This is a genomic window from Dyadobacter sp. CY356 (assembly GCF_021440195.1).
Taxonomy (GTDB): domain Bacteria; phylum Bacteroidota; class Bacteroidia; order Cytophagales; family Spirosomataceae; genus Dyadobacter.
Map to the genome: position 1 here is coordinate 1 of NZ_JAJTSZ010000004.1, position 57,671 is coordinate 57,671.

Annotated in this window: 56 protein-coding genes (1 of these 56 running past the window's edge); 19 read left to right on the plus strand and 37 right to left on the minus strand. The window is 39.3% G+C overall.

Annotation, left to right across the window (positions count from 1 at the left end; genetic code table 11):
• Nucleotides 1-246 precede the first annotated feature (246 nt).
• The 7 genes from rodA to LXL81_RS14250 form a co-directional block, all read right to left on the minus strand.
• Entirely contained in the window at nucleotides 247-1,530 is a 1,284-nt protein-coding gene (gene rodA / locus LXL81_RS14225) for a rod shape-determining protein RodA (RefSeq protein ID WP_234647465.1), read from the minus strand.
• Between the two features lie 40 nt (nucleotides 1,531-1,570).
• Nucleotides 1,571-3,496 (minus strand): penicillin-binding protein 2, encoded by a 1,926-nt coding sequence (gene mrdA, locus LXL81_RS14230; RefSeq protein ID WP_234647466.1) that lies wholly within the window; start codon nucleotides 3,494-3,496, stop codon nucleotides 1,571-1,573.
• A gap of 94 nt (nucleotides 3,497-3,590) precedes the next feature.
• The gene (locus LXL81_RS14235) at nucleotides 3,591-5,165 is read right to left on the minus strand and encodes an NFACT RNA binding domain-containing protein (protein ID WP_234647467.1); all 1,575 of its coding nucleotides are present in this window, start codon (nucleotides 5,163-5,165) and stop codon (nucleotides 3,591-3,593) included.
• Between the two features lie 46 nt (nucleotides 5,166-5,211).
• Nucleotides 5,212-5,592: a nucleotidyl transferase AbiEii/AbiGii toxin family protein gene (locus LXL81_RS14240; protein WP_310589593.1), complete on the minus strand. Its 381-nt coding sequence runs from the start codon at nucleotides 5,590-5,592 to the stop codon at nucleotides 5,212-5,214.
• Between the two features lie 3 nt (nucleotides 5,593-5,595).
• Nucleotides 5,596-5,841 carry a nucleotidyl transferase AbiEii/AbiGii toxin family protein gene (locus LXL81_RS14245; protein WP_234647469.1) on the minus strand — a complete coding sequence of 82 codons (246 nt, stop codon included), beginning with the start codon at nucleotides 5,839-5,841 and terminating at the stop codon, nucleotides 5,596-5,598.
• Nucleotides 5,796-6,101 (minus strand): DUF6922 domain-containing protein, encoded by a 306-nt coding sequence (locus tag LXL81_RS29325; RefSeq protein WP_409013902.1) that lies wholly within the window; start codon nucleotides 6,099-6,101, stop codon nucleotides 5,796-5,798. The genes LXL81_RS14245 and LXL81_RS29325 overlap by 46 nt, the downstream gene beginning before the upstream one ends.
• A gap of 44 nt (nucleotides 6,102-6,145) precedes the next feature.
• Nucleotides 6,146-7,213 carry a PLP-dependent cysteine synthase family protein gene (locus tag LXL81_RS14250; protein WP_304488677.1) on the minus strand — a complete coding sequence of 356 codons (1,068 nt, stop codon included), beginning with the start codon at nucleotides 7,211-7,213 and terminating at the stop codon, nucleotides 6,146-6,148.
• Between the two features lie 189 nt (nucleotides 7,214-7,402).
• Between LXL81_RS14250 and LXL81_RS14255 the strand changes: the two genes are divergently transcribed.
• Both LXL81_RS14255 and LXL81_RS14260 read left to right on the plus strand, forming a co-directional pair.
• Nucleotides 7,403-7,609, plus strand: coding sequence for a DUF2281 domain-containing protein (locus LXL81_RS14255; protein WP_234647470.1), 207 nt, complete (start codon nucleotides 7,403-7,405; stop codon nucleotides 7,607-7,609).
• Nucleotides 7,610-7,996, plus strand: a complete 387-nt coding sequence (locus LXL81_RS14260) for a type II toxin-antitoxin system VapC family toxin (RefSeq protein ID WP_234647471.1) — start codon at nucleotides 7,610-7,612, stop codon at nucleotides 7,994-7,996.
• 16 nt (nucleotides 7,997-8,012) lie between these two features.
• Here the strand turns inward: LXL81_RS14260 and LXL81_RS14265 are convergent, their stop codons facing one another.
• The gene (locus tag LXL81_RS14265; RefSeq protein WP_234647472.1) at nucleotides 8,013-8,774 is read right to left on the minus strand and encodes an MBL fold metallo-hydrolase; all 762 of its coding nucleotides are present in this window, start codon (nucleotides 8,772-8,774) and stop codon (nucleotides 8,013-8,015) included.
• An 8-nt stretch (nucleotides 8,775-8,782) separates the two neighbouring features.
• Nucleotides 8,783-9,160 carry a response regulator gene (locus LXL81_RS14270; protein WP_137341445.1) on the minus strand — a complete coding sequence of 126 codons (378 nt, stop codon included), beginning with the start codon at nucleotides 9,158-9,160 and terminating at the stop codon, nucleotides 8,783-8,785.
• Nucleotides 9,161-9,351: 191 nt separating this feature from the next.
• Here LXL81_RS14270 and LXL81_RS14275 point away from each other — a divergent pair, with 191 nt between their 5' ends.
• The 6 genes from LXL81_RS14275 to LXL81_RS14300 all read left to right on the plus strand — a co-directional run bounded on the left by LXL81_RS14275 (nucleotide 9,352) and on the right by LXL81_RS14300 (nucleotide 16,574).
• On the plus strand, nucleotides 9,352-9,999 hold the full coding sequence (locus LXL81_RS14275) for a DUF1684 domain-containing protein (protein WP_234647473.1): 648 nt from the start codon (nucleotides 9,352-9,354) through the stop codon (nucleotides 9,997-9,999).
• Nucleotides 10,000-10,076: 77 nt separating this feature from the next.
• The gene (pheT, locus tag LXL81_RS14280; RefSeq protein WP_234647474.1) at nucleotides 10,077-12,491 is read left to right on the plus strand and encodes a phenylalanine--tRNA ligase subunit beta; all 2,415 of its coding nucleotides are present in this window, start codon (nucleotides 10,077-10,079) and stop codon (nucleotides 12,489-12,491) included.
• A gap of 138 nt (nucleotides 12,492-12,629) precedes the next feature.
• Complete coding sequence (locus tag LXL81_RS14285) at nucleotides 12,630-12,974, plus strand: hypothetical protein (protein WP_194122190.1); 345 nt, start codon at nucleotides 12,630-12,632, stop codon at nucleotides 12,972-12,974.
• On the plus strand, nucleotides 12,971-13,288 hold the full coding sequence (locus LXL81_RS14290; protein ID WP_234647475.1) for a cell division protein ZapA: 318 nt from the start codon (nucleotides 12,971-12,973) through the stop codon (nucleotides 13,286-13,288). The genes LXL81_RS14285 and LXL81_RS14290 overlap by 4 nt, the downstream gene beginning before the upstream one ends.
• Before the next feature lie 162 nt (nucleotides 13,289-13,450).
• Entirely contained in the window at nucleotides 13,451-15,022 is a 1,572-nt protein-coding gene (gene rny, locus LXL81_RS14295; RefSeq protein WP_234647476.1) for a ribonuclease Y, read from the plus strand.
• Between the two features lie 16 nt (nucleotides 15,023-15,038).
• Entirely contained in the window at nucleotides 15,039-16,574 is a 1,536-nt protein-coding gene (locus tag LXL81_RS14300; protein WP_234647477.1) for a sigma 54-interacting transcriptional regulator, read from the plus strand.
• 100 nt (nucleotides 16,575-16,674) lie between these two features.
• Here the strand turns inward: LXL81_RS14300 and recA are convergent, their stop codons facing one another.
• Entirely contained in the window at nucleotides 16,675-17,745 is a 1,071-nt protein-coding gene (gene recA, locus LXL81_RS14305) for a recombinase RecA (RefSeq protein ID WP_234647478.1), read from the minus strand.
• Between the two features lie 503 nt (nucleotides 17,746-18,248).
• Between recA and LXL81_RS14310 the strand changes: the two genes are divergently transcribed.
• From LXL81_RS14310 to LXL81_RS14320, 3 genes are all read left to right on the plus strand, one after another.
• Nucleotides 18,249-18,995, plus strand: coding sequence for an acyl-CoA desaturase (locus LXL81_RS14310; protein ID WP_234647479.1), 747 nt, complete (start codon nucleotides 18,249-18,251; stop codon nucleotides 18,993-18,995).
• A gap of 195 nt (nucleotides 18,996-19,190) precedes the next feature.
• The gene (locus LXL81_RS14315; protein WP_234647480.1) at nucleotides 19,191-20,228 is read left to right on the plus strand and encodes an aminopeptidase; all 1,038 of its coding nucleotides are present in this window, start codon (nucleotides 19,191-19,193) and stop codon (nucleotides 20,226-20,228) included.
• 16 nt (nucleotides 20,229-20,244) lie between these two features.
• Nucleotides 20,245-21,039, plus strand: a complete 795-nt coding sequence (locus LXL81_RS14320; RefSeq protein ID WP_234647481.1) for a DUF3108 domain-containing protein — start codon at nucleotides 20,245-20,247, stop codon at nucleotides 21,037-21,039.
• Here LXL81_RS14320 and LXL81_RS14325 read toward each other — a convergent pair.
• Together LXL81_RS14325 and dnaA are read right to left on the minus strand one after the other, a co-directional pair.
• Nucleotides 21,005-22,009, minus strand: a complete 1,005-nt coding sequence (locus tag LXL81_RS14325; protein WP_234647482.1) for a hypothetical protein — start codon at nucleotides 22,007-22,009, stop codon at nucleotides 21,005-21,007. The two genes, LXL81_RS14320 and LXL81_RS14325, sit on opposite strands and share 35 nt — an antisense overlap.
• Nucleotides 22,010-22,020: 11 nt before the next feature.
• Nucleotides 22,021-23,478: a chromosomal replication initiator protein DnaA gene (gene dnaA / locus LXL81_RS14330; RefSeq protein WP_159474096.1), complete on the minus strand. Its 1,458-nt coding sequence runs from the start codon at nucleotides 23,476-23,478 to the stop codon at nucleotides 22,021-22,023.
• A gap of 237 nt (nucleotides 23,479-23,715) precedes the next feature.
• On the opposite strand from dnaA, the gene LXL81_RS14335 reads away from it, so the two are divergent.
• Both LXL81_RS14335 and scpA read left to right on the plus strand, forming a co-directional pair.
• A complete protein-coding gene (locus LXL81_RS14335; RefSeq protein WP_234647483.1) occupies nucleotides 23,716-25,092 on the plus strand; it encodes a methylmalonyl-CoA mutase family protein in 1,377 nt (458 codons plus the stop codon).
• 46 nt (nucleotides 25,093-25,138) lie between these two features.
• Nucleotides 25,139-27,283, plus strand: coding sequence for a methylmalonyl-CoA mutase (gene scpA, locus LXL81_RS14340; protein ID WP_234647484.1), 2,145 nt, complete (start codon nucleotides 25,139-25,141; stop codon nucleotides 27,281-27,283).
• Between the two features lie 34 nt (nucleotides 27,284-27,317).
• Here scpA and LXL81_RS14345 read toward each other — a convergent pair whose 3' ends face one another.
• The 15 genes from LXL81_RS14345 to LXL81_RS14415 form a co-directional block, all read right to left on the minus strand.
• Nucleotides 27,318-28,601 carry a beta-ketoacyl-[acyl-carrier-protein] synthase family protein gene (locus LXL81_RS14345; RefSeq protein ID WP_234647485.1) on the minus strand — a complete coding sequence of 428 codons (1,284 nt, stop codon included), beginning with the start codon at nucleotides 28,599-28,601 and terminating at the stop codon, nucleotides 27,318-27,320.
• Nucleotides 28,585-28,851, minus strand: coding sequence for a phosphopantetheine-binding protein (locus LXL81_RS14350; protein ID WP_234647486.1), 267 nt, complete (start codon nucleotides 28,849-28,851; stop codon nucleotides 28,585-28,587). Before LXL81_RS14350 ends, LXL81_RS14345 begins: the two co-directional genes overlap by 17 nt.
• Before the next feature lie 5 nt (nucleotides 28,852-28,856).
• Complete coding sequence (locus LXL81_RS14355) at nucleotides 28,857-30,134, minus strand: ABC transporter permease (protein WP_234647487.1); 1,278 nt, start codon at nucleotides 30,132-30,134, stop codon at nucleotides 28,857-28,859.
• Between the two features lie 4 nt (nucleotides 30,135-30,138).
• Nucleotides 30,139-30,888 carry an ABC transporter ATP-binding protein gene (locus LXL81_RS14360; protein WP_234647488.1) on the minus strand — a complete coding sequence of 250 codons (750 nt, stop codon included), beginning with the start codon at nucleotides 30,886-30,888 and terminating at the stop codon, nucleotides 30,139-30,141.
• Between the two features lie 27 nt (nucleotides 30,889-30,915).
• On the minus strand, nucleotides 30,916-31,947 hold the full coding sequence (locus LXL81_RS29160) for a BtrH N-terminal domain-containing protein (protein WP_234647489.1): 1,032 nt from the start codon (nucleotides 31,945-31,947) through the stop codon (nucleotides 30,916-30,918).
• A gap of 4 nt (nucleotides 31,948-31,951) precedes the next feature.
• Complete coding sequence (locus tag LXL81_RS14370) at nucleotides 31,952-32,350, minus strand: hypothetical protein (RefSeq protein ID WP_234647490.1); 399 nt, start codon at nucleotides 32,348-32,350, stop codon at nucleotides 31,952-31,954.
• A 38-nt stretch (nucleotides 32,351-32,388) separates the two neighbouring features.
• Nucleotides 32,389-33,531 (minus strand): beta-ketoacyl-ACP synthase III, encoded by a 1,143-nt coding sequence (locus LXL81_RS14375; RefSeq protein WP_234647491.1) that lies wholly within the window; start codon nucleotides 33,529-33,531, stop codon nucleotides 32,389-32,391.
• A 58-nt stretch (nucleotides 33,532-33,589) separates the two neighbouring features.
• Nucleotides 33,590-34,492: a hypothetical protein gene (locus LXL81_RS14380; protein WP_234647492.1), complete on the minus strand. Its 903-nt coding sequence runs from the start codon at nucleotides 34,490-34,492 to the stop codon at nucleotides 33,590-33,592.
• Between the two features lie 38 nt (nucleotides 34,493-34,530).
• The gene (locus LXL81_RS14385; protein WP_234647493.1) at nucleotides 34,531-35,013 is read right to left on the minus strand and encodes a hypothetical protein; all 483 of its coding nucleotides are present in this window, start codon (nucleotides 35,011-35,013) and stop codon (nucleotides 34,531-34,533) included.
• Between the two features lie 50 nt (nucleotides 35,014-35,063).
• Nucleotides 35,064-36,125 (minus strand): methyltransferase, encoded by a 1,062-nt coding sequence (locus LXL81_RS14390; protein WP_234647494.1) that lies wholly within the window; start codon nucleotides 36,123-36,125, stop codon nucleotides 35,064-35,066.
• A gap of 8 nt (nucleotides 36,126-36,133) precedes the next feature.
• Nucleotides 36,134-36,757 (minus strand): YdcF family protein, encoded by a 624-nt coding sequence (locus tag LXL81_RS14395; protein ID WP_234647495.1) that lies wholly within the window; start codon nucleotides 36,755-36,757, stop codon nucleotides 36,134-36,136.
• Nucleotides 36,758-37,000: 243 nt separating this feature from the next.
• On the minus strand, nucleotides 37,001-37,627 hold the full coding sequence (locus LXL81_RS14400) for a hypothetical protein (RefSeq protein ID WP_234647496.1): 627 nt from the start codon (nucleotides 37,625-37,627) through the stop codon (nucleotides 37,001-37,003).
• Nucleotides 37,628-37,682: 55 nt separating this feature from the next.
• Nucleotides 37,683-38,291: a hypothetical protein gene (locus LXL81_RS14405; protein WP_234647497.1), complete on the minus strand. Its 609-nt coding sequence runs from the start codon at nucleotides 38,289-38,291 to the stop codon at nucleotides 37,683-37,685.
• Between the two features lie 30 nt (nucleotides 38,292-38,321).
• Nucleotides 38,322-39,581, minus strand: coding sequence for a phenylacetate--CoA ligase family protein (locus LXL81_RS14410; protein ID WP_234647498.1), 1,260 nt, complete (start codon nucleotides 39,579-39,581; stop codon nucleotides 38,322-38,324).
• Nucleotides 39,582-39,682: 101 nt separating this feature from the next.
• Nucleotides 39,683-41,368, minus strand: a complete 1,686-nt coding sequence (locus LXL81_RS14415; protein WP_234647499.1) for a C45 family peptidase — start codon at nucleotides 41,366-41,368, stop codon at nucleotides 39,683-39,685.
• Nucleotides 41,369-41,476: 108 nt separating this feature from the next.
• Here LXL81_RS14415 and LXL81_RS14420 point away from each other — a divergent pair, with 108 nt between their 5' ends.
• Together LXL81_RS14420 and LXL81_RS14425 are read left to right on the plus strand one after the other, a co-directional pair.
• The gene (locus LXL81_RS14420; protein ID WP_234647500.1) at nucleotides 41,477-42,100 is read left to right on the plus strand and encodes a 4'-phosphopantetheinyl transferase superfamily protein; all 624 of its coding nucleotides are present in this window, start codon (nucleotides 41,477-41,479) and stop codon (nucleotides 42,098-42,100) included.
• 59 nt (nucleotides 42,101-42,159) lie between these two features.
• A complete protein-coding gene (locus LXL81_RS14425) occupies nucleotides 42,160-44,637 on the plus strand; it encodes a PIG-L family deacetylase (protein ID WP_234647501.1) in 2,478 nt (825 codons plus the stop codon).
• Between the two features lie 24 nt (nucleotides 44,638-44,661).
• On the opposite strand, the gene LXL81_RS14430 is transcribed toward LXL81_RS14425, so the two are convergent.
• The 9 genes from LXL81_RS14430 to sufC form a co-directional block, all read right to left on the minus strand.
• On the minus strand, nucleotides 44,662-45,771 hold the full coding sequence (locus LXL81_RS14430; protein ID WP_234647502.1) for a VWA domain-containing protein: 1,110 nt from the start codon (nucleotides 45,769-45,771) through the stop codon (nucleotides 44,662-44,664).
• Between the two features lie 92 nt (nucleotides 45,772-45,863).
• Nucleotides 45,864-46,292 carry a BrxA/BrxB family bacilliredoxin gene (locus tag LXL81_RS14435; protein ID WP_137341412.1) on the minus strand — a complete coding sequence of 143 codons (429 nt, stop codon included), beginning with the start codon at nucleotides 46,290-46,292 and terminating at the stop codon, nucleotides 45,864-45,866.
• A 143-nt stretch (nucleotides 46,293-46,435) separates the two neighbouring features.
• Nucleotides 46,436-46,747, minus strand: coding sequence for an SUF system Fe-S cluster assembly protein (locus LXL81_RS14440; protein WP_234647503.1), 312 nt, complete (start codon nucleotides 46,745-46,747; stop codon nucleotides 46,436-46,438).
• 60 nt (nucleotides 46,748-46,807) lie between these two features.
• The gene (locus tag LXL81_RS14445) at nucleotides 46,808-47,227 is read right to left on the minus strand and encodes a SufE family protein (RefSeq protein ID WP_234647504.1); all 420 of its coding nucleotides are present in this window, start codon (nucleotides 47,225-47,227) and stop codon (nucleotides 46,808-46,810) included.
• 3 nt (nucleotides 47,228-47,230) lie between these two features.
• Nucleotides 47,231-47,428, minus strand: coding sequence for a type II toxin-antitoxin system RelE/ParE family toxin (locus LXL81_RS29330; RefSeq protein WP_409013905.1), 198 nt, complete (start codon nucleotides 47,426-47,428; stop codon nucleotides 47,231-47,233).
• A gap of 79 nt (nucleotides 47,429-47,507) precedes the next feature.
• Nucleotides 47,508-47,696: a hypothetical protein gene (locus LXL81_RS14450; RefSeq protein ID WP_234647505.1), complete on the minus strand. Its 189-nt coding sequence runs from the start codon at nucleotides 47,694-47,696 to the stop codon at nucleotides 47,508-47,510.
• A gap of 59 nt (nucleotides 47,697-47,755) precedes the next feature.
• Nucleotides 47,756-48,982, minus strand: coding sequence for a cysteine desulfurase (locus tag LXL81_RS14455; protein WP_234647506.1), 1,227 nt, complete (start codon nucleotides 48,980-48,982; stop codon nucleotides 47,756-47,758).
• Between the two features lie 86 nt (nucleotides 48,983-49,068).
• The gene (gene sufD / locus LXL81_RS14460; RefSeq protein ID WP_234647507.1) at nucleotides 49,069-50,388 is read right to left on the minus strand and encodes a Fe-S cluster assembly protein SufD; all 1,320 of its coding nucleotides are present in this window, start codon (nucleotides 50,386-50,388) and stop codon (nucleotides 49,069-49,071) included.
• A gap of 86 nt (nucleotides 50,389-50,474) precedes the next feature.
• On the minus strand, nucleotides 50,475-51,239 hold the full coding sequence (gene sufC, locus LXL81_RS14465) for a Fe-S cluster assembly ATPase SufC (RefSeq protein WP_234647508.1): 765 nt from the start codon (nucleotides 51,237-51,239) through the stop codon (nucleotides 50,475-50,477).
• A gap of 261 nt (nucleotides 51,240-51,500) precedes the next feature.
• Here sufC and LXL81_RS14470 point away from each other — a divergent pair, with 261 nt between their 5' ends.
• Together LXL81_RS14470 and ctlX are read left to right on the plus strand one after the other, a co-directional pair.
• Nucleotides 51,501-52,955 carry an arginine deiminase family protein gene (locus tag LXL81_RS14470; RefSeq protein ID WP_234647509.1) on the plus strand — a complete coding sequence of 485 codons (1,455 nt, stop codon included), beginning with the start codon at nucleotides 51,501-51,503 and terminating at the stop codon, nucleotides 52,953-52,955.
• 68 nt (nucleotides 52,956-53,023) lie between these two features.
• Complete coding sequence (ctlX, locus tag LXL81_RS14475; RefSeq protein WP_234647510.1) at nucleotides 53,024-53,980, plus strand: citrulline utilization hydrolase CtlX; 957 nt, start codon at nucleotides 53,024-53,026, stop codon at nucleotides 53,978-53,980.
• A 78-nt stretch (nucleotides 53,981-54,058) separates the two neighbouring features.
• On the opposite strand, the gene LXL81_RS14480 is transcribed toward ctlX, so the two are convergent.
• Entirely contained in the window at nucleotides 54,059-54,517 is a 459-nt protein-coding gene (locus LXL81_RS14480) for a hypothetical protein (protein WP_234647511.1), read from the minus strand.
• 276 nt (nucleotides 54,518-54,793) lie between these two features.
• Here LXL81_RS14480 and LXL81_RS14485 point away from each other — a divergent pair, with 276 nt between their 5' ends.
• Both LXL81_RS14485 and hemW read left to right on the plus strand, forming a co-directional pair.
• On the plus strand, nucleotides 54,794-56,854 hold the full coding sequence (locus tag LXL81_RS14485; protein ID WP_234647512.1) for a TonB-dependent receptor: 2,061 nt from the start codon (nucleotides 54,794-54,796) through the stop codon (nucleotides 56,852-56,854).
• Nucleotides 56,855-57,067: 213 nt separating this feature from the next.
• Nucleotides 57,068-57,671: the 5' portion of a radical SAM family heme chaperone HemW gene (gene hemW / locus LXL81_RS14490; RefSeq protein WP_234647513.1), read on the plus strand. The gene runs 521 nt beyond the window's last position; the window shows 604 of its 1,125 coding nt (coding positions 1-604); its start codon is at nucleotides 57,068-57,070; the stop codon falls past the right edge of the window.

Consider the following 57,671-nt stretch of genomic DNA (forward strand, 5'->3'; position numbering starts at 1 on the left):
GCGTTTGAACTGTTCACTGAATATTCGTCTTGGACGAATATTCAGTTTTGTACTTTTTTTGGAATTAGATTTTGAATTGCTCATGTTTAATTGTCCGTTTCAGGGCAACCTATTTCAGGCAATCACAGAAGAGTCAGTTACATCGCAAAAGGTTCAAAATTGAAGATAATAAAAGATGAATTGTCGGCTATAATTACTTTTTATCCGTCATTAACAATTAACCCTTAACAATTAATCATAAAAAAATTATCCTCTCGAAAGTGTAAATGGTCTCTGCGCATCAATCTTTAAAAAGATAAAGAGTAATACTGAAAACGACCAAAGTGACGATCCGCCATAACTGAAAAATGGCAAAGGAATTCCAATTACTGGCATTAATCCAATTGTCATGCCAATGTTTACCAGAAAGTGAAAAAAGAAAATACCGGCAACGCAATATCCATACACCCGTGCAAACCTGCTTCGCTGCCGCTCTGCTAAAATAACGAGTCTGGAAATCAATAATATAAATAATGTAACAACAACGGCAGTTCCTACAAAACCGTGTTCTTCGCCAACGGTACAGAAAATAAAATCCGTACTTTGTTCCGGTACAAAATCAAATTTTGTCTGTGTCCCCTGTAAAAATCCTTTACCGGTAAATCCGCCAGAACCAATCGCAATTTTGGATTGAATTACATTCCAGCCGATACCGCGGGGATCTGAATCAGGATCCAAAAGCACCATAATTCGTCCACGCTGGTGTTTTTGCAAGACGTTGTTCATGAAAAAATCCACACCAAAAACGATAGAGATCATGACAAAAGCAATCAGAATAGTAGCCACAAGTCCTCCCCTGCGCCGTGTCATTACCGGCATAACCCAGATCACTATTCCTGCAATAAAAATGATGGCGCCGGAAATATACCAGGAATTATAAAGCAAAGAAATGATCAGCAATGCTGCTGAAGTAATACCAATGGCCGGGATAAATCCAGGCATTCCTTCCCGATAGAGAATGATAGCAAATGACGCAAAAACAAGCATCGAACCTGTTTCATTTGATAAAAGAATCAGAACCGACGGAAGCGCAATAATGCCAAGAATGGGATAATAATCTTTTAACTTCCGGGATAAACTGATGGCAGGATCACTTAAATATTTAGAAATTGCCAGACTAACAGCCAAATTCGCAAACTGCGCCGGTTGAAGGGACATTGGTCCAAATTTTATCCATGACCTGGATCCGTTAATATTCGATCCCGCAAATAATACGACGACCAATAGAAATATTACGATCGCATAGATGATGAAGGAAAAGGTCTCATAAAATTTATAATCTATTACCAAAATACAGATAATCAATATAAAAGTAGTCCCGATCCACATCAGCTGCTTACCGGCATTGTTCGACAAATCGAAAATACTGCTGTGCGCTTCCGGATTGTACACCGCTGCATAAATATTGACCCATCCTATCCCAAGGCATGCGATATAGATCAGCACGACCATCCAATCGACATTTTTGGTTATGGGTTTTCCCTCTTCCATTACTTAACTTTTATACTATTGATGATTAAACCCTGCCAAATCAAAATCTCTTAAACCAGTTTATCTCTGATGGAATTGGTTTTTCAAGTGGTGCCATCGGAATGCCCTGTCTCCTTTTAACTGTATCTTTAACTACTGGTTTAGGCGGGGCAGGCAAAATTACATTTTTCATAAAATCCGCCTTCATGATTCTTTCTTCAAGCGCTTTATTTGTAATTTTTCGCGTTAAATATTTTTCAATAATAAGGTTGGCAATTGGTGCCGCGGCTGAACCTCCTGCTCCTGCATTTTCAACAAAAACAGCGATGGCAATTTTTGGATCGTTTACGGGTGCAAAAGCGATAAAAATGGAATGGTCCATTCCTCTTTTATTTTGAGATGTTCCTGTCTTACCAGCAATTTCAATACCCTCAACTTTGGATCTTCTGGCCGTTCCACCCTCCACTGCTCCTACCATTCCCTCAATAACAGGTTCAAAATTATGAGGCGCAACACCGGTTTCATGTTTGACCATAAAATCAGGATTTACTGTTTTGCTTTCCCCAACGCCGTGAATAACGTGAGGCGTATAGTAATATCCTCTGTTTGCGATAATCGCAGCAACGTTCGCCATTTTCAAAGGTGTAATCAATATTTCACCTTCGCCGATACTTAATGAATATATGTTTGAGAATTTCCAGCGGTTTTCGCCGTAAATCTTGTCGTAGTATTTTTTGTCCGGCAAATTACCTTTACGTTCACTCGGCAAATCAATTCCCAATTGCTGGCCAATACCAAACTTGCTGATTTTATCATGCCAGTCGTCCAGACCCGCAGCAGATGCTTTAAATGTATTCGAGATCTTGTTATTGTAAATAATCCGACGGAAAACGTTGTAAAAATAAGGATTACAGGAATGGGTTACACCGAGCGCCACAGTCGGTGTTCCTGGATGGTTATGGCAGCCAATCGGACAATTGGCGTGGGTGAAACCACTATTTGGTGTAATTACTCCTTCCTGCAAGCCGATAAGAGCCTGAATTAATTTAAAAGTAGACCCAGGCCTGTAACTCGCCATCACTGGCCGATTGAATAATGGTTTATAAGGATTTCGGTAAAGTGCCGTATAATTTTTAGAAAAATGTCTGGTAGCCAAAAAGTTTGGATCATAGGTCGGGGCAGAAACCATGGAAATAATCTGACCGGTTTTGGGCTCAATCGCCACAATACTACCAACTTTGTTGACCATCAAACTATCAGCATATTGCTGAATATCAATATCAATTCCTGAATAAAGATTTTCACCTGCAACTGCCATGGTATCAAGCTCACCACCTTTCCACGCACCTTTGTAAACGCCGCTTACATTCTGCATGACAAACTTTGTACCCCGTTTTCCACGCAATTCATTTTCATAAATTTTTTCGATACCGGTTTGTCCAATATAGTCACTTTGGCGATAATACGGCTCTTCCTGCTTTTCAAGCTGTGTTTTGCTGATCTCACTGACATAACCCAACGTATTGGCTAACGTCGCACCTTTGTAGGTACGCATAGAACTTTTTGCAAATTCAAAACCGGAATAATCCACCATAATATCCTGGATAGAAGCAAAATCTTCTTTGGACAGTTGTCTTAAAAACAGAGATGGCTTCACCCTTGAATATGCACTTGCAGCAGTAATTAAACTGTCAAATTCCCGTTTTTCAATACCAAGCACACGGCAAAACCGAAGCGTATCATCCACTTTCACCTTATAAGGAGTGACCAGTAAATCATAAACGGGAGTGTTATATACGATCAGTTTTCCGTTGCGGTCATAGATCTGACCACGGAATGGAACTTCAATTACACGTTTGATGGAGTTACTGGAAGATTCAATGGAATAACTTTCGTCCAGGACTTGTAAATAAAATAAACGAAACAGGTATATAAAACCTATTAAAGTAAAAAAGCCAATAATAACAAAGCGACGATTCTCAAGCATTCTGCACTAAATATTCCTGTTCTCCCAATTTTGATACGAAGTTCGTGATATCGAAAGACTTATCAAAGCCCTTTGATACCTAAAATATCATACTTTATTCTGCCGTCGGAACGACCATAATTACGTCCTCTTTATCAACCACCACGGCACCTTCCGGAAGTCCTTTGGGTTTGCGGACGTATTTTTTTGGCGTAACAATGACCGGACATAAACTATCCGTCCGCCTCTTTGAATGCCATGCGGCCAGCTGCGCCGCTTTTTCAATCACCGGAGCTGGAAATTTTTTACCGGATTGATGTTTTATTACAACATGCGATCCTGTAACATCCCTGGCATGAAGCCATAAATCTTCCTTATGCGCATACTGTCTGGTTAACAAATCATTGTTTTTCGCATTTTTCCCAATTAAAATTGAAAAACCTTGAAAGTCTATTTTTTTAAACAAATCCGCTTGCTCAACAGAAACTGCATTCCCTCCATGCAATCCGTTCGCTTTGATAAATGTCCTGAGCTCTCGTAACAATTCGATGGATTCAATAGATTTAACAAAACCAGTCATTTTCTCTTTCTCCTTTTCTCTCGCATCAAGACTATCATGCAAACGGGCAATTTCAATCTTTTCGTTTTTAGATTTACGGTAATATCCTTCTGCTGTTTTCTGAGGCGTAAGATCTTTTTTCAGACGTATTTTTATCTGTTGGTCACGATAAAAATCATATAATTCAACCGCTTCTGCTCTTTCAGGAATCTGGTGAAGATTTGCCATAATAATATTAGCGATTTCATCATTTTTTGTCCCTTCTTCCAGTTCAACCAATTTTTTAAATGTATTTTCGAGGTAATTTTCGATCTGGGAAATACGCTTTTTCAGGATTCTCAATATGTCTGCCTTTTCCCTTTCAATACCCGTAAGACGAATGAATGCATAGTAATATGCATTTAAAGCTTCAATCGGATCGCTGTAAGTTTCTATAATTTCTCCCACCGGCAGCAGGGAAAGTACCGGAACAAGGTCAACTTTTGTAATATAAAAAACAGGATTTTCAAGTTGATTTAAAACAGACTGAACAATCTCCCAGCGTTTTTCGGCTTGGGTTATTTCCTGTAATAAACCATTAAGATATTTATAAACAAGTTTCCCAAAAGTGGGAAAAAGCGGTTCAAACCGCAGATCATTGTTTACAAATGCCTCAAAAGTCTGGTCAATCGGCCGGTCCAGGTTTTCCAGTGTAAGTGTTAAATCCGTGGCCAGCTTATTATTAAACAACTGATTGACCGATCCATCCTTATCAAAAGCTATCAAATTTGACCTGTTCCCAAAAAGCTTCAATACCAGGACTTCACTATTTTTAAAAATGATTTCAATAGCTCTTTCGTTGGTAAAAACCCGTACATGGATAATCTGCCGGTTGTACAGGTGAGTGAAAAGATTAACACTATTTCTACGGGCCCGGTCAAATTTGTCAGGAAAACTCAAACAAGCAAAGTCAGAACGTAAGGTGGCCTTAATGAAAAATGGTTTTTGCAAAACTTCTTCAATCTCAGATTCAGCAAATACCAAAACAATTTCATCTTTTTCCTGACTGAATGCTTCAATAAATTTTTTCCCGGCTAATTCCTGATTAAGTCGCGGAGCAAGTTTCTTTAAGAAGTAATAATTTTGGTGCACTTTATTTGTTTTAAGTAAAATTGCCCTTCAAAATCTAAAAGAGCATTTACAGGAGATAATCTTTTACTGTGTTTTGTATATATGCCTTAACACTCTCCCATGTTTGACCATTTAAGCTTATAGGATCTTCACTCTCCTCGGCATCTGAAAAATATGTAATTGACTGAGGTATAGAAATTAGGAGCATTTGACTTGGAAATTTTTCGCGGTGAAAATTAATTACCTCAGATAATGAAAACTGGTGAAGTATCTCATACAAATCCCAAAAGTCCTTTTTCTTTCCCCGCCCTAATATTGCGTTAATTTTCATAGCGCAAATATCTTCCATACTATATAACCCAATGAGTTCTGTAATTTCCGGAATCCTAATTAATGGATGTAGATATTTTATGATGTCAACTTTAACTTGGTCAATGAAACAAAAAATACCCTATTTATTATTACTTCCATCAAAAACAAATGAACTTCCAAATTCTTTTTCCAACGCACTTATAATAATTTCTCGGTCAAAAAGGTCATCCCCTCCAAACAGGTCAAGATCAACTGAAATCCGATGTCCGTATTTCAAAGCTAATGCAGTCCCACCAACCAGGTAAAAACTATTAAGCTCAGGAATCACCATTAGACGTCTTAATATGGATAAAGTTCTGGCGTCAACTGTTTCGAGATGTAGCATCGGAAAGCATTCAAAGGTTCACTAATTACTGCACTTGCCAGGTACAATCTGTGTTCGGACAGGTATTTGGAATTTAAAAGCACAGAACGTACTTTTTCTTCATTATAATATCGTCTGCATTGTCGAATATCTTCAACGTCCCCCCTTTCAAAAACTCTCTCAATAACAAATGCAGCTTTCACATCATAATCTAATGCTTCAAAGTTAACATCCCAAAAAATCCTCTTATCGAAAACAGGCAGATTCGTTTTTTTTGTCATGCTTATTTTTGATTTTCCACCTAAATATACATAACTCCAATTGTCTAAATCAAATCAATAGCCAATTGATGTCTTGCAACCTCTTCCGAATAACCATTTATTTCAAGCCATTCCTCGTTATAATAGGTATTCATGTACCGTTCTCCCGAATCACAAATTAACGTTACAATTGATCCTGCTTCTCCTTGTGATTTCATTTCTTTTGCCAATTCCAATACTCCCCAGAAATTTGTTCCTGATGAACCTCCGACTCTTTTATTTAGCAAAGTTGTGAGTGTTAACATGGCGGCAAAACTTCCCGCATCCGGCACCTGAATCATATGATCAACAACCGTTCTTAAAAATGAAGGTTCTACACGTGGACGGCCAATTCCCTCGACTCGTGATCCTAATTCACTGCAAATTTTGGGGTCATTATTTTTCCAGAAATCGTAAAAAACCGAGTTCTCAGGATCAACAACGCATATTTGTGTTGCATGTTGTTCGTAACGTACGTAGCGGCCAAGTGTAGCAGACGTTCCGCCCGTACCTGCGCCTGTCACAATCCATTTCGGAACCGGATGATTTTCGTACTTCATCTGACGAAAGATGGATTCAGCTATATTATTATTTCCGCGCCAGTCAGTTGCCCTTTCTGCAAAAGTAAACTGATCCATAAAATGACCATTTGTTTCCTGGGCGATCTTGTGTGAAACATCATAAACCTCCGCAGGATGATTTACAAAATGACACTTACCGCCATAAAATTCAATCGCCTGAATCTTATCCGGACTCGTTGATTTTGGCATAACCGCGACAAAAGGTAACCCCAAAAGCTTGGCAAAGTACGCCTCTGAAACTGCCGTTGAGCCGCTTGAAGCTTCAACGATAGTGGTTCCCTCATGCACCCAGCCGTTACAAATTGCATACAAAAATAAAGATCTTGCCAGCCTGTGTTTCAAACTTCCGGAAGGATGTGTTGATTCGTCTTTGAAATAAAAATCAATATCCGGAAAAGAAGGAAGTTTCAAAAAAATCAAATGAGTATCTGCTGAACGTTGATAATCCGATTCAATTTGTGAAATGGCATTTCCAATCCAGGATGTTTTATCTATGTGTAATGGATGGCTCATTTAAGCTGATTGTAGACTTTGCGATAATTTATACAAAGATTACAGCTTAATTATGGAAAGCAAGGCGAGGAAGATTTTATATATGTTTTGACGAATATCGATTGCGTCATCCCAGATTTCTGAATAAGTAAGTATGAATTTTTTATCTTAATTTAATTAACTTTAATTGAATTTAAATAATATCATAGAATGTCAGAGATTCAATTAATAGAAAAAGTAAAAAAATTACCGCCTTCCGATCAAAAGGAAGTTGAGGATTTTGTTGACTCTATTCTGCAAAAAAAAATCAATCTTCCTGCGATAGAGAAAAAGCGTACGTTGGGATTATTAAAAGGAAAAATGAAAATGAGCGAGGATTTCGACGCTCCACTGGACGATTTTAAGGATTATATGTAAATGCAGCAATATCTGTTAGATACTCACACACTACTTTGGATGCAAGATGATAATAAAAATCTTTCTCCATTGGCAAAGAAAATATTAAGTGATGGAAATTCTCAACTTTATGTAAGCATTGCTTCATTTTGGGAAGTAACAATTAAACTATCCCTGAGGAAATTAGAACTAGAGTATACAATCGATGAGCTTTTCACGGCATGTGAAATCACTAATATTGTAATTCTACCAATTGAAATAGCTTTTTTAAAAGAATTACATTCGTTACCATTTTTTCATAAAGATCCTTTTGATAGAATAATAGCTGCAACTGCTTTAAGCCTTGATTTAAGTATAATCACAATAGATGAATACATCAAACGATATAATTTGAAGACTATTTGGTAGAATTAAAATTTCAACCTCACAACTCCAAAACCAACCCATCATAAGCCAGCCTCACATTTGGTGGCAATTCCTTCTCGACCTCGGCATGTAAGCCAAGTTTATGGCTCATATGTGTCAGATATGCCATTGGCACATTGAGTTTGTCAATTAATTCAAGAGCCTGGGAAAGTGTGAAATGAGAAAGATGCGGTTCTTTTTGCAGGGTATCAAGAACTAAAACACGCGTTCCGGCAATTTTTTCCTGTTCCACTTCTGAGATATAATTCGCGTCGGTTATATAAGTAAAATCGCCGATACGGAAGCCAAAAACGGCAAGTTTATAATGTAGCACTTCAATGGGCGTAAAAGTGACCCCCTGAACGTCAAACGGTTTATTTTCAATTGGATGAAGTTCAAAGTGCGGAACGCCCGGATAACGCATTTCCTGAAAAGCATAGGCAAATTCTACCTGGATCTGGTTCAGAACTTCCTGGCGTCCGTAGAGCGGAATATCTTTTCCGTGACGATGGTTGAAGGCTCGGGCATCATCCAGGCCGGCAGTATGGTCCTTGTGTTGGTGGGTATAAATAATCGCGTCTAAATCTCTGACATTGGCGCGTAGCATTTGCTGCCTAAAATCCGGTCCGGTATCAATTACAAAAGATTTTCCATGAACCTGAATCCAGACGGAGGTTCTGAGACGTTTATCGTGGAAATCAGTTGAACGGCAAACGACACAATCACAAGCAATAACGGGTACTCCTTGTGATGTGCCGGTTCCTAAAAATGTAATCTTCATGCAACAAATTATTCTGTCAAATGCGCAACCACTTCTACCAGACGGTCAAAGTTTAACGGTTTCATAAGCGCATCGTCGAATCCGGCTTCTTTAAAGTCTTCTTCTGAATAATTTTTGGCGTTGCCAGTTATCGCTACAATTGGTGTCTTCGCTTTGTCAGCATTTGCCAATTTTCTAATATTCCGTGCACACTCCATTCCATCCATCACAGGCATATTGATATCCAGCAAAATGATGTCAAAATCTTCCTTTTCAAGAAGCTGTAACACTTGTTCTCCATTCTTTACGGAAGTAATCTCATAATGTTGAAATTCAAGAATCTTCCTTGCCAGATTTTGAATTACTGAGCTGTCTTCGGCAATGAGTACTCGTTTTGTGTAGGACATATAATGGATCAGGTATTGTTTTTTAATTATTTGGCAGGTGAATTTAGGTATATTTCATTCAACAACGCAAATTCCGCAGCCGGGAAGTTCCAAAATTATCATAAAAAAAATAAATAATCGGTTCTGATTTTTACAAACGCATATTTCAGGTGTAAGTTTGTAATTCTTTTTACAATTTGATTTGCAAGATTATGTTTAAAAACAAAGTAATACGCTGGAGCACCCTGGCGATGCTTGTGGCTATACTGGCTTATTTTTTTACCGAAAATTTCAGTTCAGGCAATGTTGAGGCAGATAAAGACGATTTGATCGCTGCAAACCCGCAGCAATACATTGAAAAAATAACACAGGAAAGAGTTTCAAAAGATGAGCAGTTCAGGACAACAAAGGACTCACCTATTCAGGATAAAGATAACTTTCACGGCCTTCATTATTTTGATATAGATCCCGCCTATCGGGTGAAGGCGTTCATAACTCCTTACGAAAAATCCGACAAAGAAGTAAAGTTACCCTATACCGACGGAAGCACAACGACCTATGAACGTATTGGTTATGCTAATTTTAAAATCAACGGAGTCTCGCAGAAACTGTTACTCCTGAAAAATGAAGCTGTAATTTCCGTTCTTTTCAAAGACGCAACCAGCGGGAAAGAAACGTATGGCGGAGGCAGATATCTTGATTATCCTGTGTCAAAAATAAAAGGCGATTCATTGGTCCTTGATTTTAATACTGCCTACAATCCTTACTGTGTGTATGCACCAACCTATGCATGTCCGGTTCCTCCGGCAGAAAATACTTTATCAGTAGCAATACGCGCAGGAGAACAAGGAAATCATTAATTTTGTTAAAATAAAAATCAGAAGAAGATAAGAGGTTTCAAACCACTTCTCACCTCGTACCTATATAAAATACCCGCATGAAGATCTCGTATAAGTGGCTTAAAGAAATAATTGAAATAACTGAATCTCCCGAAGAAATAGGTGTATTACTGACTGGAACAGGCCTGGAAGTTGAAGGAATAGAAGAGGTTGAATCCATTAGAGGAGGGTTGAAAGGTGTTGTAATCGGAGAAGTGCTTACTTGTGAAAAACATCCGGAAGCGGATCGTTTGAAAATAACGACTGTTGATGTCGGTTTAGAACAACCCTTGAATATTGTTTGCGGAGCTCCAAATGTTGCTGCCGGACAAAAAGTAATTGTGGCCACCGTGGGTTCTACATTATATCCGACGGGAAGCGACGAACCTTTGGTTTTGAAAAAATCAAAAATCAGGGGAGCGGTTTCCGAAGGTATGATTTGCGCAGAAGACGAGTTGGGACTTGGTGAATCACATGACGGAATTCTTGTTTTAGATACGGATCTTCCAAACGGAACGCCTGCTTCAGAATATTTCGGAATATCTTCGGATTTCATGATCGAAATCGGATTGACACCAAACCGTGCGGATGCAGCTTCACATTATGGTGTAGCACGTGATTTAAAAGCGGTTTTGAACCGTGAAATAAATTTGCCTTCGGTTGATGCCTTCGCGGTTGAAAATCATAATTTACCAATTACAGTAATTGTTGAAAACCATGAAGCAGCACCGCGATATGCAGGTGTAACAATTTCAGGAATCAAAGTTGGAGATTCTCCGGAGTGGCTAAAACAGCGTTTGGCTACCATTGGGATTCGTTCTATCAATTCAATCGTTGATATTACCAATTTCATTTGCCACGATCTTGGGCAACCGATGCATGCTTTTGATGCGAATAAAATCACAGGTAATAAGATTATTGTAAAAACTGTTGCAGCAGGAACTCCATTTATTACACTGGACGGACAGGAAAGAAAACTTTCTGATCAGGATCTGATGATTTGTAATGAAACCGAACCGATGTGTATCGCCGGTGTTTTTGGTGGATTGACTTCTGGCGTTACTGCTGAAACAACTTCAATTTTTTTAGAATCTGCTTATTTTGATCCGGCCTGGGTTCGCCGTACTGCGCAACGTTTTAGCTTGAAAACTGATTCTTCTTTCCGTTTTGAAAGAGGAACGGATCCGAATATGCCACTTTATGCGCTAAAACTTGCAGCACTTTTGGTGAAGGAAATTGCAGGCGGTACCATTTCATCTGACATTACTGATATATATCCAAATCCTGTGGAAGATTTTGAAGTGAATGTGAAGTACCGTCATATCGACAGATTACTTGGCAAACCGCTTGATAAGTCGTTAATCAAAACGATTTTGACTGGTCTTGATATCAAGATTCAGAACGAGGATGAAATCGGATTTACTGCCATTGTTCCGCCATACCGCGTTGACGTGCAGCGCGAAGCAGATGTGATCGAAGAGATTTTGCGTATTTACGGTTTCGGCCAGATCGAGTTGTCGGCTGGTTTGAGTTCTAATTTCCTTTCGGATTTCCCGGTAAATGACCCGGAAAAACTAAAAATGCGTCTTTCTGAATTATTGGCGGCAAACGGATATAACGAGATCATTACAAACTCTTTAACCAAACCTGAACCACAGGCTACTTTGGGAGAAAGTGTTTTTGGGAACCCGGTTAAGATATTGAATTATCTGAGTGAGGATTTGTCGGTTATGCGCCAGACTTTAATTTTCTCTGGTTTGGAAGTTGTGGCTTACAATGCAAACCGCCGTCAAAAAGATCTTAAAATTTTTGAATTTGGTAAAACATACCATGAACTGAACGGAAAGTATTCTGAAAAAGAACGTCTGGCCCTTTTCATATCCGGGAATTTTCAGGAAGAAACCTGGCTTGAAAAATCAAGAGATGTAACGTTCCACGATCTGGCTGCTTCGGTAAATCAGGTTTTGTCTGCTATGAAAGTAAAAAATGTGGAGAAAGAAGCAGCAGATGCTAATATATTCCAGCAGGGAATTACTTTGACACTAAATAAAAAACCATTGGTAACTTTTGGGTTGTTAAAATCTTCAATTACCAAAAAAGGTGATATTAAAGCACCGGTTTATTATGCTGATTTTGACTGGGACTATTTGTTGCGCCAGTACAATTATGCAGTTCAATATAAAGAAGTTTCCCGTTTCCCGGAAGTTAGAAGAGATTTGTCGCTTGTTGTTGAAAAGAAAATAACTTTTGAAGAACTTCGCCAGATCGCTTATAAAACAGAAAGACAATTATTACGTTCAGTAAATGTTTTTGATGTTTACGAAGGAGCCAATCTGGAAGGTAAAAAATCTTATTCGATCAGTTTTATGTTACAGGACGATCAGCAAACACTGACCGATAAAGTAATAGAAAAATCAATGCAGCGGTTGATCTCAACCTACGAGCGCGAATTGGGAGCCGTCATTAGAAAATAATGAAATTTTGATCCGTCGGTGAACACGGAATTTATGTAGCATAAAGGATTTGTAAAACGTACAAACGATATTAAAACCGGGCGGCAATCTGTCCGGTTTTAGATTTTAACTGCGGCTAGCTCCGCTTTCGTCAAAAAAATGGAAGAGCTCACTCCCCGAATGATTGAAAGAAAATTGTCTGACTTGGAGAAGAAGTTGGACATCTTAATCATGACGAAAGAGAAACTAAGTTGGTCAGTTTCAGAATTACTACGTGAAAACTCGGAGTTGCGAAACAACAACAACGAGTTAAAAGAAGAAGTAAAAGAAATAAAGAAAAAATACACTACTTTGCAAAAAGACTTTAATAAGTCTAAAACTTTCGTTAAAATTGTCACTAGTAAACTGACACCAACAGGCGGTTTGTCCGAACTGAAAGAATCTGTTGAACGATATATTGAAGAGATCGATAAGTGCATTGAATTGCTTGAAGATACCTTATGAAAAATAATCATATACCCAATCCCGATGTTTCAGTCTTCATCAAGATACTTGACAGAGGTTTTAAGTTGAGTGTTCCGGCTGACCAGGAAATATTTTACAGGGATGGTTATGATACATTCATGGAACGAGTACGAATAATTAAGAATAAAGGAAAAGGGAAAGGTTACGACGATATCGAGGCCATAGCGCTTGCTTCCATTGAGTGCCTGGTGGCATTACAACGGAACCAGGTCGAGACAGAACGTCTGATGTCCATGTTCGATAACAGGGTGAATATTCTGGATGAAAAAGTTTCAGAAGGTATCCCCAATTAAGTCAGTAAATTTCTGCCTTGCAATGAGCTAAACAGCTATTTTGCAGTCATTTAAACTTTTTATTAATCGTAAAAGATCTCCTTATAATCGCAAAACAGAGAAGTTCGGCATTTTAAACGCATGTAGTCGGTAGAACCCAACTATTGTAAACACATTACTAAAATGTCAAATTCTTTAATTTTTATTGCACTTCTATCTGATATCATCGCACTGGGTGTGGGGGTATTTGCAGGTAAATACATTTTCAAAAAGTCTTTCGATCAAAAAGAAAAAGATGCCCAGGACAGGGCAGCTGAGATCGTACGCAATGCCGAGCAATCCGCTGAAAATATCAAAAAAGACCGGATTCTTGAAGCAAAAGAAAAGTACCTGCGACTGAAAAGTGAATTTGAAGAAGAATCCAACAAGAAAAGAGTGATTCTTCAGACCAACGAACAAAAGCTGAAACAGCGCGAACAAAGTCTTCAGCAAACGGTTGAGGTAAGTAAACGCAAGGAAGCGGAGGTTGAAACATTAAAAAACAATCTTACGCATCAGCTTGAAACCGCTACAAAAAAGCGTGAAGAGGCTGAAAAAATGCTTAGCCAGCAGGTAGCCCAGCTGGAAAAACTTGCTAACCTGACAGCGGATCAGGCAAGAGAGCAATTGGTAGATGCACTGAAAGCAGAAGCCGATACCAGAGCCGGTTCATACGTGAAGAGTGCGATGGAGGAAGCCCGTCTTACTGCAACAAAAGAAGCCAAGAAAATCGTTATTGAAACCATTCAACGCACTGCTGCGGAACATGCTATTGAAAACTGCGTATCTGTTTTCAATATTGAAAATGACGATATCAAAGGAAAGATCATTGGTCGTGAAGGACGGAATATTCGTGCATTGGAAGCAGCAACAGGGGTTGAAATTATTGTAGATGATACTCCGGAAGCAATTGTAATTTCAGGATTTGATCCTGTTCGCCGTGAAATTGCCCGTCTTTCTTTACACCGTCTGGTTCAGGATGGTAGGATTCACCCGGCTCGTATTGAAGAAGTTGTTGCAAAAACGCGTAAAAATATTGACGATGAAATCGTTGAAATTGGCGAGCGTACTGTAATCGATATGGGTATTCACGGATTGCACCCTGAGCTTGTAAAAATGATCGGACGTATGCGCTTCCGTTCTTCCTATGGACAAAATCTTTTACAGCATTCGAGAGAAGTTGCAAAGCTTTGTGCAACTATGGCGTCGGAATTGGGGTTAAATACTAAACTGGCAAAACGTGCCGGTCTGTTACATGATATTGGAAAAGTTTGGCCGGAAGAATCAGATTTGCCACACGCAATTCTGGGTATGGAACTTGCCAAAAAATTCAAGGAAAATCCGGAAGTGTGTAATGCAATCGGAGCTCACCATGATGAGATCGAAATGACAAGTATCTTGTCTCCGATCATCCAGGTTTGTGATGCGATTTCAGGTTCTCGTCCGGGTGCTCGTCGTGAAATGATGGAATCTTACATCCAACGTTTGCGTGACCTTGAAAATATGGCCATGTCATTTGATGGTGTTGAGAAATGTTATGCAATACAGGCGGGTCGTGAACTTCGTGTGATTATTGATGCAGATAACGTTTCTGATGAAAAAGCGGGTATGCTTTCTTTTGACATCTCGCAAAAAATTGAAAAAGAAATGCAGTATCCGGGACAAATAAAAATTACTGTAATCCGCGAAATGCGCTCAGTAGCCTATGCGCGGTAAAATAGCCTAACGATACATGAAATATTCAGAGCTGACAAGTACACAAACATTAGGCATTCATACGCTTGGTGAATTAAAAAAAGCTGGTTACGAGTCCCGTTCTATCAAGCAGGAACTTCGGGATAACCTTATTGAAAAAATAAAAAGTAAAACAGAAGTTTTCCCGGGTATCTGGGGATATGAAGAAACAGTAATTCCTGATGTTGAGCGTGCGATTTTATCAATGCATAATATCAATTTATTAGGTTTGCGCGGGCAGGCGAAAACGCGTATTGCCCGTATGATGGTGAATTTACTGGATGAATATATTCCATTCGTGAAAGACTCTGAACTTCACGATGATCCTCTGGCTCCCTTATCACGTTTCGCAAAAGATGTAATTGAAGAAAAGGGTGACAATACGCCGATTGAATGGCTGCACAGAAGTGAGCGGTATACAGAAAAACTGGCTACGCCTGATGTTTCTGTGGCGGATTTGATTGGTGATGTCGATCCGATCAAAGCAGCAACTTTGAGGCTACCATACTCAGACGAGCGTGTTATTCATTATGGATTGATTCCCCGTTCTCATCGTGGAATCTTTGTAATCAATGAGTTACCCGATTTGCAGGCACGTATCCAGGTTGCTTTGTTTAATATTTTGCAGGAAGGCGATATTCAGATCCGTGGTTTTAAATTGAGATTACCGCTTGATATTCAATTTGTATTTACCGCCAACCCGGAAGATTATACAAACCGTGGTAGTATCGTAACACCGCTGAAAGACCGTATTGAGAGCCAGATTGTAACGCATTATCCAAAAACACTTGAAGTCGGTAAGAAAATTACTGAACAGGAAGCTGTCATTAAAAAGGAGCAAAAACAAATTGTCAAGGTTAACGAGCTGGTTAAAACCCTCATTGAACAAATTGCCTTTGAGGCGCGAGAAAGTGAATATGTCGACAGTAAAAGCGGTGTTTCTGCCCGTTTGACGATTTCTGCTTTTGAAAGTCTTTTAAGTTCTGCCGAAAGACGTGCGCTTATCAATGGTGAGGATTCGACATACGTTCGAATTTCAGACCTTTATGGAGTAATTCCTGCGATTTGTGGAAAAGTTGAATTAGTATATGAAGGCGAAGTTGAAGGACCGGTGATCGTGGCGCAAAACCTGATTGGAAAAGCGATTCGTACACAATTCCTGAATTACTTCCCGGATCCTGAAAAATCCAAAAAGAGCAAGATCAATCCATTTGCAAAAGTGATTGAATGGTTTGGCTCAGGAAATGAAATGGAAATGATCGGTGATATGCCTGATCGTGAATATATCGCCCGTCTTAAAACCATAGATGGCCTGGATGATTTCGTGGATATGCTAAGTGCGTACGGCGATTCCAATGAAAAACTTTTCATGATGGAATTTGCTTTGCACGGTATGGCGGAATATTCGTTGATCGGAAAACAATCGCTAGATCAGGGAATCAAATTCCAGGACCTTGTGAGTAGCATGTTCTCCGGACCTGATGATGAAGATTTCGATTTTGACGATGATGATGACGAAAAAGGTGGATTTTAAAATCAGTCTTTTTTAATATTCAATATAAAAGTAAAATCCTCCAAAAATTTTCCGGAGGATTTTACTTTTATATACTAATCAGAAAAATTCGATCTGAAAATTATTCAGGAGATCCTTCGTCGATCACATTAGGCTCCAATGTATCAATCAGAACATCCGGCTCGTGATTTACTTTTGCACGAACTTTTGCTTCCAGCTCATCCATTAATTCCGGATTATCCTTGATAAGCGCTTTAACAGCATCACGGCCTTGTCCAAGACGATTTCCGTCATAACTAAACCATGAACCCGATTTCTTAACGATTTCAAGTTCCACAGCAAGGTCGATGATCTCTCCTACTTTTGAGATTCCCTCACCGTACATAATGTCAAATTCAACGACCTTAAACGGAGGTGCAACTTTATTTTTAACAACCTTCACACGTGTACGATTACCAAGAATCTGGTCAGCACTTTCTTTGATCTGACCGACACGACGGATATCCAGACGTACCGAAGCATAGTATTTCAGTGCGTTACCACCCGTAGTTGTTTCAGGATTACCAAACATCACACCAATTTTCTCACGAAGCTGATTGATGAAAATACAGCAGCATCCAGTTTTATTGATAACACCGGTAAGCTTACGTAATGCCTGAGACATCAAACGTGCCTGAAGACCCATTTTACTATCTCCCATTTCACCTTCAAGTTCGGCACGCGGAACCAAAGCTGCAACCGAGTCAATCACGATAATATCCACGGCTCCGCTACTGATCAAATGTTCAGCAATTTCCAAGGCCTGCTCTCCATTATCAGGCTGCGATATCAAAAGATTTTTTGTATCAATACCCAGTTTTTCCGCATAAGCACGGTCGAAAGCATGTTCCGCATCAATGAATGCAGCCAAACCGCCTCTCTTCTGAGCTTCTGCAATACAATGCATTGACAACGTAGTTTTACCAGAAGATTCCGGGCCATAAATCTCAACGACACGGCCACGAGGAACGCCCCCTACCCCAAGAGCCAGATCCAGCCCAAGAGAACCAGTTGAAATAACCGGGATATCCAAAACCTTGGTATCACTCAAACGCATTACAGTTCCCTTACCGTAAGTTTTGTCAAGTTTTTCAAGCGTAGTTTGAAGTGCTTTTAATTTGTTTTCTTTATCCGTTGTTGTTGGTTGTGCCATAAAGCAGGACAAGTTGATTTTAGTTTGTAAATAATCGCGGTTTTTTAAACATAAACCACATGAAATCACTTATTTGATAAGTGTAAATTTACCTATTTTTAATGAAACTTAAAAGATAAATTCATTAACATAACGTAATATAAATTCCGAATTTAACACTGGTATAAATTGTCAGCAGATAAACTCAGTAACAAAGATATGATATTTTCCGTATCAATTAAAATATTATGTAATTTATTTATAACATAATATTAAAGAGACAATTAGTTCCAAAAATAGATTGTTTTGATACGTCATGGATCAAAATTTTCAAGGAATATATATCAAACCAGAACTTGAACCGGCGTTAAAAACCATCCCCAAAACCTGTCCTGCACTTGCTGCAAATTTCTTTTTTCCCGCGTTATCAAAATCCTTTCTTCAACTGACATTTATCATCTTTCTGTAACAGATGCAGCAATAGCTTTGTCGCATTAAATCAATTTATTATCAGGTTTCTTTCAATGATCATCGTACTTTTTTTTATTGCACACTGGTACCTTTCACTGCTGATGCAGACTTTTTTCCTGCATCGTTACGCCGCACACAAAATGTTTACCATGAGTCCCTTCTGGGAGAAATTTTTCTATACCGCCACCTGGATCTTTCAAGGGTCATCCTTTTTAAGTCCCTATGCATATGGCGTCATGCACAGACTGCACCACGCCTATGCAGATACAGAACTCGATCCACATTCTCCCAGTTTCTCTGAAAGCATTGTGGACATGATGTGGAAGACGAAAAATTACTATAACAACATTGTTCATAAAACAGACACAATAGAACCAAAATTCAAGAAAGGCGTTCCTCATTGGGCGTTTATGGAAAAACTGGGAGATTCCTGGATTTCGCGCTTAGGTTGGGGTCTTTTTTATGTGGCCTTTTACATTCAGTTTGCAACGTCCTGGTGGATGTTTCTACTGCTTCCAATCCATTTTTTGATGGGACCGGTACATGGCGTGATCATCAACTGGTATGCGCATCGTTACGGCTATGTCAATTTCAAAGTGGATGACACAGCAAAAAATCTGCTTCCTTTTGATTTTTTAATGATGGGCGAATCTTACCATAACAATCACCACAAGTATGGCGGACGGGCAAATTTTGGATTTAAATGGCATGAATTTGACCCTACATATCCTTTTATTTTACTTCTCAACAAACTAAAAATAATTCATCTTAAACCAAACAATGATTTGAATTACATGTAGCTTCTCCTCTTTTGTCACGAACACACTAATTTTCACGAATTGAAACTTGAAATTTAGACTCAAAATTATTTGTTACCAGACGTGAAGAAATTGTAATCCCATCAATTAAACCAACAGGTTTTCTCTATTTTTGTATTATCAAAAAAGGCCGGTATTATTAACTGGCCTTTTTCGGTATTACAAAACCGTCTATCTGTGATTAAAAAAATATTTCTTGGCTTATTTATAATCCTGCTGGCATTAGGCATTTATTATCATGATCTGGTCAGCTATGGCTGGATGCAGGGAAAGGGGCAGATTACGATGCTCATGAATGTTCAGGATGTGGATGATGTTCTTAACGATCCTACCTTTCCGGACTCTCTGAAATCAAGAATTCGACTGATTGAGGAAATCAAACAATTTGGCGTGGATTCGCTTGGTTTAAGCCCTTCAAAAAACTATACTACTTTTTATGACCAGCATGGCAAACCGCTCATCTGGGTTATCAATGCCTCGGACAGATACCGCATAAAGGCATACAAATGGTCATTCCCGATCATAGGGACTTTTCCATATAAAGGATATTTCGATTCAACGCGGGCTGTAAGGGAAGAAAAAGTTTTGAAACAGGAAGGTTTTGATACGGATATTGGGGAAGTTTCTGCGTGGTCTACTTTGGGATATCTTAAAGACCCCATTCTTTCAAGTATGCTAAGGAGACGTGAAGGAAGTCTGGCCAATCTTATTCTTCATGAGCTGACACATGGTACACTTTTTGTCAAAAATGATCTTGAACTTAATGAAAATCTGGCCAGTTTTGTCGGAGATCTGGGTGCTATCCGTTTTCTCAGACAAAAATATGGTCTGAATTCAAAAGAACTTCGTACATATGAATTTTCGAAAAAGTATAGTGATGCTTATTCTCAGCATATGCTTAGAGGAATTTCCAAATTGGACAGTCTTTATAGTTCTTTTGATAAAATAAAAATGGATACAGCGGCAAAAGATATTTTAAAAAACCGCGTAATTTTAAAAATACTTAATGATGCAGATACACTGTTTGCCGATAAAAAAACGTTGAAAACCAAAAGCAGATGGGACGAAAATAACCTGCCAAACAATGCTTACTTTATCAGTTATCAGACTTATAAATCAAAGCAAAATTTATTTCGTAAAGAATTTGAAACCAAATTCAGAGGGGATTTTCGGAAGTATTTGTCTTATTTGAAAGAAAAGTATCCTTCTTTATAGTACTACAACGATATTTATGAAGAGATTGAAAATTACGATTATTGCAGTTTTATCGCTCACGGCGGTGTTGGCATTCAGACAATTTGAACAAAATAGAATTATCGTAAACAAAAGTTTCAGTTTTGGTGAAAGAGTGGAATATCGCGTTCATTATGGATTTATCAATGCGGCAGAAGCCAAAGTTGAAATCGCCAAAAATTTGTCAATCGTCAATAATCATCCCTGCTACAAGATCAATGTTACAGGCCGGACGGTTGGCGCTTTCGATCTGATCACGCGCGTAAGGGATAACTGGCGCTCATATGTGGACACGCTGGCTATTGTACCGCATATGTTTTACCAGAGTATACAGGAAAATAAGTACAGAAAAGAAGAAACTGTTGTTTTTAATCACGACAAAGACCAGGCAACTTCAACTGTCAAGGAAGAAACTAAAACATTCCACACGCCTAATAACGTCAATGACATTATCAGCGGTTACTTTTTCCTTCGTACAATAAATTTTGAAAAAGTAGCTTTGGGAGAGATCATTGAAATCCCGACTTTCTTTGATGGAGAAGTATATAAGCTGCGTATCAAATATGCGGGAAAAGATGTGATTAAAACCAAATTTGGAAAGATTAAAGTTTTAAAATTAAATCCGTTAATACCTGATAATAAGCTTTTTAAAGGTGAAGGCGCTGTGAAATTATGGGTATCAGACGACGTCAATAAAATTCCACTTAAAGCAGAGGTAGAACTTGCGATCGGATCTCTGGAAATGGATATCAAATCAGTTAAAAATCTTCAGACGGAGCTTCAATGGTTTTAGTTGATTTCCGTACCCGCCAGTTTTGAATTTGTTTGAAAGGAAATGGCATATCATTTTTTCTTATTGAAAAATAAGGAATACTTTCCGCTCCAAAACTTTTGTAAAAATCAGCGATTGATTTTATTTCCGGACTTTCAAAGTCAAAAATCAGTTCTTTTCCGGCATTTACTTTGAAGTAATGATCCAGCAAAATAGTCCTCGCATTTTCTTTCCTGCCTGTTAAATCAGCGGAATTAAATAGAAAAACGACCATTTTTCCAGTTTTTACATACAAAGTTCCTGCACTGATCCTTCCATGCTTTTCTGCATAAAAAACATCAACAGCTTCTTTAATTTTTAATTTTTCGAAGAGTTCTGATAAAATGTGATAGGCATTATCAGAAACGCCGCCGGCAATTCCTGATGCATTGTGATTCTGAAATAAATGAGTAAGTGGCTGAATATCTTCACCAGATTTAATAGTCCAGCCAAATTTCCCACCTCGCTTTAAATTAGCTTTTCGATCAGAAGAATACTTAGCCTGTATTTCAGAATATGAATCAGATAGTGAAAGCCAAAAGGTATGATTTTGCTTTACCTCATACTTCGGGAATTGATGCGCAACGTTACGGATAATCGCTGAATTGTGAGGATGGAAATTGTATGAAGAGATATAGGAAAAAGTAGAAGATAGCTTTTCCAAAAATAAACAGAAATGTTGTTCCGGAATTTTCTCAATAGAAAATAAGCCAAGATATTGACAAAATAAAGGCTGCTGAATTACCTCAATATTCCATTTACGCTTAACTGGCAAAGGCATTACTATCAGATAATCGTCCACAGAAGGCCAAACCAGTGCTTTCCAGTTATCGCACACAATATCAAGATACCAACTGAACGCATACGCTACATTTTGTTCCGATTTTGCAATCAAGGCATCCCAACGCTCATCATTAATTTCAGAGCGCGAAAGCAGGATTGGCAAAGTCATGAACTGACTATTTACTTAAAGTAACTGCGCAGTTTTTGCAACGTTTCTTCTACGTCCGGCGTCTCATCCATGAGTAGATTTACACTTTGTATCGAGTGAATAACCGTACTATGATCTCTTCCACCAAAATGATAACCGATTGATTTTAAAGGCAAATCAGTATATTCTTTTGCCAGAAACATAGCCAACTGACGCGGATAAACAACTTCTTTTTTCCGGCTTTTACTTTTCAGATCGGCAATGGTCACTTTAAAATAATCCGCAACCACTTCCTGAATCGTGTCAATGGTTACTTCTTTATCCTCATTCATTACAATGTTTTTCAGCGTATTTTTCGCCAGTTCAACATCAATTTCACGACGGGTCAAAGAAGCCTGGGCCATCAAAGAAACGATTACGCCTTCCAATTCACGCACGTTAGAATTCACGCTGTGCGCAATATATTCAATCACATCGTAATTGATATCAATTCCTTCCGCCTGAATTTTCTTTTGAATGATCGCAATACGCGTTTCGAAATCCGGCGTTTGTAAATCTGCCGTTAAGCCCCATTTAAAGCGTGAAAGCAAACGATCCTGCAAACCTTCCAGCTCTCTGGGCGGACGGTCGCTGGTCATGATAATTTGCTTACCTAACTGGTGCAGGTGATTAAATATATGGAAGAAAGTATCCTGTGTTTTTTCTTTTCCCGACAAAAACTGAACATCATCAATCGCCAGCACATCCACTTTCATGTAGAAATCTGTGAAGTTCTGAAGCGTATTGTTTTTGATAGAGTTAATAAACTGGTTGGTAAATTTTTCAGAAGAAACGTAAAGTACCAGCTTATTATCAAAGTGGTTCATGATATAATTCCCGATGGCCTGTACGAGGTGGGTTTTACCTAATCCTACGCCACCATACATCATCAAAGGGTTGAAGGAAGTCAGACCTGGTCGTTGTGCTACGGCAAAACCCGCAGAACGCGCCAAACGGTTACAATCTCCTTCAATAAAGTTATCAAAAGAATAATTCGGATTCAGATAGGTATCCAGATTCATAGAATCCTGATCCTTCACGTTATTATTATTTGAACCCATTCTCGGATCCGTTGCAAAATTATCCGGTTTTGAATATTTGGGCGACTTCACAGTCGACACATTCATAGTAAGCGGCTGATGCTTCTCATTTCCTGTGTCAACAATGATGGAATACTCCAAAAGACCATCACGACCGATGGCATAGTCCAAAGCTTTTCTTAAAAGATTTACGTAATTATCTTCCAGCCATTCGTAAAAAAACTGACTTGGTACCTGAATCGTAAGGACTTTTCCATAGATTTTTAGTGGTCGGATTGGCTCGAACCACGTTTTAAAACTCTGCTCAGGAATATGCTGCTGAATCACCCTGAGGCAACTATCCCATATTTGGTCTACTTCTCTATGTGCGGTTACTCTTTCCAATGTCAAACTTGCGTAATCAGATATCATAAATCAAAAGGACGGCAAAGATAAGAAAATAGATGGTCTCTGCAGATAAACCAGTGTTGAATTTAAAACCATTCCCAAGGAATACCAAGCCCAAAAATAAATCCATTGAAATAATCCAACCTATTGACGGCCAATTTCCTTTCAGGTAACATGTGAATTGAAAAAATGTAATCCCAAATTAGTAGCTTTGTTTCCTGTGCCTGGTGTTTGAAAAAATGTTCTGTCAAATTTAAAATTATGTCAAAACTGCTGTTTTCAGAATTCAAATTCTCCACAAAAGACACCTGGAAAAAGCAGGCAGAAAAGGAATTAGGAGAAAATAATACGAGGATTGTAAACTGGGAGATTGCTCCTGATCTACTTGTAGACCCCTATTACACAGCGGAAAACAGCAACGACGAACAGGTCCGTGCCTTACAAAATTGCCAGAAAAAAGATTCAGGATGGCTCAATATACCTTTCATTTCTTTTGACAAACCATGGTCGACCAATGAAAAAATAAAATCTTCTTTGGATTCAGGAGCTGATGCGATTATTCTTGATCTGATTGAAACATATCTTTTAAAAACTGAACTTTCAAAAACACTTCACGGGATAAGGCTGAGCGACACACCTATTTTTTTTCGTACCAAAATAAATGCGGAAAATTTATTTGAAGAAATTACTAAGGGAGCAGGATATTACCTGAAAGGCGGAATTTATAACGATCCTTTGGCAAACTGGATGCGGACCGGAACTGATTTTGAGGATGCAGTTGAAAATATCAGCAAGGTCCTTAACAAGACAAAACAGATGCGTGAATTCCGGCCACTGATGATCGAAAGTCATGTGTTTCATAATGCCGGTGCCAATGTCGTCCAGGAACTTGCTTTTCTTTTAGCTTCAATGGTTCATTATCTGGATAAATTAACCGATACCGGGATTGCTCCGCTGCTCGCTTTAAACCGGTTCTTTTATTCAATATCCATTGGGCCGGAATATCTGACGGAAATTGCAAAACTTCGTGCTTTAAGATTTTTGTACCGAAAAATCAGTCGTGCATATCGGGTTCCTGATGAGCTTTGTAAAGTTTTCATTCACACCCGGACCTCATCATTTTACGATTCTGCACATTCGCCTGAAACTAATATGATCAGGTCCACTTCGGAAGCCATGAGTGCCGTAATTGGCGGATGTGATGGTTTGACTGTACAGGCTTTTGATCATTTATTTACAAAACCAAACGAATTCAGCGCGCGTATCGCCAGAAATGTATCCTCCTTGCTGGCCAGCGAAAGTTATCTGAGCGCAGTGGCAGATCCGGGAGCAGGTTCTTATCAGATTGAGATGATGTCGATAAAAATTGCGGATGCAGCCTGGAAATTATTTTTACAAACAGAAGAAAAAGGTGGTTTGATTTCTTGTTTCAGGGAAGGTTTTATTCAATCTGAAATTGAAAATTCCTGGCAGAAAAAAATAGATGATCTTAAAAACGGAAAAATTATGGTTGGAGTTAATAAATACCAAAATGAAGAAAATTCCGATGCAGTGCCAGACATTGACCTATTGAAAAACAATGGAGATTTTGTGATCTTACCAAACAGAAATTTGTCCGCAACAATTTTCAAAAAATAGAGGAAGTCTTAGCTTGAATCTGCTTTTAAAATAAAAAACTGAAACTATGAAGCCTGATTTTAAAAATATTGTGCTTCAAAACAGTGAAGACCGCTTACCGGCTTCAAAGAAAATAGTAAAATCTTTTACAACGCAGGAAGGAATAAAGTTAAAATCATCTTACAAAAAGGAAGATTTGGCTGAATCGGAACATCTTGGTTCCGGTGCTGGTACAGCCCCATATCTTCGGGGCCCGTATGCCAGTATGTACCTGGAAAGACCATGGACAATACGCCAATATGCCGGTTTTTCAACCGCTGAGGATTCCAATGCCTTTTACAGGCGCAATTTAGCTGGCGGACAAAAAGGTCTTTCTGTGGCTTTTGATCTGGCCACCCACCGTGGTTATGACTCTGACCATCCGCGTGTGACGGGTGATGTTGGAAAAGCAGGCGTTGCTATTGATTCCGTGGAAGATGTCAAAATCCTTTTTGATAAGATACCGCTCAATGAAATGTCCGTTTCCATGACCATGAACGGAGCGGTTATTCCGATCATGGCCTTTTTCATTGTTGCCGCCGAGGAGCAGGGAGTATCTGCTGAAAAACTTTCCGGGACAATCCAGAATGATATTCTGAAAGAATTTATGGTACGAAATACTTACATATATCCGCCGGCACCATCCATGCGGATCGTGGGAGATATTTTTGCCTATACTTCCCGTTTCATGCCAAAGTTTAATTCTATCAGCATCAGCGGTTATCATATGCACGAAGCCGGGGCGCCTGCCCATATTGAGCTCGCTTATACGCTGGCAGACGGACTCGAATATATCAGAACCGGGTTAAAAGCAGGAATGGAAATTGATGATTTTGCACCAAGATTATCCTTCTTCTGGGGAATTGGCATGAATCATTTTATGGAAATCGCCAAGCTGCGGGCGGGAAGATTGTTATGGGCAAAAATTGTCAAGCAGTTTAACCCAAAATCAGATAAGTCATTGGCATTGCGTGCGCATTGTCAGACCAGTGGTTACAGTCTCACTGAGCAAGATCCATACAATAACGTTGCCCGGACCTGCGTGGAAGCGATGGCGGCAGTTATGGGACATACACAATCGCTTCATACCAATTCGCTGGATGAGGCGATAGCATTGCCGACAGACTCCTCCGCCAGAATTGCCCGAAATACCCAGTTATTTTTACAGCATGAAACCGATATCTGCAAAGCGGTTGATCCCTGGGGCGGGTCGTATTATGTCGAATATCTGACCAAAGAACTGGCTCAAAAAGCATGGGAATTGATTGAGGAGGTTGAAAAACTGGGTGGTATGACAAAAGCGATCGAAACTGGTTTGCCAAAAATGAAAATAGAAGAAGCCGCTGCCAGAAAACAAGCCAGAATTGACGCTGGACGTGATGTTATAGTAGGTGTTAATAAGTTTAAGACAGATTCGAAAGAAATTTTAGACATACGCGATATTGATAACAACAGTGTCCGGGAAGCACAGATAAACCGGCTTCTCAAAATAAAATCAGAAAGAAATCAGCGGGAAGTTTCCGAATCTTTATCAGCAATAACGACTGCCTGTAAGAAAACGGGAGGTAAAAATATGGAAAGCAATTTGCTGGCATTGGCTGTGGATGCTGCCCGTAAAAGAGCTACCTTAGGTGAAATATCAGACGCGATGGAAAAAGAATTCGGACGATATAAAGCAGTGATCAGGTCGGTATCCGGAATTTATAAATCGGAGGTTTCTGACGATGAAAATTTCCGGCTTGCTCAGGAAATGGCCAATCAGTTTGCAGAAATGGAAGGAAGAAGACCACGGATATTGGTTGCCAAAATGGGTCAGGACGGCCACGACCGTGGTGCAAAGATTATTGCAACTAGTTTTGCTGATCTTGGATTTGACGTAGATATTGGCCCACTTTTCCAGACACCGGAGGAAGTTGCCATAAACGCGGCAGAAAATGATGTCCACATTGTAGGCACTTCAAGTTTGGCTGCGGGACACAAAACGCTGATTCCACAATTGATTGAAGAATTGAAGAAAATTGGACGGGAAGATATTATGGTCGTGGCAGGCGGCGTAATTCCTTCACAGGACTATCAGTTTTTGTATGATGCCGGTGTAAAAGGAATTTTCGGGCCAGGGACGATTATTTCAGTTGCTGCACAGAAGATATTAAAGGAGTTGATGGAGGATTAAATATGCCAAAAAATTGACAGAATTCCCTAAAAATCTATCGCTCATTTGCTTCATCCCAATTACACTTATGACCCAATTTATCAATCAATAACGCATTAAATGTTTTAACCTTTCCCAAAACCAAAGAAGTACAATTCCCGCCAAAACCAAAAGAATTTGAAAGGACATAATTTACCGAAACATTGGACTGCAACTTGGTAATTGGCTTAGCATCAAAACCTTCCATATTTGTTTCAATATGCAAACTTGGATATACTTCTGAATTACGGATGCTCAAAATACTAAATATTGCTTCCACTGCGCCCGAGGCACCCAGCGTATGTCCGGTATATGATTTTGTTGAGCTAAATGGAGGTACTTTTTCAAAAATTTGTGAAATTCCAAACAATTCCACCCGGTCATTATTTGGCGTTCCGGTTCCGTGGGTGTTGATATAGTCTATTTCTGAGGTTACAATCCCGGCGGATTCTATTGCGGTTCTCATTGACATGATCGCTCCAACAGCATCTTCTGACATCGCCGAAGGATGGTGAGCATCATTTGAATTACCGTATCCCAGAATTTCAGCATATACTTTTTTATTACCGGCAATTTCTTCTGACTCCAATACCAGATATGCTCCTGCTTCGCCAAGATTTAAACCATCACGATTTTCATCAAAAGGTTTACACGGAAATTCGGAAAGGATTTTAAGCGCATTGAAACCGTTTACTGTATATTTAGCGAGTGAATCAACACCTCCTACAATAACACGTTTGGCTCTGCCGGATTTTATTAATCTGGCACCCATCATGATCGTATTTGCGGATGAGGAACAAGCTGTGTTAATCGTGTCAGTAAATCCGCTGATCTTGTATTTTTCAATCAGTCGTAATGTATGTGCAGCGCATCCGTATGCTTCAAGATATTCAGAGCCTTCGGATTTCATATTCGCATCCTCATAAAGCTGGTCCGTCAGACACATCCCTCCAACCGTACTCGCAGAAATCAATGCTGTATCGAAAGATGACAATTCCTCCACGCTCAATCCGGCATCAGTAACTGCTTCGTCAAAAGCCTTAACAGCCAACAAACAGGTACGGGTAAAGCCAGATTCTTTTTCAAGATGCAGAAATTCTTTAAGCTGATCATTACTCAGTTTCACTTCCCCGAAAGATAGTGTTTCCGTGTAAAGTGATTCAAAATGAACCGCTTTACCAATTCCATCTTTCCCGGAAATTAAACTGATATGGTTCTCTGACACATTATTTCCCAGTGCAGAAATAAGGCCAATCCCTGTTACATAAACCCTTTTTCCTGCCTCACGCTGTTTTTGCATTGCTGACGATATACTGTGCCATATGGTTTACATCGATCAAAATTTTTCTACCTTCAGCCGGATTTGTGATCTTGATGCCATATTCTCTTTCTAACAATACCACAAGTTCAAGTGAATCGATTGAGTCCAATCCCAGATCCCCGCCGAAAAGAGGTTCGTCGTCCTTAATATCTTCCGGGTTTATATCCAGCAAATTCAAATACTGCACAATTTGCGTTTTTATAACCGGTTTTAAGCTTTCAATTTCCATTAGTATCAGATAATTTTTTCTATTCTAAGTTTAATATAAGTGCAAAGTTGGCAAATCAAAATGAATACTCCCAAAAACAACATCACCCACCTGAGTTCATTCCAGCTGCCCCCTTTCAGAAAAAGTATATAAAATCCTTCCAGACACCAGTGCAAAGGTGAAAAATTACTTGCAAACTGCATGTATTCAGGCATTACAAAAGCAGGTACCAGAATACCTCCAATTGCACCAAAAATAATAATCGAGATCGCACCAAAACCGTTGGCCTGCTCTTGTGTTTTCGCCCAGGAACCTATCAACAATGCATAACTGACAGCCGCCATGCTACTGATCAGGACAACTGCGGCAAAGGCAGGGAAATTTGTTGGGATTGTTAACTCAGGCAAACCAATTTTCGGTAAAATCCAGACGCCGATTGAAAAAGTTAATGCAACCTGCAAAATCGCTACGAGTACGTAAACTACCATTTTGCTGAACATTACAAGCATAAAACTGGTCGGCATTGTTTTCAATCTTAAAAAACTACCATTCACACGCTCCTTAACAATGTTGCTGCCCAGAGAAACCACCATAAAAAACATGGCAAAAATTGTCCAGGCCGGAACGTTATGCTGTGTCGAATTAGGGACCGCCACAGAATTGCTGTTGGTGGCAACGATCTGGTTGATCTTGACCCGGTTCACCGCCATTTTTTGATTCAGGTTTTCCGATTTCGCACCAATTTCCATATCCTTGTAAATCCGGTCAATCATCATTGACTTCTCAATCATGCCCAAATATGAATCAACAACGCCCATAACCGAAGCACTGTAATTTTCCTGTAAAACAGGATCGTGGTAGAAAGATAAGGATGGCATTTTTGCAGTCTTTACCGAAGCAGAATCTGCTTCCAGACCTAGGTCACGCATCATCATGTGACTGATCTCTCCGGTATTGCTTTCCAATCCATTTGTAAAATTGGGGGGAATATAAAGTGCGATCATTTTCCCCCTTGCCAGTAATTCCTTTTTTAAAGCCTTTTCGGGAAGGGCATTAAGTGTGTCAATTTTAAAAAGCCGGGAAGTAATCAGAAGGTCCAGAAGTTTATTTCCCTGATTTCCTTCGTCGTGATTAACAACCAGCATAGGGATCTCGTTTTCATTCACGATTTTATAGGCACTGTCCTGGATTATCGTGATAATAAAAACAAGCAAAAGTGGCATCACAAACATAAGTGCTAACCCTACCTTGTCACTGACAAGCAGAAAAAATTCCTTACGAATGGATGAAAAAATCTTGAACATAGGGTTAATCGCGGTACTCCTCTCCTGTCAGCTTAATAAATAGATCCTGTAAACTTGAAGCGTCATTTTTTGTTAATAATTCATTCATCCCACCCTCCGCGACCACCTTTCCATGGTCTATCAAAGCAATGCGATTACAAAATTCTTCTGCTTCCGACATGTGATGAGAAGTATACACAATCGTTGTGCCAGCCCTGTTAATTTCTTCAAGATATTTTATGATTGCATTTTTACTTTGCACGTCAACACCTACGGTTGGCTCGTCAAGAAAGAGAATTGCAGGTTTGTGAATAAGCCCTATCGCAAGATTTACCCGCCTTTTCATACCTCCCGAAAAAGTCGAAACCTCCTTGTCGGCTACTTTTGTCAGGCCCAATTCATACAGCAATGCATCGATGCGAACAGATAGATCTGCCTTCGACAAATTATACATGGCCCCGAAATAATCAAGATTTTGTCTTGGCGTGAGTTCCTGATAAAAAGCGTATTCCTGAGGAACAAATCCCATTCTGCTCTTGCGCTCGTTACCCGAAATTCCGACGCCTCCGATGTAATAGGAAATATTTCCTTCTGATGGTGGAATAATTCCGCAAAGTATCGAAATAAGTGTCGTTTTACCCGCACCATTCGGCCCAAGTAAACCGTACACATCAGCCTCATTAATTTGAAGATTTACATGGCTCAGACTATCTTCTTGTGCAGATTTATATCGTTTGGTAACATTTTCAATCTGAATCGACGGGCCTGTATACATTAGGAAGCAAATGATTGAGGAAATAAATTATTTCCCCAGATTCAATTTAGAAAGTTTTAAAAATGCTTCTTTTTCAACAGAACGGATTTCAAGAAGGCGATCAGCAATTTCATCGAAACTTTGCTGCTCAGTCAGTCTCCCTTTGTAAACACCCGCCATCTGAATCGCGCTGGCGCGCCACATATCACCAGATTTTGTAAATTCCTCCGAAAGTCCGATCAGGCGATCATCTTGTAAATAGGCAGCTGCCTGTTCGAGAAAAGCGCCATAAAGAAAACGAAAACCACCGCCTCCTGTGCCAATTTCTTCCTGCATCCGAACGATTTGACCAAGATACAAACCAGCTTTTTTCAGCCCGAGTTTATCTCTCCACTTTCTGATGTTATTGGAAGTATAACGAATGCCATTCACCCCTGCAAAATTACCAGGAATGCCGATCATATCCCGAACATTTCGTTTAATCCCTTTTACTATTCCTTTTCTGATAACATCTTCTGTTATCACCCCAACTTTTTCCGGAAAATAAATATGCCCTTTTGGAGCCAGAGGCCCTTGTGCAAAACGTACCTTGGACAGTTCTTCCGCAGACAGCGACGTAACCTCTTCCATGATCGGATCGCTGATCAGGTAGCGGTTATCTTCTTGTCCATACACAATCAGATTGTGCGCATTAAAGTGAAAACGATATTCTTTTGGAAAATAGCTAAGGTGAAAAACCCCAACCTGACAACCGACCGGAGCTCCTTCCTTTATTTTTTTGTCTAAAAATAATTGTGCTTTGACAGGATCGCTGAACTTGTTTCGGGTAACTTCCACGCCCAGGGATCTGCAAGTCCGTTTGAAAATAGCACCCGGCATGGTCCTGAAAGAAATAGCAGGCCCGTTATTGATCGTCAAAAATGGTATTTGTATATAGAAAAGTCCTGAACCCATGCCAAAAGCGAGAGGTTCGGTCATAAAATCGAGACCATGATGACGTAGCAATGCCGTGGTTACACCATTTTCACAATGGGCAGCATGTACGTGATGAAATTCTTCTGTTTTGGTATCGATGTTCACTTCATTAACCTTTAAAATTTTTCAATTCGCCGACTGTTATATCGAAAGCCTGCGCATATTTTTCAAGCTTTTTATCACTCAGTGTTTTAAACACGGAAGGTTTCAGATGTCGGTTTATAAAAAAGCTAAAAAAACCGGTATAACCCGAAAGCACACTAATATCCATTAGATTAAGTTCCATAAAATAATAAACGGGACTTTTCTCTCCGTTGGCAACAGCTTTTCTTGCCTCTTCTACCCGATCATTTACCTCCACCCAGGCACTGTCAAGTGCTTCCTTCTTTATGTCCCAGCCTTTGCTCAGCGCCGTTTCATATTTACCATCCTCATTTTTGACATAACACAATTCCCTAGTTAATCTGGAAAGTGCGCCGGGCTCCTGGGGCAGATCTTCTTTTTTCATTGGGGCTGAATATTAAAATCCGAATGATAAATTTTGTATTAACAAACAGTCAGCAAGCAGAACATGTATGAGAATCTGGAACTTTCCGGAACAGCAAGTAAAATTTTTTCTCCCTTTTTCAATTTCCCGCTGTTGAATATTTCTTCCACCATCATATAAATTGAAGCAGCTCCAACATTTCCCATCGTTGAAAGGTTTGTAAACCATTTTTCTTTCGGAACAGGGATACCGTTTTCAATCAGGACATTTTCAATTTTACTTTCAAAAAAGTAACTTGAAATGTGTGGAAGGAAATAATCCACATCATTCATATCAAATCCTTTTTTATCTAATATCTGTTTCAGGTTATTAAAGCCAAGTATTACGATTTTCTCGCTTAATAATTTCACATCCTGCTTGATACTGAAAATTGATTTATTGAAAATCTCCTCGTTTGTAAAATCCTTGAAACTTTTCAGTGTACCATCTTCCTCTTTGTAAGCACCCATATACATACAAGCTTCTTCTTCATTTGCAAAAGAGCAGCCGTCAATCCATTCGATCTTCAACGAAATTCCGGTTTCGTTTGGTTTACCTTCTACCAAAAATGCTCCTGCTCCGTCCGAAAGCATCCATCGAAGGAAATCCTTATCAAAAGATACATAAGGATTTTGTTCCAAACGTATCAGTTCCTGAACTTCTTCTTCAAATGTGTCCGCACGCAATGAAGGAGAAAAACGCTCAGATGCAACCGCAACTGCCTTTTCCTTATCTTCCAATTTTACAGACATATATGCATATTTCAGCGCATGCATTCCGGCACAACAAACGCCTGAAGGCGAAACCACCTCAATTGTTCCTGTTTCCGGAAGCCATCCATGAATCATCACGCCGTGTGAGGGCATGATTTGGTCAGGACTTGATGTGCCTGCACTTAACAAATCTATATTTTTTAATTCTTCCGGGTTTTCTTTAAAAAGCTGCCTAACGGCCTCAGAAGCCATTTCAGCATTGGTATGTGTTGGTACACCTTCTTTTGTGTATGCGTAATAGCGGCTTTTTATTTTATTATTTCTTAAAACAATTGACTTTGATTTGGATGATTTTCCGTTGATAAATCCCAGATACTCTTCCATTTCCTCATTGGCAACCGCTTCATTAGGAACAAACTTTGAAACCCGGGTAATAAATGCTTCTGACATTGCAATAATAGTATTGATTATTAATAAGTTGATGGAGCTGTTAATTCGTTTTGATATGTTAGCTCACACCGTAATAGTATTCCTTCGATCTCTTTATTGATTTTTGTAAAAAAGGGGCAAAAAAGATGAAGTAAACAGACAATATAATGGGTGAAGCTACAAACAGCGCGATTAACAGATAATAACTGAAAAGATTTACATAAAACCTTCTTTTCTCTGGTGTCGTTCCCTTTTTCTTGATCAGCCCGGCCCAGATTCTAAAAATTTTCTTTCCCCTCATTTCAATAAACCAGATATCCGTCGGGATGTCAATCAGACCAAGTGCTAATATTTTTTTCTGCAAATTGGTATAATCTTCATTTTGTAAGGCATTACTAACAATACTTCCGAATTTATCCGCGCTTAAAATATCTTCCTGACTTACTCCCGGAACCGGCAATAAATTCCATTTTCTTTCCTTTTTACCGGTAAGCATCCAATGAAAAATGGTTAAAACACTGATCAGATTGGGCTCTCTATCCATAAGCGGAACATTACCGACCAGAATCCCACCTGCCTTTTTGATATATGCTTTAACACTTTCCTGGGAATTCAACCACATATTTCTTCCACCAATTACTGTTACAACGGGCGTATCCTTCATTTTTTGTTGAAAAACAGGATCCTGCAAAAGCGATGTAACAGGCAAAGACGGCGACAAAAACCAGGGCTGGTAACCCAGGATAATTAAATCATATTTATCTGATGAGTAATCAATTGGCTGCAATGCAACTGCTTCTTCATTCACACATTCAGGCATGGTGTCATAAAACACCTCACTTGTCCATGGAAACGCAATAGGTTTTACTGTCAGAATCTGTTTTCTTTCTATTTCAGCAGAATTAAATGGCAACAGAAAATTGTCGATTATTTCGTTCAACTGACCTGATTGCGAATAATTAATTACAAGCACCTTTTTCATTCAACTATCCTATTCAAATTTCGAGTACACAGATGCAGCTATGGCAGGTCATCTATTTTTATTACTGCCGAGCTGGCTGCGTAATTTTTTATTATTTTTTTCAATTCAGGATCAAGATTTTTGTAACCTTCAGCAATTACCTTTTTGTCCTCACTCTGGTTTTTGTTGTATTTCAAAATCTTTGGAGCATGTTCCTGAATGGCAAGCCTTAAAAACCTGAATTCCGCATTTGACGGCTTTTTGGCAATTTCATCTTCCAGAATCCCCGCTCCTTTTTTAAATGTCTTAATCTTATTGTTGGCACCTTTTACAAAATCTGCTTTTTTCATGTAAAGCGCTCCCTGATACGCCAAATTTGCAGAAGATGATTTTTCCTTTTCCAAAAGCGATATCATCCCATCAATTTCTTGTTCATTCCGGGCAGAAAAGGCTTTGTAAAAATTACTTTTATCAACTTCTTTACTAATGAAAGCCGAAAAAAGAACAATAAAGATAAAGCCAAAAAACGTGACTGGTTTCATATTGATACAATTTTCTTATTAACTATGTAACAGATCAGTTCTGAAACTAATTAAACTATCTTTTTACATTCAAGGATCGTGTGGTAACTATCTCCAATAAGCGGGTAAGTTTCTACAACTTCGAAACCGGCTTCTCTTACCAGATTTTTCATAACTTCAATCCGGTACATTTTACTGTTTCCGTTAGCCATAATTGTGAAATATAACGATGTTGCTACCAAACTGAAATGCGCCGCAGGATAGTCCTGGTTATCAAAAAACGGTTCAAGGATATATAACCTCGTGTCCTCAGACGCGGCCTGACAAGCATTATTCAAGATACAAACAATTTCTTCTTTTGAAAAACAATCCAGAAACTGGCTCATCCAGATCACATCAGCACCCTGAGGGATTTTTTGTTCCGTGTCGAGCAAATTGATCGGATAAAACTCAATCCTGTCGAGTAATCCCTTTTCAGCTGCATTTTGTTTAGCCACTTTTAGCTGAACCGGCAGATCCAAAATCTTTATTTTCACATCAGGATCATACCCACAACATGCAAAAGACCATTTTCCAGTATTCCCTCCTATATCAAAAATTGTACCCGTTGGTTTACTAAAAACTATCTTAAGTGCTGATGGGAATGCTCCGTCGGAATAATAGTGATCGAAATCAAACCAGGATTTTTTGGCTGGTTCGGGCAAAACAGACAGGCCTTCGTAGATAGTCGGCCAGTCACCCAATACTTTAAGTCCTTCCGGTTTACCAGTTTTTATACTATCTGTCATGGATTTCGCACCCAGATAACATACATCATTCATGAAATTGACATTCACTTTCGTCATCTCATCTTTCAAAAGGAAAAAGCCGATTTTGGTGATTTTAACTTTTCCCTCTTCAAAACATTCCACAACACCCAAAACTTCGGCCGCCTCGATCAGTAGTTCCACACCATATTCCGAAACATCCAGTTTTTCAATGATGGTCGCAATGCTGACCCCTTTTCGGTTATTATTTATAAATTCAAGTATCCCTAAATCTCTCAATGCAATAACGGCCTGAAAGTAGATCGGACCGAACGCTATTTTTTGTGCTTCATACTTGGCTTCAATTGCCGATATTTCTTTTTTCATTGTACAAATTAAGGTTCCTTGCTTAAACCGGAAGCGGGTATCATCCGGTCTTTAAATCTTCTTCTGTATTTTTTCTTTTTTAAATCCTCTTCATGCCAGATGATATATTGGCCCATGGTACCTTTAAACCGCTCAAAGAAATTTTCCCTTGCCGACAGTTTTTGAAAATTGTCCACTATTGCAGGTTTGGGATCTATCTTCGGTTCATACAAATCCAGAATTTTCAAAGTATCAATAACCGTAGGCAAAAGTGCAACAGGTATTTCAAATTTCCGCATAAACTTTCCCATATAACGACTCTGGAAGGGATCAGTCGCAAGCGCAATTTTCTTAAATCCTAGTTTTTTTGCCAACCGGTAAGAGTAATACACGTTTTCAGTGCTATGCTGAGCTTTTTCTTCTGTAAAAATATGTTTAGCAGAAATGCCCAGCGACTCAGCGTAATATGACATTACCCTGCTTTCAATATAAGGAGTAGCTACTGCGGATCCCGAAAATATCACGTTTCTGGCAATGCCTTTTTTGTAGAGATAATAAGCCCAGTGAATCCTCATTTTATGAACCATATCCCATTCCTTGCCCTGATATGGAAAACCCGGTACTATGATCACATCATAGGGCTGGTCTTTCAAATTTTTTTGATATGTCTTTTCTGCTGAACGATAAAAAAATTTCGTACACCCTTGTAAAAAAGACGCGGTCAGCAGCAGCAGGATATAAATATTTTTCAAAGTTCCGTACGATCAATTATATAAGAAGCTGTACATCTGCCCGTTGAAAAGAGCCATGTACAGCTTCCGATAACAATATTATTTTTTTTATGATTAAAAATCAATGCGTTATCAATTTCAAACGAATTAATTCTTAAACTTATTCTATTTTAAAGTTTTACTCCACTGCTTATAATATTTCGAGCCAATAGCTTTATTGATTTTATAAACGCCCCCAGCCCAATAATTCCGGAAACCAAAACCGCCTGCTGAACCTTCAACTCTTTCCGTATAAAGTACTTTTTTAGATTTCAGATCAATAAAAGTAACCCAGGCAAATAGTTTCTCAGCTTTTTTATTCAGGCTTTCCACAACATATACGATTCCAATTCCGTCTTTCACACTTAGTGAATATTTTGAAACCGACTTTTTCACCTGATCTTCCGTAATTTGATACTCATCTTCTGTGATGTTACCTTTCACATCGACCGATTCATTCAATTTAACCATATCGGCGACTTTCGACTGATACATTTCAGGTTTTAATTTGAAAGCATCCTGAAGAGAGAATTTTTTCGGTTCATATTCGATCAGATCATTCCAGCTCGTGATATGCTGATTTTTGATCGCAACCGGATCAACAAAACCCAAACGGCCTATAAACTTAGCCTGCGTGAAGTCCAAACCAAGGAAGGTAAGTTTGGCATTTCCGGCAAACAAATCCGATAAAGTTTGAGCAGATGCCTGCCCGGCAAAAAATAATGCTACAACAAATAATAGTGATTTTCTCATGACTTTGAATTTTTAGAACGCTTATTAAAGCTACCAAAAGTAAGAATTATAACTTTTATTTTAGTTTTTTATCAATAAACGCAGCCAGGACTTTTCCTGCCTTTGCATAGGACTCAGCGATCCTGGTGCCTGAATCAAAATCGAAACCGCCAAATTGTCCACCGGGAACATTGGTCAAAACCATTTCAGCAATACTTTTTTTTCCGGCCGTTTCTACCAGATCAATTTTATAATTCAGGTAAGCGTTTTTACGCATGACGCCAACATTGTAACCGGGTTCCAGATACGTTGTATGAATGACAAACGTATACTTGGCATCAGATCCCTGGCTTATTTTCAACCCATTATCTTCTAAACCCTTGTTGAAAAGTTCTTCAAACTTTGGCTCATATTTATTCTGGCGGTCTGCGACCCAGGCTTTTTTCCATTCGTCACCTTTCCCCGCTTCCTTCGCATTATACTCGCCGGATTTTTTATCTAGATATTCTTTTTCAGTGGCAAACTTACCTACGCCAAATTCAGAATAATCGTACTGAACATTTACTGTCTTTTGACCAGCTAATACGTCGACGTCACCAGATCTCAGATCAACTTTTTGTGCGAAACCAGAATGAAAAACGAAACACAGCATTACTGACAATGTGCTTAAAATATTACTTTTCATGTTTTTAGGGGCGATTTAATTGATAGAAAATCAAATATATATCAACTTTTCCGGTTTCCTTTTTTCCTGTTTGAATATCCTGTGATTTAATTCTTGAGCGGTTATGAAACTTAACAATGGCGTAACACGAAGCCTCGATTTGAACAAAGAATGCAGTTTTTCCTTAAATATTGGCGTTTCCAGATTCATCGGCAATAGGATAGAGATCTCGTCATTTCCAAACTCATTTTTTGATACTACAACCTGATACAAATCGATTTCAGGCACCATATCCAGTACATCAAAAAGTGCTGGGGGAAAAATAGTGGTCCCTTTGAACTTGATCATCTGCTGTTTCCGACCAACCACAGGACCAAGTCTTGTCGACATGCGACCACAAGCACAGGGCTCATAATAAACATTGCAAAGATCGCCGGTTTTATAACGCAGCAAAGGCATCCCCTCCACACCCAATGTCGTCACAACCACTTCTCCCATTTCGCTTTCGCCAACAATATTTCCTTCTTCGTCAACAACTTCGAGAATCAGCAGATCAGGGTTTAAATGCCCGCCTTTCCCTTCCGTACATTCCGTAAATGCCGCACCCATTTCTGTGGATGCATAAGTTGAATACAATTTCACATCCCATTGGGAAGTAATCCGTTTCCCCAATTCATTAAAAGTAAAATCCGGATTACGGATCGGTTCGCCAATGCACAAAATTGATTGGACGGAAGAAGACTTAAAGTCAATATTATTTTCCAAAGCATAATCAATCAGCCTTGGAATGAAAGAAGGAATCGCGATAAGAACTGTCGGTGAAAACCGCTGTATAGATTCCCATTGCAGAAATGGAGCTCCCGGACCTACCCGGATCATACCTGCGCCCATTTTCCGTGCCCCCATCCAGTAAGCGAGACCGGCCATAAAGCGGCGGTCGATGGTTGTCATTAACTGGTAAATATCATTTTTTGAACCATTTGCACATTTAAAAGCTTCAGCTTCGTTATTGGCCAACCGTTCAACATCCTTATCAGTAAGATAAAAAGCAACCGGATCGCTTAGTGTGCCGGAAGTTGTTACAAAATCAGATATTTCACTTTTTGAAACACAGAGAAAATCATCATTATAAAGTGCAAGATCATCCTTTGTTGTAAAGGGAATTTTTGTCAGATCCTCAACAGTTTTTATTGTTTCAATATCAATTCCTTTTTCCAGGAAAATTCTTTGATAGTAGGAAGAACTGGTCTTTAAGTAATGCAGTAACGCTGTTAACTTTTCGCTTTGCAGCGCGCTGATTTCATTTGTCATAAACGAGGTGAAAGATTAATTCTGAAATGTTGTACGCAATTCCAGACATTGAATATTGGTTGGCAAACTCTCGAAAATTTTCGATCTGTTTAAAATCTGTTTCAGGACTTCTCCTTCTTACATGCTTCTATTTTGGCCTGAATGGCAGTTATTTCATTTTTTGATGAAACCACATGTTGCAACGATTCCTGATAGTAACCGATAGCCTTATCGAAATTTTTCTTCTTTTGGTAATATTCTCCGAGCGTAAGATAGGTCACATAACTTTCACGATTATTGCTGATCATTGCATATTCCTCCTTAGCGCTCATTTTATAGGGAACACCCAGCATTACGTATTTATGAATTTTCTGTTTTGTAACTTTAAATGCTTCAAATCGCCGGTAAGCATCGGTTGTTAAAAACGGATCGGCAGGAATGCCAAGCGAATCAATTGCATGAAAATTTTCTTTATGAATGAATACGTCTTTCAGATCATAACAAATGAACGCCCCAAGTTGATAAGGCGGCGTTGATATCCAGACTCTTCTTTCTGATGGTTTAAAGATAATTCCATGATGCGCAATCAGCTGATTCAAGGATCTGGAATTTCCATATCCAATAAAAGTATCATTCAAACCCTCCTTATTCCGCAGAATATCAGCAGCTTCCTGCACATCTACCGGATAAGAACGCACCATTAGTTGATTCATTCTGTCATATCTGGCTTTGGAATCTGTGTCTTTGATGTTATTGATATTGACAGAATCCCTGATAAAAGCAGTTCCCTGATAGTGATTTGCACAAACCAGATAGTCAGAACCCGAAGAATACAGGTCCATTTTCGTCGGGGATTTTTCAATGATAGCAGCCTTATTATCCTGAGCAGATCCTATCAAAAGTGATTCAGAAACGAAAGTATCACGTTTTTTTGCAATAGCATTGGCTTCGTCAATCGTGGCGGCGTATTGTAAAATCTCTCTTGCCAGTAATGAAATTGGCTCTTTTGCCCCATATGGAATATCAGATTTTGAAGCATTTAGTGTAACCGTTATCCCCTTTTCATTGATCCCCGAAACCACGCCGGTCAAGCCAGCCCAGGCATAGGAAGCGAATTTGTATCCTTTATCAGGTTTCATAAATACAATGAGCTTATCTTCCGCAAAAGCATCACCCATGTAAAAGTCGAAATTTCTGCCAATTAACAGGCTTGAATCAGCGGAAAGTGAATTTCTTACGGCGAAGGACGTGCAGCCTACCATGTTCAAATCCGTCAGGGCATGACCAATATCGTGGGCAGCGTGGTAGTTTAAAATGCGGTAATATTTTGGCCCAATGTAATTATACTTATCAGAAAAGGATTGTGAAACACCATAAATTTCCTGCAAATTTTCATCCTGTATATATTTGTAAATATCCTTATTAAACCAGGCAACAAAGCCTTTCAATATTTGCAGAAAAAATGCATTTGGAATAATTTCTTTGATTTGATCAACAAAATGGACTTCTTGTTTTTCCATCAGTTCCTTCGCCAGAACGCCGTAAATTAGGCCGCGTTCGTAGGGACTTCCTTCCAGATACATTTCCCAAATACCGTATTTATTTTTTTTCAGCCAGCAATTGTCAACTTTATAATGATCGGGGCCTAATTGAATACGCTTGTAACTTTCAGGCGTTTTATTACTTGCTATCTTTGGTGCAGGCAATTTGACAGCCCAGATAAAAAGGCCAAAAATTACTCCTGCGACGAGAAGAATTACAAGAATAGATTTTAGTAACGTACGAATTGATTTATTTTTGGGCCACATATAGCTTGAACGAAAATTCGGGGTAAGATTTCTTAACTGTTTTCAGACTGCAAAATTTCCCGCAACTCATTTACCCCTTTTTCAATAACGAGTAAAATTACGAATTAAATGGGCTTGGTCTATAAAAAGATATTGAAAGGAAATTCACTTCTGGGTTTGTGGGAAATATCTGAAACGCTGGATGCGCTGTTTGAAGCAAGCAGATTAAGCAGTGGAGACGAAGCAAAATTGGCGAAGAAAGTGAATAACAAAAGAAAAAGGGAATCACTTGCCGTTCGACTTCTATTAAACGATATGCTTGGCCGAACTCATGAAATCCGTTATGATGAAAATGGCAAGCCATTCCTGACAACAGCAGACTACACAATATCTATTTCTCATTCGGAAAAATATGCTGTCGTATATTTAGTAAGGGAGAAATCTGCCGGAGTGGATATTCAAAAAATAAAACCGGATATAGCCAAAGGAATCGACTTTTTCCTGAACGACGACGAGCAATTATGGGTTAATAAGGCAGATTTCATCTTGATTAATATACTCTGGTCGGCCAAGGAATCCGTTTATAAATATGCCGGTATAAAAGATCTGGATCCAAGAAACAATATGACCATCAATCCCTTTCAGGCAAAACCTGATGGGAATCTGGCTGTCAGTTTTGGAAAAGAAAATATGGAAATGATTTCGATTCAATATGAAGTCTTTGAAGATTACGTCCTTACGCGTACATTGTAAAACAAAACCGGACACCGTCCAAATTCTGGTTTTAAAAATGCTAAGCCCCAAAAACCCTTATGAAAAAAATTACGATTGCAGCTTTTCTTTTTATTTCTTTTCAGATTCAGGCGCAGGTTCCTACCTTATCTTCCAGTGAAATTTATCAGGGCGTAAAAAAATTAAATGTGCTGGGTTCCGTCCTGCATATTGCTGCGCATCCGGATGATGAAAATACCTTGATGTTGTCATACATGTCAAAGGATCAGCTTGTCCGGACTGGTTATCTTTCGCTGACACGAGGTGATGGTGGTCAAAACCTGATCGGTGCAGAACAAGGTGCTAATATCGGTATCATCCGTACGCAGGAATTATTAGGAGCACGTAAAATAGACGGGGCAACTCAATTTTTTTCAAGAGCTTATGATTTTGGTTTTTCAAAAACAAGAAAAGAAACATTGAATTTCTGGGATCAGAATAAAGTTTTAGGGGACGTGGTCTGGCTGATACGCAAATTTCAACCGGACGTAATCATCACCCGTTTCCCACCGGATCCGCGCGCCGGACACGGCCATCATCAAACATCCGCATATCTTGCAGAGGAAGCTTTTAAATTAGCGGCCGATCCTAAGTCTTTTCCGGATCAACTTAAATTTGTAAAAACATGGCAGGCCAAACGTCTGGTATGGAATACTTTCACACCAGGTTTCACAAACAAACAGCCCGAGGGTGAAAAGAATCCATTTATCTCTCTTGAAATTGGCGGATATAATCCTGTTCTGGGAAAATCATATACCGAAATTGCGGCCGAAAGTCGCAGCCAGCATAGAAGTCAGGGGTTTGGAAGTGCACCAGCCCGGGGAGAAAGAATCGACTATTTCCTTCACAAGGAAGGAATACCTGCAAAAAGCAATCTTTTTGATGATATTGATATAACCTGGAAACGGGTTGACGGAAGTCAGAAAGTGCAGTCGCTGGTGTCTGATGCGATTAAAAATTACGACATCAGCAATCCGTCCGCGACTGTGCCTGCGTTGTTAAAAATTAATCAGGAACTGACAAAACTCGATTCAGCTAATATTTATGTAAAAGCGAAAAAACAGGAAATTTCTGATTTGCTTGTGCAGTGTCTGGGTTTATTTTTCGAAACAAATCCAACTGAATTTTCTTCTGTCGCCGGAGATGTCGCTGACATTCGGGTTACTGTTGTAAAGCGTTCAAAATATCCAGTCAAACTTATATCATTAAACTGGACAGGCATTAAATCTGACACTGTTTTAAGTTTAAATTTAGGGGACAACGAAATGACTGCTTTCAATAAAAAAGCGGTCTTGCCGTCAGATTTAAAAACAACGCAACCATACTGGTTATTGAAACCGATTGACAAAGGTATTTTCCAAATTGATAACCAACAGGATATCGGTTACCCGGAAAACAGGCCTGAAACAAAAACAGATTTCATTTTTGAAATTGATGGTCAAAAGTTCAGTTATTCAAGATCCTGGATTTTTAAATTTACCGATCCGGCTTCGGGTGAAATTTATCGCCCTTTTGAAATACGACCAGCCGTAACTGCAAACATTAATGAGCCGGTTTTCATCTTTCCAAACACAATGCCCAAAACGCTGAGTGTGATGGTAGAAGCGCAGAAAAGTTTGGTTAAAGGTATTCTGAAACTGGATTTGCCAAAAGGCTGGAAATCTGATCCGGCAAGTGTAAATTTCGATATGAGCGAAAAATATCAGGAACAGACTTTTAGTTTCAACATAACGCCTCCGGCAAAAAATGAGGAAGCAATCGTAAAAGCCGTAGCTGTGGTAGATGGGAAAAGTTATGACAAATCAATCAAAACCATTGATTACCGTCATATACCAAGTCAGACTTTATTCCCGCCGGCGGAGGCGAAACTTGCCAAACTGGATGTGAAAACAACTGTTAAAAATATCGGTTATATCGCCGGTGCAGGTGATGACGTTCCGACTGCTTTGCGACAAATGGGATGTACGGTAACACTGTTAAATGAAGCGGCACTTTCCAAAGATTTAAGCAGTTTCGACGCCATTGTTGTCGGAATCAGAGCTTACAATACTGAAAATCGTTTGACTTACTATCAGGAAAAACTGATGGACTATGTTAAAAATGGAGGAACGATGGTTGTCCAGTATACCATACCACAAAGAATGAAAGTAAAGCAAATCGGGCCTTACCCGATTCAGTTGAGTCAGGATCGTGTGGCTGAGGAAGATGCGGAAATGCGGTTTTTAAAACCAGAACATGCTTTACTTAACTATCCAAACAAAATCACGCAGAAGGACTTTACCGGCTGGATTCAGGAAAGGGGATTATATTTTGCCAATGATTGGGACAAAACGCATTATGAAGCGATTTTCTCAAACAATGATACAGATGAGAGTTTGAAAGAAGGCAGTGTACTTTATGCCCAATATGGCAAAGGACATTATATTTACACAGGACTTTCCTTTTTCCGGGAACTTCCGGCAGGCGTTACAGGGGCCTATCGTCTTTTTGCCAATATGATTTCCGTCGGTAAGAAATAAAAAAATAACCGGTTCAAGGACCGGTTATTTCATATTTTTTCTGCGGTTTCTCTGAAAATCTTCCAGTACAAATCCGCCTAAACCTTGTAGATTACTGTAATAAGCCCGTCCATTATTTACTTTGGTAAAATCCTGAACAAACTGTTTTAGATAAGGATCGGTCGCAATCATGAAAGTAGTAACAGGAATTTCTAAACGACGGCATTGTGCTGCGAGTGTCAATGTTTTACTAATAATTTTACGATCCAGACCGAAACTGTTTTTATAATACTTTATACCTTCTTTCAGACACGTTGGCTTACCATCCGTGATCATGAAAATCTGTTTATTCCGCGTTTTCTTTCTGCGTAGAATATCCATAGCCAATTCAAGTCCGGCAACTGTATTGGTATGATATGGTCCGACTTCCAGATATGGTAAATCTTTTAACTGGATCTGCCAGGCGTCATTTCCAAAAACGATAATGTCCAGTGAATCTTTCGGGTATTTTGAACGGATTAGTTCAGCCAAAGCCAGGGCAACCTTTTTCGCAGGCGTGATTCTGTCTTCACCATATAAAATCATGGAATGACTGATGTCAATCATTACAACCGTTGCGGTCGTCGTTTTTTGTTCACGCTCAACAACTTCAAGATCATTTTCCATCAGCATAAAATCACCAATTCCGTGATTTACCTGCGCATTTTTGATGGATTCTGTCATGGCAATCTGGTCCAGTGTATCACCAAACTGAAACTGGCGTATATCACTGCTCAATTCATCACCTGCACCCATGTAAGGCGTATGGTGATTTCCTCCTGATTTTGATCTTTTCAGCTTTCCAAAAATCTCGTCCAAAGCACTTTTCCGGATGCTTTTTTCTGCTTTTGGCGTCATGATCAATTTACTCTCCCCCTCTCCTTTCTCCTCGGTGATGTATCCTTTTTTCTTTAAGTCATCGAAAAAATCACCAATTCCGTAAGAATCGTTTGTAAGATTATATTGTCTGTCCAGCTCGCTAAGCCATGACATAGCCTCGCTTACATCACCCGATGTCATCAGCAATAACTGCTGAAAAATATCAAAAAGCTGATCAAACTTACTATTTCCGGTTTGCTCTGCGGGTATAAATTTGGTGAAACGATGTCCTTGCATAAAACTCAGATTTGAAAAATAAATCTACAAAAAACAGACGGCTACTTTCGAATAAATTTGAAAGTAGCCGTTTAAAATATCAGAAAGAATAATTATGCTTCTTCTGCACAAAATTCTTCGTATGCCATTTGTAAATGCTGAGCGATCATTTCAGCGGAACGGCCTTCAATGTGATGACGTTCAACAAAATGGATCAACTCACCATCTTTGAAAAGAGCAACCGCAGGAGATGACGGTGGATATGGCAAAGTATATTCGCGCATTTTAGCAACAGCCTCAGAATCGAAACCAGCAAAAACAGTAGCCAATTGATCCGGCTTCACTTCACTGCGTTCCAAAGAAGCTCTTACACCGGGTCGGGCAGCACCAGCAGCACAACCGCAAACTGAATTGATCACTACCAAAGCAGTGCCTTTCATATTCTGCATGAAGTTGTCTACTTCTTCCGCACTTGTCAAATCCTGAAAACCGACATTAGTCAACTCCGCCTTCATAGGCGCTACTAACTGTGGAGGATACATATTTTATTAAAGTTTAAAGTTATAATTTGATTAGCTTATAGCTATTAGCGGTTAGCATTTAGCTTTTTACATGTATTATTAAATTCTCTGCAAATAATTTGAGCCGGAAGCTAATCGCTAAAAGCTAATAGCCAACAGCTAAATTACATAAATCCAAGTTCCAGTTTCGCCTCTTCCGACATCATTTCAGTTGTATAGGGAGGATCAAAAGTAAGCTCGATACTCACATCATTCACACCTTCCACTTCTCTGATTTTCTGTTCAACTTCACCTGGTAAAGTACCCGCAGACGGGCAAGAAGGTGAAGTAAGGGTCATAGAAACAAATACATTATTGACAGGAAATATCTTTAAATCATATATCAGGCCGAGCTCATAAACATCTACCGGAATCTCCGGATCGTAGACCATTTTAATTGCTTTAACAACCTCTTCACGTAATTCTGATTCGCTCATTTCTTTTTTAGTTATGATAACAGCAAGTGAAGCGTCTTAGTTTTCACTTTTGATATTTTTTTAATTGGTAGCCTGATAAGCGATACCGTAAGTTCTCATTTGTTTGAGCATGGAGGCTAATCCATTGGATCTCGTTTGTGCCAGATGCTGATGCAAACCAACTTTTTCCATAAAATACAGATCCGCTTTTGCGATTTCTTCCGGCGTATGGCCTGACAAAACTTTTACCAGCATACTAACCAGGCCGCGTACAATTATGGCATCACTGTCGGCTTCAAATTTCAAAAGATCACCGTCCATAAACGCATTTAACCATACTCTGGACTGACAACCTTTAATTATATTATCTTCGGTTTTATACTGCTCTTCCAATGGAGGAAACTGTTTTCCGAGGTCGATAATATACTCGTACTTACTCTCCCAATCATCAAACAATTCAAAATCCTCGATTAGTTCGTCTTGTGCTTCGTTAATTGTCATAATTTAAAATTCTGATAATGGCCGGGATGAATGTCTTATTGCCATAATCTCTATTGTATTGTCTTTTGAAACATTATATATCAAACGATATTTACCAACCATAGTCTCTATAATACTGGGTAATCGAGTTTCCGGAAGTACTTTTCCCATATTTGGAAACTTTTCAAGAAGCTCCGATTTCTGAAAACATCGTTGATCCATTTTTGGGAATAAGACACAGATTCCGGATTCAATCTAAGAAAAATTGTTTCCAAATCTAACCTGGACTCTTCGGACCATTTTATTCCAGCCATTTCTTATAGGCATTTTTCACATCTTCATGCATGTGAAACTCTCCGCTGTCAAGTTGCTTTCTTGAACGTTCGATTTTAGATAACAAGATTATCTGCTCTATTACTTGTTCCACCTCCAAATTATCTGGCATTGCTTCAAGCGACTCTATCAATATATTTTTAGGAATTGTTTCCATTTTCTGAATATTAAATAGTTAAGCTTATGAATATACAAATAATCCGGACAAGTTTCCGATCAACCCAACATCTTCTTCGCCTTATGAAGTCCTTTGATCAAACCATCAATTTCTTCAATCGTATTGTAAACAGCGAAAGAGGCTCGGGTGGTTCCTAAAATTCCTAAGCGCGACATTAAAGGTTGGGTGCAATGATGACCTGTACGAACCGCGATTCCCTGATTATCAAGTATCACTGCAATATCCTGGTGATGCATCCCGTCAACAACAAAAGAAAGCACACTTACTTTTTCCTTAGCCTGGCCGATAATTCTTAATCCTGGAATTTCTCTAACCGCTTCTGTTGCGTACAAAAGCAGATCATTTTCATGTTTGGAAATGTTTGGTTTCCCCAGAGTATCCACATAGTCAATAGCATATTTGGCTGCTACCACATCCGCAATATTGGGCGTACCAGCTTCGAACTTGTAAGGCAATTCGTTATATGTAGTCTTTTCAAAGGTAACTTCCTTAATCATTTCGCCGCCGCCGCGGTATGGAGGCATTGCTTCAAGCAATTCTTTTTTACCGTAAAGGATACCCATTCCGGTCGGACCGTATATTTTATGAAGCGATAATGCATAAAAATCAACATCCAGCGCCTGCACGTCAATTGTAAAATGTGAACTTGCCTGGGCACCATCCAATAAAACCTTCGCTCCTACTTTATGCGCTTTTTCGATGATTTCGGCTACCGGATTTATTGTTCCAAGAGAATTTGAAACATGTACCACAGAAACAAATTTTGTTTTTTCTGAAAGCATTTTCTCATACTCATCCATCAAAAGTTCACCCTCATCGTTGATTGGGATCACTCTTAATACGCAGCCCTTTTCTTCACAAAGCATCTGCCACGGAACGATGTTTGAATGGTGTTCCATGGTTGAAATAATAATTTCATCCCCTTCTTTTAAAAACTTACGGCCATACGATTGCGCTACCAGATTGATACTGTCCGTTGTGCCATATGTAAAAATAACTTCCTCAGACAATTCAGCGTTAATGAATTTTTGTAATCTCCTGCGAGAGTCTTCAAAAGCGCCTGTTGCCTTCTCCGCTAAATGATGGATTCCACGGTGAATATTGGCATTATAATGTTCATAATATCCCGACAGCGCATCCAGTACAATTCGAGGTTTTTGCGTTGTAGCGGCATTGTCAAAATACACAAGTTGTTTTCCGTTAACGATTTCATTTAGAATGGGAAAATCATTTCGGATGGACGCTATATCTGGGAAATTGTTCATTTCTATTCAGTATTAAAGAGAAATGCCCAACCCAGTTGAAGAGAAGGTTGGGCATTAAAATAAGTATTGTAAAGACAGAACGAATATTACTTCCTGGAAAGTTTCTCTGCAATTACATTTTCTAAATATTCACGAATGGAATCAATTTTAATCTGTGAAACTACGTCAGCACAGAAAGCAAACATCAAAAGTGACATGGCTTCCGACTTTGAAATTCCACGTGAACGCATGTAAAATAATGCTTCCTCGTCAATTTGCCCGGTCGTTGTTCCATGAGAACATTTCACGTCGTCAGCAAAAATTTCAAGCTGAGGTTTTGTATACATCGTTGCATCCGTAGACAAAACGATATTTTTACAAGACTGAAATGCGTTGGTTTTCTGTGCATCTGGGCGAACAAATATTTTACCATTGAAAACACCTTTCGACCTGTCACGCAAAATCCCTTTATATAACTCGTTACTTTCAGAATTTGGTTTACGATGGTCTGCAACCGTATGATTGTCCACATGCTGCGCTCCATCCGGAAAATAAAGTCCGTACATATACGCCTCACAATGTTCGCCGTCAATAACAATGTTAAGGTTGTTTCTTGTAAACTTCCCGTTCAAAGTCACTGTCGCTGCATAAAAATGCGATTTGTTTAACATACGAACCTGCGTAGTTCCTATGTGGTAAGCATTTTCACTTTCATTCTGCACTTTGTAATATTCCACACCTGCTTCTTCACCTACATTGATTTCCGTAACAACATTCGTAAAAGAACGTTCGTCACCGATGGTTCTGAAAGCCTCTGCTATTTTCACATGCGCGTTTTTTCCAACGGCGATGATATTACGTGGCTGACTTCCTACATTTTCAACCCGTGCATCACTGACAAAACGAAGAATTACCGGGTGCTCAACAGTCTGATTATTCGGAACATAAATAAAAACTCCGTCATGCGCAAAAGCAGTATTCAGAGAAGTAAATGCATCCGTATCGTTTTTTACCAATTCATCAAAATAAGAATTGACAAGATCCGGATTGTTTTTGTAAGCATTTTGCAAAGAATCTATTATGATTTGTTCCGTAGAAGAAACCACCGTAGAAAGCGCAGGATTGTAATGTCCGTTTACAAAATACAATATATTGGCAGCCTGCTCCGGCATTTTCAGATCGATAAGATCCTCAGCCGAAAGCGTATCACTTGTATTAAAGTTATAGGAAGCACTGACAAGGTCACGTACGTTGCTGTATTTCCATTCTTCGTTTTGAGGCGTCGGGAAACCCAATTCTTCAAACTGAACTATGGCAGCACGTTTTTTCTGGTGAAAAGCAGATTTTGCTTCACCATTCATCACGGATTCCCGTGCGTGAAAATCAGTGATTAATTTCGTTCTTAAATCTATTGTTTCGGTACTCATTCCGTTTTTGGTATTGAAAGTGATGTTACTTGATCAACCAAGCTGGTCAACCCAACCATAACCTGAAAATTAAAAATTACAGATTATCAGTTTACTTCCTGAGCCTCAACTTCGGCTTTAATCCAGTCATATCCTTTTTCTTCCAATTCAAAAGCAAGCTCTTTTCCGCCCGATTTAACAATTCTGCCTTTGTAAAGTACGTGTACAAAATCAGGAACGATATAATCCAGAAGACGCTGGTAATGCGTAACCACGATCGCCGAACGTTCAGGAGAACGAAGTGAATTCACACCTTCCGCCACAATACGCAAAGCATCGATATCTAATCCTGAATCTGTTTCATCCAGAATAGCCAGTTTCGGTTCAAGAACCGCCATCTGGAAAATCTCATTACGTTTTTTCTCGCCACCCGAAAAGCCTTCATTCAAAGCACGTTTCAAAAGTGAGTCATTCATGCTCACCAATTTCGCTTTTTCACGTACCATTTTCAGGAAACGCGCCGCATCCAAAGGCTCTTCACCGTTATATTTACGAATTTCGTTAACCGCAGTTTTCAGGAAATTTATAGTAGTAACCCCCGGAATTTCAACAGGATACTGGAAAGCAAGGAATATTCCTTCCGCTGCTCTTTCTTCTGCTGCAAGCTCCAATAAATCTTTTCCGCCAAAAGTAACGCTTCCGCCAGTCACCTCATACTCTTCTCTTCCTGCCAATACGGATGCCAAAGTGCTTTTTCCTGATCCGTTTGGCCCCATGATGGCATGAACTTCACCTGGTTTGATTTCCAGGTTAATGCCTTTTAATATTTCTTTGCCGTCTATCGAGGCGCGCAATCCATTAATTGAGAGCATAACTGATTTTATACTTGTATATGTAGTTCTTGGTAATTTACCGCAAAAGTAGTAAGCTTTGGTCGTATATGAAAATAACCACCCCGGTTCAAAACAAACATTATGGTAATACATCTTTATTAACCTTTTTCAAAGCATCAATGTTCCATAAATCAGGATATTTTGGACGTTCATCATTATAAAAGTAGGTAAAGCAATCAACAAATATCCCAATTGTAAATTATCCGCGTTACTTTGCGGCCTGAGTTTAAGTTTGATATTATGACAAAAACAGATAAATCGCTCTCACCCGAAATACAGGTTTCCACAGAAGTTGGGACATTAAGACGATTGCTTATTCATAGTCCGGATCGCGGATTAGGAAAAGTTGTTCCATCCAAAGCCCAGGACTGGCTTTTTGAAGATATCGTTCATTTGAACACGATGCGAAAAAAGGAATATGATTATTATGTCAAACTGCTTTTGTATTTCCTCGATCCTGAAAAGATCAAGGGAAAATTAAAGGAAATAAACGATGACAAATCACGCTCCTTTTATATTCCCGGCTCTGAAAATTATTTTAATTCAGACAAAGTCGTTGACATCCAGAAGCTTTTGGCTGAAATTTTACTTGATGAAAACATCAGAATTAAGTTAACCGCCGCAATCTGTGGGATTGAGCGCTGTTCGTACCAGACCCAAAACGAGCTGAATACTTTTGATGCGAATGAGCTGGCAAAGATCTTTATTTCGGGATCACTATCGGATAAGCGGATGTTGTTTGCGCCTTTGCCCAATCTGATTTTCATGCGTGATATCGGGATTGTTATCAATGACCACATTTTGCTGAACAAACCTGCAAAATCCGCACGGACGAGAGAATCCATTTTAGCACAATTCATTTTCTTTCATCACCCAATGTTCGCTTCTTTTAAGGATAACATTATCGAAATCCCTGAAAACGAACGCCATTTCTTACTTCCTGATGATGAAAAAGCAAGCGATTATCATCGATGTACGCTGGAAGGCGGTGATGTGATGATGGTTGCTCCGGGACATTTGCTGATTGGTTGCAGCGAGCGGACTTCGATTTACGCTGCGCAGCAAGTGATGAAAATATTATTCGATAAAAATGTAGTGCAGAAAATCTCGATCATAAAAATTCCAAAAAAACGGGATTATATGCATATTGATACGATTTTCACACAGGTCAAAAAAAATGTGTGGGTTTTGTTGAGCAGTATTGGAAGGCTGGGTGACGAAGCTAAAAAGAAAGATGTCCTACATTTTTTTGCCCCCAAAATAAATAATCCTGAGTTTCAGATTTTACAGTTTGTCAAAGGACAGGAACAAAATCCGGTTGAAATTGAAAACCTGGAAGATTTGTTGACCGATATCAGTAAAAACGATTTAAAAAGCGAAGAAGAAGTTCAGTTTATCTATTCGGGGAATAATGAATTTCCATACGGCGAACGTGAACAATGGACGGATTCCTGCAATTTACTGGCGATTAAAGATGGGGTTGTCATCGGTTATGACAGGAATGATAAAACGCTGGATGCTTTCCGGGAAAAGGGTTTCAGAATTATCCGGGCGAAAGATCTGATTCAAAAATTTGAAAATGATGAGCTTTCTCCGGATACGCTAACAGATACTTTCATCACCTTGCCATCTGCCGAACTGTCGCGGGCACGGGGCGGATCGCATTGTATGAGCATGCCTATATTAAGAGATTGAGAAGGATTGCAATCCGACTTTTTACATTGTAAATTGCATATACTTCAACACTGAAATCAACAACTCCTATGCGCCCGATAGCCACATCCATCCATACCCAACCGCAATCCACTGCCAGGATTATGATGATCCGGCCGGTTCAGTTTGGATTTAATACAGAAACCGCCGAAAGTAACGAATTTCAGCAAAGAGATTTTGATCATAGCAACAGTGAGGAAACGCAGACAAAGGCTCGTGAAGAGTTTGACCTGATGATTTCTCAGCTATTATTGACAGGACTGGATCTGCATATTTTTGATGATACGGACGATGTCTACCGGCCTGACGCTGTTTTTTCAAATAACTGGATTTCGTTTCATCAAAGTGGAAAAGTCGTTTTGTACCCGATGATGGCCAAAAACCGCAGAGCAGAACGAAGGCCGGATATTATCGAAGCGCTTAAAAAAGATTTTCTGGTTGAGGAAATTATTGACCTTACACATTTCGAAAAGGAAGGTAAATTTCTGGAAGGCACAGGAAGTATGGTTCTGGACCGTCGCTATAAAATTGCCTATGCCTGTCTATCACCAAGAACGCATCCGGAAGTTTTGGAAGCTTTTGGCGACGCCTTAGGTTATGAGATCGTTACTTTTTCAGCTTCTGATGAAAACGACAAAGCGATTTATCATACCAATGTGCTGATGTGCGTTGGAGATATTTTCGCCGTTGTTTGTCTTGAAGCAATAAAAAATCCTGACGAACGCCAGCAAGTCAGAACGATGCTTGAAGAGACTAATAAATATATTATCGAAATTTCACTGGAACAAGTGCACCAGTTTGCAGGAAATATGCTGATGGTCAGAAATCTGAAAGGTGACAAATTTCTGATGATGTCAACGCAGGCTTATGAGGCATTGACTGAAACACAACACAAAATCCTTTCGGATTATGCCCGGATTATCCATACCGATTTATCTATAATTGAGACAAATGGCGGAGGTTCAGCGCGTTGTATGATGACTGAAATTCATCTGCCGCTGCGGTAAAAAATCTGATTTCTCTAACGCAAAAAAGGGTCTGTTCAAAAATTTGAACTGACCCTTTTTATATTAAATCAAATCCAGTTAATCATTCAGATCTGCTTTGATTTTGTCCATTTTAGCACGTGTATCAGATTTGAAATTATCCCATTTCTCATCTGTTTCAGACTGCATTTTGTTAAGAGATTCTTTCAAATCTTCTTTTTCCTTTTGCAATTCTTTTTTACGTTCTTTCCATTTATCTTTTTCCTTAGCAGTTGCTTTATCCATTTTAGCGTCTGCCTCTTCTATTTTATTATCAATTTTGCTGATTGCGCCATCAATATCAGTTTTCAACGATTCTTTTTCATCATTAAATTTTGACTTAAACTCTTCACCAGCATCCTTGGCGTCACTTTTCGCTTCGTCAAGGTTTTCTTTTGCATCATCTTTTGCTGCTTCCGCAGTTTCATTAGCAGAGTCTTTTGTCTTTTCAGAACAACTGCTAAAAGTTAACATTCCAACTGTCAACATTGAAGCTACGATCCAGGTTATTTTTTTCATTTTTTTGTGTTTTAAGATGAATTTTCGAGTCTATATTATTATTCATTTATGTATCTAAAAATATCCTACCAATACCTTTTCAGTTTCTGAAATCATTTCACTGTGGAAAAATGTACTCACAAGAATGATTTTTTGCAGGATAAATCTTCTTATTTAACGAATAATGTGTTTTAGACGAAAAGTATAATTTTAGTCACAAGCGTCTTTCGTTTTACAATCCGGTTGTTACTATCCATAATAATGGAGAGCTTTGCCATAAATTCCTAACCATAACCTATGTCACGATATTTATTAATTACAATTCTTTCCGGCTTGCCGCTTTTTCAAAGCTTTGCCCAGACAGCAGTTCAAAACGACACGCTGACCGCAAAACAACTGGATGAAATAACCGTCAACGCTTTTGAATCAAAAACCAACCGGCTTTCTACCACAGCTACTGTTGGATTGCTCACAGCCAAATCTATTGAAAGGTTTTCTTCCACGACATGGACTAATGCAGTCAATGCAATTCCTGGCGTCAGAATGGAGGAGCGTTCACCGGGAAGTTACCGGTTTTCTGTCCGTGGAAGCCTTATTCGCTCGCCGTTTGGTATTCGGAATGTTAAGTTTTACTGGAACGGAATACCCTTTACTGATGCAGGTGGAAACACGCCGTTGAATTCACTGGATTTCGGGGCAGTTCAGAGTATGGAAGTGATCAAAGGACCTGGAAGCAGTCTTTATGGTGCCGGAACGGGTGGCGTTGTGTTGATGCAAAGCCGGACCGACAATCCTGGTATGAACAGGGTTGAGCAAAGTGTTGGTTACGGAAAATATGGTTTTCAAAGCAGAAGCACCACTTTGCAGGTCGGTGATATTTCTGTTCAGTATGGTCATCAGGAACAGGATGGCTATCGCAAGCAAAGTGGAATGGTGCGTGATGCCATCCGGTTTACATCCAATAGTAAAGTCGGCAAAGGTACGCTTTCACTGCTCGGAATGTATTCTGACCTGATGTACCAGACGCCCGGTGGAATCACCCTGGCCCAATATAAAACTGATCCAAAACTGGCCCGTCAGTCCTCTCCGACTGTTCCCGGAAGTGAGGCCCAACATGCGGCGATATATACTAAATTCGCTCTTTTAGGAGGTAATTATTCGATTAATCTAAGCGACAACTGGACCCAGAGCACCGCACTTTATCTGACAACAAATGATTTTGCAAACCCTTTTATTTCCAATTACGAAAAACGTGATGAACAGGGAATGGGCGGAAGAAATATCTGGCAGAATAATTCTCAGATCGGCAACGTAAAAACGAACTGGACAACCGGTTTTGAATGGCAGTATAGCAAATCAGCGCAGAGAAATTATGATAACAATGGTGGCATTCCGGGAAAACAACAGACCGTTGAAGATGTCCGTACGAGTGCATTAACGGCATTCACACAACTTGAAGCGGTTCTTTTTTCAGATTTGACCGTTACAGCCGGTGTAAGTTATAACACATCAAAATATAAATACGAACGCTTTTTTGTACTTCCATATAGTAAAGAACAAAGGACTTTTGACGGGATTTTTGTTCCAAGATTTGCCCTAAATAAAATCATTGCCAAAACCTGGGCATTTACCGCATCTTACAGCAGCGGATTTTCCCCTCCTACCTTGCAGGAAGTTCGCCCTTCGGCTGGCGGATTTCATAGAGATCTGGAAGCAGAGCGTGGTATGAATACTGAAATCGGTATTCGTAAAATCGGTAACAGAATAACAGCAGAAATAAACGCATATCACTTTGGACTGAAACAGACCATTGCCAGAAGAACCAATGAAGCCGGCTCGGAATTTTTCATTAACGCCGGAAAAACAAAACAGATCGGGCTGGAATGGAATCTTGGATATGATCTTCTTGTCAGTCCAAAATCACCCGTTGCAATAAGAATCTGGGATTCAGGAACCTATACAAAATATACTTATGAAGACTATCAGTCGGGTGATGTTAACCTGAACGGAAAGCTTATTCCTGGAATTCCAAGACTGATACAAACAACTGGTCTGGACGCAAAATTCAAATATGGAATTTCGCTTTACGCCACTTATCAGCACGGCAGCTCGCATTATCTGAACGATGCCAATACCATTAAAAACACGCCTTACAACCAATTTACAGCGCGTGCTGCCTGGAAAAAGAGCTGGGGAAATCATTTTTACAGCGAACTTTCTGCCTCAGCTGAAAAAGTTAACGCAGCCATTTACAGTCTCGGTTACGACCTGAACGCCTTCGGAAGTCGCTTCTATAACGGTGCTCCTAAAAATAATTTATGGGCAGGTGTTAAGGTTGGCTGGGAATGGAAAAAATAATTGTTAAGGGTTAATGATGGCGGTTTGAAATTTTGTATACAGTTTCACTTCATTCTGTTTTGGGCGATGTTTTTGGATGGATTTCTAAACTTGATTATGTCAATTGAAACTCCAAAACCGTTTATCCTGTTCCTTTCAAATCCATTAAGAGTAATTGAGCAAAAAATTGTCAATCCGCAATCATTAACCCTTAACAATTAATCATTAGAAAAATTGCATCTCTACATTCATATTCCTTTTTGCAGGCAAGCCTGTCATTATTGTGATTTTCATTTTAGCACGAATACTAAAAATAAACATGCGATTGTGGAAGCCATTGCAAGAGAGATTGTTATAAGGAAAAATTATTTACCGTCGAATGAGTTAGAGACGATTTATTTTGGCGGAGGAACACCTTCTTTGCTTGATGAATCGGAACTTAGGTTTTTAATGGAAACAATAGATTCTCATTTTAAGGTTAAGGAAAATGCTGAAATCACACTTGAAGCTAATCCGGATGACTTGAACAGGGAAAAACTTGTTCAGTTTTATAATGCCGGAATTAATCGTTTGAGCATTGGAATCCAGTCTTTCCATGAGCCGCATTTGAAACATCTTAACCGGATTCACGATTCTTACGAAGCCGGAAATTGCGTTAAACTTGCTCAGGAAGTTGGGATTATTAATATTTCGATTGATCTGATTTACGCCATTCCAGCTCCTGATCATACGATTCTGGAATCAGATATCCAAAAAGCGTTTGAGCTGAATGTTGCTCATATTTCGGCTTATTGCCTGACCATTGAACCTCAAACTGCTTTTGGAAGCTGGCTGAAAA

Excerpts from the sequence above, each read along its gene's own strand:
- rodA (WP_234647465.1), bottom strand. The coding sequence starts at position 1,530 with ATGGAAGAGGGAAAACCCATAACCAAAAATGTCGATTGGATGGTCGTG.
- mrdA (WP_234647466.1), bottom strand. The coding sequence starts at position 3,496 with ATGCTTGAGAATCGTCGCTTTGTTATTATTGGCTTTTTTACTTTAATA.
- LXL81_RS14245 (WP_234647469.1), bottom strand. The coding sequence starts at position 5,841 with ATGCTACATCTCGAAACAGTTGACGCCAGAACTTTATCCATATTAAGA.
- LXL81_RS29325 (WP_409013902.1), bottom strand. The coding sequence starts at position 6,101 with ATGACAAAAAAAACGAATCTGCCTGTTTTCGATAAGAGGATTTTTTGG.
- LXL81_RS14250 (WP_304488677.1), bottom strand. The coding sequence starts at position 7,213 with ATGAGCCATCCATTACACATAGATAAAACATCCTGGATTGGAAATGCC.
- LXL81_RS14255 (WP_234647470.1), top strand. The coding sequence starts at position 7,403 with ATGTCAGAGATTCAATTAATAGAAAAAGTAAAAAAATTACCGCCTTCC.
- LXL81_RS14260 (WP_234647471.1), top strand. The coding sequence starts at position 7,610 with ATGCAGCAATATCTGTTAGATACTCACACACTACTTTGGATGCAAGAT.
- LXL81_RS14265 (WP_234647472.1), bottom strand. The coding sequence starts at position 8,774 with ATGAAGATTACATTTTTAGGAACCGGCACATCACAAGGAGTACCCGTT.
- LXL81_RS14270 (WP_137341445.1), bottom strand. The coding sequence starts at position 9,160 with ATGTCCTACACAAAACGAGTACTCATTGCCGAAGACAGCTCAGTAATT.
- LXL81_RS14275 (WP_234647473.1), top strand. The coding sequence starts at position 9,352 with ATGTTTAAAAACAAAGTAATACGCTGGAGCACCCTGGCGATGCTTGTG.
- pheT (WP_234647474.1), top strand. The coding sequence starts at position 10,077 with ATGAAGATCTCGTATAAGTGGCTTAAAGAAATAATTGAAATAACTGAA.
- LXL81_RS14285 (WP_194122190.1), top strand. The coding sequence starts at position 12,630 with ATGGAAGAGCTCACTCCCCGAATGATTGAAAGAAAATTGTCTGACTTG.
- LXL81_RS14290 (WP_234647475.1), top strand. The coding sequence starts at position 12,971 with ATGAAAAATAATCATATACCCAATCCCGATGTTTCAGTCTTCATCAAG.
- rny (WP_234647476.1), top strand. The coding sequence starts at position 13,451 with ATGTCAAATTCTTTAATTTTTATTGCACTTCTATCTGATATCATCGCA.
- LXL81_RS14300 (WP_234647477.1), top strand. The coding sequence starts at position 15,039 with ATGAAATATTCAGAGCTGACAAGTACACAAACATTAGGCATTCATACG.
- recA (WP_234647478.1), bottom strand. The coding sequence starts at position 17,745 with ATGGCACAACCAACAACAACGGATAAAGAAAACAAATTAAAAGCACTT.
- LXL81_RS14310 (WP_234647479.1), top strand. The coding sequence starts at position 18,249 with ATGATCATCGTACTTTTTTTTATTGCACACTGGTACCTTTCACTGCTG.
- LXL81_RS14320 (WP_234647481.1), top strand. The coding sequence starts at position 20,245 with ATGAAGAGATTGAAAATTACGATTATTGCAGTTTTATCGCTCACGGCG.
- LXL81_RS14325 (WP_234647482.1), bottom strand. The coding sequence starts at position 22,009 with ATGACTTTGCCAATCCTGCTTTCGCGCTCTGAAATTAATGATGAGCGT.
- dnaA (WP_159474096.1), bottom strand. The coding sequence starts at position 23,478 with ATGATATCTGATTACGCAAGTTTGACATTGGAAAGAGTAACCGCACAT.
- LXL81_RS14335 (WP_234647483.1), top strand. The coding sequence starts at position 23,716 with ATGTCAAAACTGCTGTTTTCAGAATTCAAATTCTCCACAAAAGACACC.
- scpA (WP_234647484.1), top strand. The coding sequence starts at position 25,139 with ATGAAGCCTGATTTTAAAAATATTGTGCTTCAAAACAGTGAAGACCGC.
- LXL81_RS14345 (WP_234647485.1), bottom strand. The coding sequence starts at position 28,601 with ATGCAAAAACAGCGTGAGGCAGGAAAAAGGGTTTATGTAACAGGGATT.
- LXL81_RS14350 (WP_234647486.1), bottom strand. The coding sequence starts at position 28,851 with ATGGAAATTGAAAGCTTAAAACCGGTTATAAAAACGCAAATTGTGCAG.
- LXL81_RS14355 (WP_234647487.1), bottom strand. The coding sequence starts at position 30,134 with ATGTTCAAGATTTTTTCATCCATTCGTAAGGAATTTTTTCTGCTTGTC.
- LXL81_RS14360 (WP_234647488.1), bottom strand. The coding sequence starts at position 30,888 with ATGTATACAGGCCCGTCGATTCAGATTGAAAATGTTACCAAACGATAT.
- LXL81_RS14370 (WP_234647490.1), bottom strand. The coding sequence starts at position 32,350 with ATGAAAAAAGAAGATCTGCCCCAGGAGCCCGGCGCACTTTCCAGATTA.
- LXL81_RS14375 (WP_234647491.1), bottom strand. The coding sequence starts at position 33,531 with ATGTCAGAAGCATTTATTACCCGGGTTTCAAAGTTTGTTCCTAATGAA.
- LXL81_RS14380 (WP_234647492.1), bottom strand. The coding sequence starts at position 34,492 with ATGAAAAAGGTGCTTGTAATTAATTATTCGCAATCAGGTCAGTTGAAC.
- LXL81_RS14385 (WP_234647493.1), bottom strand. The coding sequence starts at position 35,013 with ATGAAACCAGTCACGTTTTTTGGCTTTATCTTTATTGTTCTTTTTTCG.
- LXL81_RS14390 (WP_234647494.1), bottom strand. The coding sequence starts at position 36,125 with ATGAAAAAAGAAATATCGGCAATTGAAGCCAAGTATGAAGCACAAAAA.
- LXL81_RS14400 (WP_234647496.1), bottom strand. The coding sequence starts at position 37,627 with ATGAGAAAATCACTATTATTTGTTGTAGCATTATTTTTTGCCGGGCAG.
- LXL81_RS14405 (WP_234647497.1), bottom strand. The coding sequence starts at position 38,291 with ATGAAAAGTAATATTTTAAGCACATTGTCAGTAATGCTGTGTTTCGTT.
- LXL81_RS14410 (WP_234647498.1), bottom strand. The coding sequence starts at position 39,581 with ATGACAAATGAAATCAGCGCGCTGCAAAGCGAAAAGTTAACAGCGTTA.
- LXL81_RS14415 (WP_234647499.1), bottom strand. The coding sequence starts at position 41,368 with ATGTGGCCCAAAAATAAATCAATTCGTACGTTACTAAAATCTATTCTT.
- LXL81_RS14420 (WP_234647500.1), top strand. The coding sequence starts at position 41,477 with ATGGGCTTGGTCTATAAAAAGATATTGAAAGGAAATTCACTTCTGGGT.
- LXL81_RS14425 (WP_234647501.1), top strand. The coding sequence starts at position 42,160 with ATGAAAAAAATTACGATTGCAGCTTTTCTTTTTATTTCTTTTCAGATT.
- LXL81_RS14430 (WP_234647502.1), bottom strand. The coding sequence starts at position 45,771 with ATGCAAGGACATCGTTTCACCAAATTTATACCCGCAGAGCAAACCGGA.
- LXL81_RS14435 (WP_137341412.1), bottom strand. The coding sequence starts at position 46,292 with ATGTATCCTCCACAGTTAGTAGCGCCTATGAAGGCGGAGTTGACTAAT.
- LXL81_RS14440 (WP_234647503.1), bottom strand. The coding sequence starts at position 46,747 with ATGAGCGAATCAGAATTACGTGAAGAGGTTGTTAAAGCAATTAAAATG.
- LXL81_RS14445 (WP_234647504.1), bottom strand. The coding sequence starts at position 47,227 with ATGACAATTAACGAAGCACAAGACGAACTAATCGAGGATTTTGAATTG.
- LXL81_RS29330 (WP_409013905.1), bottom strand. The coding sequence starts at position 47,428 with ATGGATCAACGATGTTTTCAGAAATCGGAGCTTCTTGAAAAGTTTCCA.
- LXL81_RS14450 (WP_234647505.1), bottom strand. The coding sequence starts at position 47,696 with ATGGAAACAATTCCTAAAAATATATTGATAGAGTCGCTTGAAGCAATG.
- LXL81_RS14455 (WP_234647506.1), bottom strand. The coding sequence starts at position 48,982 with ATGAACAATTTCCCAGATATAGCGTCCATCCGAAATGATTTTCCCATT.
- sufD (WP_234647507.1), bottom strand. The coding sequence starts at position 50,388 with ATGAGTACCGAAACAATAGATTTAAGAACGAAATTAATCACTGATTTT.
- sufC (WP_234647508.1), bottom strand. The coding sequence starts at position 51,239 with ATGCTCTCAATTAATGGATTGCGCGCCTCGATAGACGGCAAAGAAATA.
- LXL81_RS14470 (WP_234647509.1), top strand. The coding sequence starts at position 51,501 with ATGACAAAAACAGATAAATCGCTCTCACCCGAAATACAGGTTTCCACA.
- ctlX (WP_234647510.1), top strand. The coding sequence starts at position 53,024 with ATGCGCCCGATAGCCACATCCATCCATACCCAACCGCAATCCACTGCC.
- LXL81_RS14480 (WP_234647511.1), bottom strand. The coding sequence starts at position 54,517 with ATGAAAAAAATAACCTGGATCGTAGCTTCAATGTTGACAGTTGGAATG.
- LXL81_RS14485 (WP_234647512.1), top strand. The coding sequence starts at position 54,794 with ATGTCACGATATTTATTAATTACAATTCTTTCCGGCTTGCCGCTTTTT.